This window comes from Sinosporangium album, from assembly GCF_900100605.1.
Lineage (GTDB): Bacteria > Actinomycetota > Actinomycetes > Streptosporangiales > Streptosporangiaceae > Sinosporangium > Sinosporangium album.
This window is the reverse complement of record NZ_FNCN01000012.1, coordinates 154962-212235: the sequence shown is the minus strand read 5'-3', so window position 1 is coordinate 212235 and position 57274 is coordinate 154962. Positions and strand designations below refer to the sequence as shown.

The window sequence follows — 57274 nt, the reverse complement described above, 5'->3', positions numbered from 1 at the left end:
CCAACCCCTCCCAACAGCGCAAACACCCCGCGACTGCCCGCGCCATGCCGTACGGCACAGGCGGGTGCGATCACCCGAAGAAGAGCTTGTATCCGTCTCCCCGGAGGGCGCCGAGCACCTCGTCGCAGTGGGCCGGTCCCTTGGTTTCGAGCTGCAGCAGCACCTCGACCTCGTCCAAATGCAGCCGCGCTCCCACGCGCTCGTGCACGACTTCGAGCACGTTGGCCCCGAGGTCGGCCAGCCTGCCGAGCAGGGTGGCGAGGGCGCCGGGCCGGTCGGACAGCCGGATGCGGAACGCGAGGTAGCGCCCGGCCGCGGCCAGGCCGTGGCGCAGCACCTTGGACAGGAGCAGCGGGTCGATGTTGCCGCCGGACAGCACGGCGACGACGGGCGGGTCGAAGGCGTGGGGGTGGGCGAGGACGGCGGCGACCCCGGCGATACCGGCGGGCTCGACGACCTGCTTGGAACGTTCGAGGCAGAGGACGAGCGCCTTGGAGATCTCCTCTTCCGAGACCGTCACAACGCTGTCGACCAGGTAGTGGATGAGCTCGAACGGCAGGTCGCCCGGCCTGCCGACGGCGATCCCGTCGGCCATGGTCGTCGCTGGTTCGACGAGGACGGGGTGGCCGGCGGCGAGGGAGGCGGGGTAGGCGGCGGCCCGCTCCGCCTGGACGCCGACGACGCGGATGCCGGGCCGCAGGGACTTGGCTGCCAGGGCGAGGCCAGCGGCCAGCCCGCCCCCGCCGATGGAGACGACGATCGTGCCGGTGGCGGGGAGCTGCTCGATGATCTCCAGCCCGATGGTGCCCTGGCCGGCGATGACGTCGGGGTGGTCGAACGGGTGGATGAACACCGCGCCGGTCTGCTCGGCGTGTTCGCGGGCGGCGGCGAGGGCGCTGTCCACGGTGTGCCCGGCGAAGACGACGTCGGCGCCGTAAGAGCGCGTCGCCGCGATCTTGGGCAGTGGCGCCCCTTCGGGCATGTAGACCGTGGCCTTGGCTCCGACGAGCCCCGCGCCGAGCGCGACGCCCTGGGCGTGGTTGCCCGCGCTGGCGGCGACCACGCCGCGCGACCGCTCCTCCTCGGTGAGCCTGGCGATCCTCACGTAAGCCCCGCGGACCTTGAACGAGCCCGCCCGCTGGAGGTTCTCGCACTTGAGGTAGACCGGTCCGCCCACGGTCTCCGAGAGCAGGCGCGAGTGCAGGACGGGCGTGTGCACGATCACGTCGGACAGCAGCTCGCGGGCGGCGACCACATCGTCATAGGTCACCTCGTCATTGGCCATGACAGAAGTCTCCCACCTGCCTGTCCGATAAGCCGACTTGACCATACTTCGCCACACGAAGTATGTTCTCCGCCATGGCTAAAGGACCCACGGTCAGCGAGCCCACGTACTTCATCCTCGCCGCGCTCCTCGATGGCCCGCTCCACGGGCACGGGATCATCAAGCGGACGCTGGCTCTGTCGGACAACCGGGTGAAGCTGCCGGTGGGCACACTCTACGGCGCACTTGACCGACTCGCCGCCGGCGGGTTGATCGCCGTCGATCGCGAGGAGGTCGTAGACGGCCGTCCACGCCGCTATTTCGTGATCACGGACGAGGGCCGTGGAGTCGTCTCCGCCGAGGCCCTGCGCATGGCGCAGGCCGCCACAGTGGTGATCAGCCGGATACCCCGGCCCGGGGCGACCTTCTCATGACCATCGGCACCGAGTCTCGTGCCACGACGGGGACTGGCACGAGATTGAGGGCACAGCGCCCCGAACGGCGTCCAGAGCAGCGCCTGGAACGGCGCTGCCGGTCCCTCCTGCGGGTCTACCCCCGCGGATACCGCGACGGATACGGCGAAGAGCTCATAGGCACCCTGCTGGACACCGCAGAGCCCGGCAGGACCTTCCCTTCGTTCCACGAGTCCCTCGCCCTGGTCCGGGGTGGGCTCCGGGCCAGGGTCGAGTATGCGGCGGTCGGCGCCCCGTGGGTGGACGGTCTGCACCTCGGAACGCTGATCCTGGCAGTGGCGAACCTCGCCTATCTCATGCCCTTCATAGGGACGATCCCCCTCTGGGTGGGCATGTCGGCGTTCCTGGTGCTGGCCGTGATGCGCGGCCGACTGTGGATGGCACTGCCGTTGTCCGCGCTGATCGGCCTCAAGGCCGGCTCAGTCGCGCTCGGAGTGCCTCTGCTGGACCCCACGCTACTGCCGGTCGTGTCAGCCGATCTCTGGAATCGGCCGGCGATGTACGGCGTGGGCGGACCGGTGGCCCCGGTGATCACGCACGGCCTGCTTTTCCTGGGGATCGCGGCGCTCGCCGTACGAAGAGAGCGGGTAAAGGCGCGTTCTTGGTGGTGGTGGGCGGCGGTGCCCGTGTTGACGTTCAGCGACCCGGCGTCGCTGAACGTCGCAGCGCAGGGCGTCGGCACCATGAGCAGGATCGCACTGGAGGCGGCGCTTCTGCTGGCGGCCGTCTTCGCCGGATACACCGCACGGGACTCCCGGTGGGCGATCGCAGCGGCGATCTACCTCGTATCGATGCTCGCCATCCCTGTGGAGAACCTCGCCGGGAACCTCATTCCCTACACCGGGCAGGACGTAGCCCACTGGTTGTCGCTCATCCTCCTGACGGCGGCCGCCTCCGCCATGCCGTACCAAGCCGGGCGGCAGATCCTGCTGTGATCCGGCGGGCCGAACGGCCCGCCCTCGATAACCCTTGACGTCTGAGTGCCACAGCGGCATTGCGCGGCGATGTGCGCTCTCCTCGCCATGCCCTGTTCCCAGAAACTCCCGGGGACGGGGCCGGCACTCCCACCATGAACGGAGTAGCCATCCCATGTCCGCGAAAAGGTATGCCGGAGTTCTCACGCTCGCCGTCGCCCTGCTGGCCGGCTGCGGCGGCTCGCAGGAGCCTCCGAGCAGTGCGGCACCGGCCACGACCTCTCCCGCAAGCGGCCAGGCAAAATTGCTTCAGCTGCAGAACGCCATCTCCGCCTGCATGAAATCCAACGGCTTCAAATACATCGCATACGCTCCTGCCCGAAAAGAGGAGTCGGTGGGCGGCAGCACGAAGTCCGGGGATTACGAGGCCATGCGCAAAATCCGTTCCAAGTACGGATACACCGTCTTTGCCATAAACGTCTACGGACCGTCCCCTGAGTTCGTCAAGCGCCCTGCCGAAAGCGACCCGAACCGCGAGATCCAGATGAAGCTATCCCCTACTCAACGTGACGCATATCGAGGCGCAATCGACTCCTGCACGGCCAAGGCGGCCAAGTCCATCCTCAACCTCGACCTGAAAACCCGATCAGACTTGCTGCTGGCCCAGAAGAAAGCGGCGGACGAGGCCCGTGATCGACACCTCAACGGGGACTCCGTCCTGGTCGGACTAGCCCAGAAGTTCGGCGACTGCATGAAAGTCAAGGGCTATACCATATCATCACTCAAGCCCGTGCAGATCGCCAACCGCGGAGCCACCCACTTTTTGGATCTAAGCACAATTGCGACCGAGAGCTCCCCAGAGCAGTCGCCACAGGAGCAGGAAAAGCGCAAGCAACAGGACAAGGCGCACCTGGACAAAGAGATCAAGGACGCGCTGGACGACCTTGAATGCGGCAAAGAATTCTATGCCGCCTACATGCCCAAAGAGAGCGACGTCACCCAGAAGGTGCAGGACGAGTACGGCGTCGCCTACTGAGAAAAACCCGAAAAGGCGACATCGCTCGGCTCTCTCCCCATGCTCACCATGTCTCACCATGTAAGGAACGGAGCTTTCATGTTAGCGAAGACGTACACCGGAGCCCTCATGCTCTCGGTCGCCCTGCTGGCCGGATGCGGCGGCGGGAGCGACACGGCGGCGGACTCGGCCGCCCCGGCCGCCGACGGCGCCTCGCCGGCCACCGGGAACGACAAGGGGAAACTCGTGCAGGAGAGCATCGGAAAATGTATGAAGGGCAAAGGGTTCAAGTACATCGCCTATTCGCGTCCCCGTGACAGCAGCGAGCAGGGGCGCAAGTATCAGAACGGTGACTATCAGACCCTCAAACAGGAACGGACGAAGCACGGCTACGGTGTCTTCTCCTATGACGTCAACCCCGAGGTCGGCACGTTTCCCGACGCGCCGACGGACCCGAACGGGAAGATCAGAGAACAGCTCTCCTCCAGCCAGCAGGCGTCGTATCAAAATGCTTTGGAGACATGCACGGTGGAGGCCGCAAAATCCGTGCTCGGAATGAAAGTCTCCTCCTTCGATGAGATAACCAAGACCCAGATGGACGCTATCAACAATGGGATGGAACGCGGTCTTAACGGTGACACCGATCTGATCGGCATGGCACAGAAGTTCGGCGACTGCATGAAGTCCAAGGGATACGCGGTCACGTCGCTCAAACCGATGGACGTCGCCAACCGGGGACACAATTTTTTCTCCGGCGAGCGGGGCAAGCTCCTCGGGCAGAATCCCGACCAGGCGAATGCGATAGGCGGGGAAAATAAAGTCCCGCCGGCCCGGGCCCGGCAACACCTCACTCGGGAGATCAAGGACGCGCTCGATGATCTGGAATGCGGCAAGGACTTCTACGCCGCCTACCATCCCAAGGTGGCAGAAGTCATTGCGCAGGTGCGCCGGGAATACGCCGTGACCGCCGGACTCGATTTCTAGGCCACCTCTCCCCAGGTTGAAAACTCAGAGGAGAACCGGTGAAATCCCCCAAGCGGGTCCTGGCGATCATTGTGTGCGGGGTCCTGCTCATCGCAGGGGCGGGCTGGCTGGTCGGTGCCCAACTGCGGTCACCCGCCGATGAGGCCGCCTCCCGCAAGCCGCCGCCCCCCTCGTTCATCACCGTGGCGGTCGAAAAGAAGAAGCTCACCAGCACCGTCACACTGAACGGCACCCTGGCCTACGGCTCGCCGCTGCCCGTCACCCTCGGCGGGATGGTGGGCACCGGCACGGCGGCCGGTACGGCGGAGGCGCAGCGGGTCACACGCCCGCCCCGCGTGGGCCGGGTCCGTGAGGGGTCGGTACTGATGGAGGTCAACGGACGGCCGGTGTTCACCTTGCGGGGCAGGGAGCCGATGCACCGGACGATCGCCCTCGGCACCTCGGGCGCCGATGTGCGGCAGCTCCAGCGAGCGCTGCGCAGGCTCGGGTTCAACAGCCCCACCTCGGGCACGTTCGACCAGGGCACGGCCGCCGCGCTGAAGAACTGGTATGCGAAGAAGGGATACGAGGCTCAGGAGCCCAACCTTGAGGCGCGCCGGGCGATCGACGAGCTGCGACGCGGTGTGCGATCCGCCGAGGAGACGCTGCTCACCGAGAAGAAGGCGCTCGACGAAGACCGCGACGTCTACCACCTGAAGGCCAAGTACGACAACGCACGCCGAGAAGTCGAGCAGGCGCAGAAGGCGCTGCGGCGCACACGGGACACGGAGCTGACGCCTGATGACCGGGACAAGATCGAGACGTTGCAGGCCGCCGTCCGCACCGCCGAGGAGAGCCTGCTCGAAGCCGAGCAGGCTCTGGAAGGGGCCAAACCCGAGGATGACAAGCGGCTGCTCGAACTCAAAGTCGCCAACGCCAGTCAGAATCTGGACGCGGCGAACGCCGCCCTCGCGAACTACGGCGAGCAGCAGACGCTGACGCGGGAGAAGCTGCTGGAGGAGCAGCGCAAGGCGCTGCGCACGGCGGACGAGGCGTTCTTGGCCGCTGAACGCGAGCTGCGCAACGCCCGCAGGCTCTCCCCTCAGCGCTTGAAGGTGACCAATGCCCGGCAGAACCTGGCCGACGCCAAGCGGCTGCTGGCCGAACAGCTCGAGACGTACGGCGTCAGCCTGCCCCCCGGTGAAATCGTCTTCCTCCCCTCCCTGCCGGCGCGGATCGACAAAGTGGAGGTCAAGGCGGGTGCGGTGGTGGAGAACAAGGTGGCCACGGTGACCAGTTCAGCCTTCGCCGTCACCGGATCGGTGGACGTCTCCGAGACGAAACTCCTCAAAGTCGGGCTGTCGGCCACCCTGGAGAGCGGTGACGGACGCACTTTCCCCGCCAAGCTCACGGCCATCGGCGAGAAGGCCAAGGTCGAGACCGAGGACAAGCCCAAGGGGCAGGGAGAGCAGGCCGAGGACCCGTCCGTGGGAGCCGAGCCGGTGCTGCTCACCCCGACGGTGACCAAGGGTTTGCGACCGCTCGTCGGCACCCCGGTCACCGTACGCGTCTCCGTGGGCGAGACCGACGATCCCGTGCTCTCGGTGCCGGTGGCCGCGGTCGTGACGTCGGCCGACGGCAAGCCGCGGGTGCAGGTGGAGACGAGTACGGACAAGACCAAGGACGTCGAGGTCCGCACCGGGCTCACGGCGGACGGGAACGTGGAGGTCACGCCGGTGAACTCCGGGGATCTCAAAGAGGGCGACCGGGTCGTGGTCGGAAATGCGTGACATACGTGACATGCGTGATACGAATGAGGTCATCCGCCTTGAGAACGTCAGCCGGGTCTTCGCCACGGATCCGCCTGTCTACGCGCTGGCGAAGGTATCGCTGGTCATCCGCCACGGTGACTACGTGGCGATCGTCGGCCCCTCGGGCTCCGGGAAGTCGACCCTGCTCAACACCCTCGGCCTGCTCGACCGGCCCACATCCGGCAGCTACCTGCTCGACGGCATCGAGACCACCGCCCTCAAGGACAAGGAACGCACCTGGCTGCGCGGCAGCCGTATCGGCTTCGTCTACCAGTCCTTCCACCTGCTCGCGCAGCGGACCGTGGTCGAGAACGTGATGCTCGCCGAAGTGTACGGCGGGCGGGATCGGCGCCACCGCAGGAACAGAGCGATCGAGGCGCTGGAGCGGGTCGGCATGGGGCATCGGGTGAAGTTCCTCCCCAACCGGCTGTCCGGCGGTGAACGGCAGCGCGTCGCCATCGCCCGCGCGATGATGGGCACGCCGTCGCTGCTGCTCTGCGACGAGCCCACGGGCAACCTCGACACCCGCAACACCGACGCGGTGCTCGATCTGTTCGACACGCTGCGCGATCAGGGCATGACGCTCGTCGTGATCACCCACGAGGACCAGGTGAGCGAGCGAGCGCAGCGCCGGGTCTCGATCAGTGACGGCATCCTCACCGAGGAGCACTGATGCCCCCGCACCGCCGGCTCCTCCACCGCCGCCCCTCACTGCGCCGCCCCTCACTGCGCCGCTCCTCACTGCGCCGGCTCCCACGGGTGTCGGGACGCGGCCGGGCCTCCCGCATGGACATGCGCGATCTGTGGGCGGAGTCGCTGGCCGGAGTGCTGGCCCGCCCGGTGCGTTCGGCGCTGACCACGCTCGGCACGGTCCTCGGCATCACCACGCTCGTCATCACCATGGGCATCGCCGCCACGGCCGGCAACCAGATCGTCGGCCGGTTCGACGAGCTGACCGCCACCACGATCAGCGTCGACGTGCCCGCGAACAGGGATCCCCTGGTGACCTGGGAGGCCGCGGCGGAGCTCACCAGGCTGCGGGGCGTGACCTCGGCCGCGGCCCTCGCTCAGACGGCGAAGAGCGCGGCCCTCACGGTGAGGGCCAACAATCTGGTGGACCCGACAGCGGTGAGCGAGCAGAGCATGAACGTGCTCGCCGCGACGCCCGAGCTGCCGACGGCCGCCAAGGGCCGCATGATCCAGGGGAGGTTCTTCGACGCCGGCCACGACCGGCGCGGCGACCGCGTGGCGGTGCTGGGCGAGCAGGCGGCCAAGCTGCTGAAGATCACCGCGCTGGAGAACGCGCCGGCCGTGTTCATCAAGGGACGCGCCTACACCGTGATCGGCATCCTGGGCGACCTGCGGCGCGAGGAGGTCCTGGGGGCGTCCGTCATCGTGCCGCGGTCGGTCGGCGCCGACTTCGACGTGCACCACGTGTCCCGCGTGCTGATCAACACCACGCTGGGCGCGGCGGACATGATCGCCAAACAGGTGCCGACCGCTCTCAGTCCCAACCGGGCCGCCGAACTCCACATCGCCGCGCCGCCCAGCCCCAAGCGGGCCAGGGAGGGGGTGGAGAGCGACGTCAACGGCCTGTTCTTGATCCTGGGGCTGGTCTCGCTGGTCGTGGGCGCGGTCGGCATCGCGAACGTCACCCTGGTCACGGTGATGGAACGCATCGCCGAGATCGGCCTGCGCCGCTCCCTCGGCGCGGCGCGACGGCACATCGCGGCCCAGTTCCTGCTGGAATCCACGCTGATCGGCCTGACCGGTGGCGTGATCGGCACAAGTGTGGGTGTGGTGGCGGTGGTCGCCGTGTCGGCCGCACGCCAGTGGACGCCGGTCTTGGACGTCCAGCTCGCCCTGGCCGCCCCCGTGGTGGGGGCCGTGGTGGGCCTGCTGGCCGGGCTCTACCCGGCGCTCCGGGCCGCCCGGATGGAGCCGGTCGACGCGCTGCGCTAGCCGTACGGCGTGAGCCGGGGCGCGGACGCGGGCGTCGCGGTCGTCTCCCCCGATGTCACGTGGCTCGCGGGGAGGTGGCCGCGGCCCGGCGCGAGCCGTAACAGCCGGCGCGAGCCGTAAGAGGTCGTGTCAGCCGGCTTCGCCGGGGGACCAGTAGCGGTCGCCCGCCAACACCAGCGCGGCGGCGCCGACCAGGCCGGCGTCCTGGCCGAGGGCCGCGGGGACAACGCGGACGCGGCGGGCGAAGTCCATCCTGGCGTGTTCGCGCAGGGTGACGTCCAGCGGGCCGAACAGCACGTGTCCGGCCTGGGAGACGCCGCCGCCGATCGTGACGACGTCCAGGTCGCACAGGTGGGAGGCGGAGGCGATGGCCAGGCCGAGCGCGTGTCCGGCTCGGGCCATGGCGGACAGGGCGATCTCGTCGCCGGCGATGGCGTCGGCGGCGAGGCGGCGGGCCGTGGCGGATCCGTACTCCCGGTAGGCGTCGTCGGGCATCTCGGGCGCGGTGGGCCGCCATCCCTGGTCGAGGGCCCAGGCGGCGAGCGCCGGGCCGCGGGCGACGGCCTCCAGGCATCCGCGTCCGCCGCAGCCGCAGGCGACGCCTTCGGGTTCGACGATGACGTGACCGATGTGTCCGGCGTTGCCGGTGCCGCCGTCGATCACCTTGCCGCCGAGGATCAGCCCGCCGCCGACGCCGGTGGACACCACCATGCCGAGCATGTTGGCGCTGCCCCGGCCGGCGCCGCGCCAGTGTTCGGCGATGGCCACGCAGATGGCGTCGTTGTGGATGCGTACGGGCGCACCGGGGAACTTCGCGGTGAGTTCGGCGCGGAGCGGGAAGTCCCGCCACCCGGCCAGGTTGAGGGGGGACACCTCCCCGCGTGGCCAGGTCATGGGGCCGCCGCAGCCGATGCCGACTCCGGCGATCCGCTCGCCCTCACGGATGTGGTCGACCAGCTCGGAGAGGGTGCGCCACAGTTCCGCCGACCCCGCGGTCGGCGGGGTCGGGGCGCGGGCGGCCCGGTAGACCTCACCGTCGGCGTCGACCATGCCCACGGCGAACTTGGTGCCTCCCACGTCGACGGCGAGGACCGGTGCGTCGCGGGTCATCTGTACGGTTGTCACACTCTGGGGGAGGAGAAGACGAGGATGGACGCGGTGAAGGCGTGCACGTGGTTGTGTCCTGCGACGGGACCCACTTCACCGGCGGCGAAGAATCCCGCGACGCCGACCGGGCCGAGCGTGTCGCGCAGCGCCATCGCGTCGTGGTCGGAGCTTCCGAACATGGACGACCCTCTGCCGTTGCAGGAGAACAGCAGTGCGCCGTCCACTCCCCCGAATTCCTCCTGGTGTGCTTCGAGCAGTTCGTAGATGTCCTCGTCGGCGGCTGCGGCGTCGCGCACCTGGAAGCGGACGGTCCTGCCCACGTCGACCACGTCGCCGATCGCCACGGCCTCCCGCTCGGGGTCGATGCCGAGTACGCCCCGGATGAGGAAATCACCGCGCTCATGTCGTTCGGCGTATTCGTCCATCGCCAGGCCGATCTGCAGCCCGGAGGCGACCAGTTCGCGATCGTCTTCGTCGAGGGCACTGACGATCTCTTCCAGGCGGGCCAGCGCGGGCTGTCCCGCCAGTTCGAGGAGGAGGTTCTCCTCGGCCCGCGTGACGACCATGGTGGGGCCGATGGGACGGCAGCCCTGGCTGACCACGGTGCTGACGTTCATGGCGCCGCTGAGCATGACGCCGACGGCGCCCTGCTGGTGGACCTCGCCGTCGCGGAACAGCCGTACCGACCCGCGGCCTTGCAGCCCGTTGGCCATCCCACCGATCAGCGGCAGGTCGCCGAGCACCTCGGAGGAGCGCTCGACGAAGGCGTCGGTGGGGAAGCTGTAGGGGTCGGCCAGCAGGACGGCGACCCGGTCGTCGGGTTCGCGGTCGGGCAGCCCGATCACGACGTACCGGTCGTCGGCCCGCAGCGTGTCGAGTGCGAAGGTGGTCACGCGGGCGCCGTCGAGGGTGGCAGCCCAGGCGCTGACCGAGGGTGTCAGCTCGACCCCTTGGCCGTCGCCGATCACACCGGTCGCACTGCATCCGATGATGTTCGCCCCGGGCGCGCAGCGCATGGCCCGAACGCCCGCTCTGACGACCTCATCCGGATCGTCTCCGCAGATGAAGAAGCAGACCAGGTCGGGGGGTCCGCTCAGGCCGGACACGGCCTGCCGTACGGCCGATTCGGCCGCGGCTTCCAGGTCGGGCCCTGTCGCGAGCCCATCGGCGAAGCGGCTTGTCATCAATGCCACATGCACTCGCCTCCTCCGATGTAGGTTGCCCTCTTGGCCCGATTCTCCCCACTTGGGGGACTTGCACGCCCCCTCACGGTCACGCAATGGTCAAGATCCGAAGCCCTGCCCGCAGCGCGGCTTTCCACCGGCCTCCTGCTCACGGGAAGGCATGAAAAGCCTCAATAACAATCAGGCTGCCAGATCCGGCGATAGCCACGTAGTCTCGTTCACGTGCATCAAACGCCCGGAGCCCGCACTCTGCGCGAGTTGCGTGAGAGTGGCCATGTCCACCGCACAGTCAAGGCTGAAATCCGCGAAAACCTCCTGGCCAGGCTGCGTGCCGGGGAAGCGAGGTTTCCAGGGATCGTAGGGTTTGAGGATACTGTCCTTCCCCGCCTGGAGAGAGCCCTCATCGCCGGGCACGACGTGGTCCTGCTCGGAGAGAGAGGGCAGGGAAAGACCCGTCTGATCCGCACCGTGGCCGGGCTGCTCGACGAGTGGAGCCCGGTCATCCGCGGATGCGAGATCAACGACCACCCCTATGCCCCCGCCTGCGTGCGCTGCCTGCGCCTGGCGGAGGAGCACGGCGACGATCTCCCCGTGGCCTGGCGGCACCGAAGCCTGCGCTACGGCGAGAAACTCGCCACTCCCGACACCTCGGTGGGCGACCTCATCGGCGACGTCGACCCGATCAAGATCGCTGAGGGGCGCACCCTCGGCGACCCCGAAACCGTGCACTACGGGCTGATCCCCCGCTGCAACCGGGGCGTCTTCTCCGTCAACGAGCTTCCCGATCTCGCCGAGCGCATCCAGGTCTCCCTGCTCAACGTGCTGGAGGAGCGGGACGTGCAGGTCAGGGGCTACAGCCTGCGCCTGCCCCTGGACATCCTGCTGATCGCCAGCGCCAACCCCGAGGACTACACCAACCGCGGACGGATCATCACGCCGCTGAAAGACCGGTTCGGTGCGGAGATCCGCACCCACTACCCCCTCGATCTCGACGCCGAACTCCGCCTGATCAGGCAGGAGGCGCGGGTCGACTGGGACGGCCTGGGAGCCGACCTGCCCGGTCATCTGGTGGACGTCATCGCGCGGTTCACCCGTCTGGTGCGCGACTCCACCGCCGTGGACGCGCGTTCGGGCGTGTCCGCCAGGTTCGCCGTCGCCGCGGCCGAGACCACGGCGGCCTCCGCCGTACGGCGTGCCGCGCTGGCCGGGGAGGAAAGGGCCGTGGCCCGGATCTGCGACCTGCCCGGCATCGTCCACACGCTGCGGGGCAAGGTCGAATTCGAGGTCAGCGAGGAGGGCCGGGAGACCGAGATCCTGTCCCACCTGCTGCGGCGGGCGACGGCCGAGACCTTCCGCGCCACGCTGGGCGGCATGGAGCTGACGCCGCTGCTCGACAAGTTCAACGACGGGACCCTGGTCGAGTCGGGCGACCTGGTGGCGGCGGGAGAACTGCTCCGGCGCATCGGCGCGGTGGCCGGACTTTCCAAGATCATGCAGGGTGTCGGGATGGGCGATGGTGACGAGTCGCCCGGCCACGCCGCCGCGGCCGTCGAGTTCGCCTTGGAGGGGCTCTACCTGACCCGGAGGATCTCCAAAGACGATGTCGACGGCGTCATGATCTACCGGACGTGATGGCCCATGTCCTATAGGTACGGGCGATACCACGACGGGCCCGATCCGCTGGCTCCGCCGTACGACGTGCGGGCCGCGCTGGACGAGATGGGCGACGCGATCCTGGCCGGGTCCACCCCCGTCCACGCCCTGCGCGACCTGCTCAAACGCGGCCTTCCAGGCGCTCCCGACCGCCGGGGGCTGGCACGGATGCTGGCGGACGTACGGCGCCGCCGCAAAGAGCTCCGGGAGCGCGGACAGCTGTCCGGCGCCCTGGACCAGGCCCGTGAGCTGCTGGACCGGGCGCTCGGGCAGGAGCGCGCCGCGCTCGGCGCGTACGGCGCGGCCGACCCGGCCGACGCGGCCGACGCGGCCGACGCGGAGACGCGGCTGCGCCTGGCCGAGCTCGACGCCCTGCCGGAGGACACGGCGGGCGCGATCCGCGAGCTTGCGACCTACGGGTGGAGGTCCGACGACGCGCGGCGCACCTTCCAGGAGCTGCTCGATCTGCTGCGGGCGGAGGTGCTCGACAGCCGGTTCCGCGGTATACGGGACGCGCTGGCCGACCCGGACCCCGCCGTACTGGACCGCATCCGCGCCATGGCGGCCGAGCTCAACGAGATGCTCGACCGGGACGCCCGCGGGGAGCACACTCAGGAGCACTTCGATGAGTTCATGGGGAAGTACGGTGACCTGTTCGACGGCGACCCCGCCGACCTGGACGAACTCATCGATCTTCTCGCCCGTCGCGCCGCCGCGACCCAGCGCATGCTCGCCTCCCTCACCCCGCGCCAGCGCGCCGAGCTGTCCGGGCTGATCGCCCAGACGCTGGAGCAGGCGGGCCTCGGCGATCAGATGCGCAGGCTCGGCGACGCGCTCATGAGCAGGCGGCCCGACCTCGCCTGGGAGACGCCGGAGAGGCTGTCCGGCGACGACCCGCTCGGCATGTCCGACGCGGTCACCGCCATCGAGGAGCTCGCCGACCTCACCGGCCTGGAGGCGGCGCTCCGGCAGGACTACCCCGGCGCGTCCCTGGCCGACATCGACGAGGAAGCCGTACGGCGTGCGCTCGGCCGGTCGGCCGTCGACGACCTGAACGCGCTCCGCCAGATCGAGAAGGAGCTCGAACGGCAGGGCTATCTGCGCCGGCACCGCGGAAAGCTGGAGCTCACCCCCAAGGCGGTGCGCCGGCTCGGGGAGACGGCGCTGCGGCGGGTCTTCGCCTCGCTGTCCTCCGGTCGCCGCGGCGACCACGATCAACGCGACGCCGGCGCCGCCGGAGAGTTGACGGGGGCGTCCCGCCCGTGGCGCTTCGGCGACGAGCAGCCCCTCGATGTCGTGCGCACGGTCGTCAACGGCGTACGGCGCGGCGCCGCCGGGCCGCGCCCCCCGCGCCCCCCGCGCCCCCCGCGCCCCCCGCGCCCCCCGGGCTCCCCCGGCTTCTCGGGCACCGGGGTGCGGCTCTGCGTGGACGACTTCGAGGTCGCCGAGACCGAGCGGCGTACGGCTGCCGCCGTATGCCTGCTCGTGGACCTGTCGTACTCGATGGCGCTGCGCGGCACCTGGGCGGCGGCCAAGCAGACCGCGCTGGCGCTCCAGGCCCTGGTGGCGAGCAGGTTCCCGCAGGACGCGGTGCAGATCGTCGGCTTCTCGAACTACGCCCGGGTGCTCCGCCCCGACGAGCTCGCCGGCCTCGACTGGGACATGGTGCAGGGCACGAACCTGCACCACGCCCTGCTGATCGCTGGACGCCACCTCGACCGGCACCCCGACTTCGAGCCGGTGGTGCTGGTCGTCACCGACGGGGAGCCGACGGCGCACCTGCTGCGCAACGGGCGCTCGGCCTTCGAGTGGCCGCCGTCGCCGGAGACCCTTCAGCTCACGCTGGCCGAGGTGGACAAGATGACGCGGCGCCGGGCCACGATCAACGTGTTCATGCTCGCCGCGGACCCGCGTCTGCAGGCGTTCGTGGACGATGTCGCGAAGCGGAACGGCGGACGGGTGTTCTCGCCGAGCGCGGAGCGGCTCGGCGAGTACGTCGTCAACGACTTCCTGCGGACGCGCCGGGCGTGCTGAGCCCGCGAGGTGTCACATGCGGACGGGGGCCATGGCCCCCGCGGCGCTGATCACGTATTCGGCGAGGGCCAGGTCGAAGCCGTCGCGGCGGTGGCGGTAGGAGCGGTAGCACGGTCTGAAGGCGGTGCTGCCGCCCACCCCGCGCCGGGCGTCGGCCAGAGCCTCGGGCACCCGCTCGGGGCGTGGAAGCAGGCCGCCGCCCAGGTAGCGGATGTCGGTGAGAATGGCCCGACGGCCCCGCTCGCCTGAGATGAGGCGACCGAGCCGCCAGCCGCTCTCCTCGTCCCACATCAGCGCCGACCCGTCGATCAGGCGGAGCGTCGCTTCGCGCGGGTCGAACGGACCCGCCCACCAGTCGACGACCTCGGCTCCCAGCAGATCGACGACCTGCAGCAGATAGAAAGCCGGCTGGGTCAGCCACTCATCGGTGTATGGCTCCACGTGTTTCACGGCCACCATGGCACCCCTCTGTGCTTTCAAGAGATCAGGATCTGGCTCCGTTGCTCGCATAGTGCACCCCGAGTCAGTAGCACACCGAGTAATGAGCCGACCGCGATACTACCCACGCCTCAGGCGTCCCCGTGATGGATTTCACAATCTTCGTCTCGGATGGGCGATCCCTCCACCGGAGGGCGCCTTGCCCAAAGAAGCCATGATCGTAAAGTTTGTTCCTAGAAATGCTCGGGCATGTGCCAACTTAAAGACTTGCTAGGGCGTCCCAAGAAGAGAAAAATATTTTCACGTGACTATTCGTCGGGGCGGGAAGGGGGTATTCCATGGCCGCGGCGATCTTTATCATGGCAATGCTCGTGTTATCGAGCATCGGTTTCGAGGTGCTGCTGCGCATTCCCTCGTCGACCTCGCACGTGGGCTCCGCCCCCGAGGACGGCGAGTCCCCGCAGGTCACAGAGTCTGTCGCCGTCCGCACGGGGACGGGCGGCATCGATTGAAATAAACGATGAAATCGCCCAAGTTGACCCTGCAGCCTCCCGGTGGTCCCACCGGGAGGCTAATCTCTCGCCATGCCGAAAGTGCTCCTCTGGCTCCACATCGCCTTCGCGATATTCACCATCGGCCCCGTCACGGCCACCACAATGGCCACTCCACGCTACATTCGGGCCAAAGACGCAAATGTGGTGAGATACCTCCACAGGTCCACCCGGATCTTCGCGATCGGGACCCTCGGCGCCTTCCTCTTCGGAGCCCTGCTCGGCGGGTCTGACCTGGCCAGACCCTACCTCTCGGTGTCGATGACGCTGTTCGTCGTGGCCCTCGTGCTCCTTGTGATCATCGACCGCGATCAGCGCACCGCCGTACGGACGCTCTCCGCCAAACCGAAGGAGGGCGAGACCCCGACCGCCGCCGCGGCCCCGGACCACGCCCCGGACCTCGCCTCGGACCTCGCCTCGGACCTCAAGGTGCAGACGGCGCGCATCGCCACCCTCGCCGGGGTGGTCTCACTGATCTGGCTCGTGATCCTGGTGCTCATGATCTGGTTCTGAGCGACCGGCCCGTCAGAAGTCGAGCGCCCGGGTCAGGTCCGCGAGCAGGTCCTCGACCGACTCGATGCCGACCGACAGCCGCACGAGATCGGCGGGCACCTCCAGCGGCGACCCCGCGGCCGAGGCGTGCGTCATGCGCCCCGGGTGCTCGATCAGGGACTCCACCCCGCCGAGCGACTCGCCCAGCGTGAACAGCTCGGCCCGGTCGCACACCGCCACCGCGGCGTCCTCGCCCCCGGCGACGCGGAAGGAGACCATGCCTCCGAACCGCTTCATCTGCTTGGCCGCGACCTCGTGCCCCGGGTGCTCGGAAAGCCCCGGGTAGAGCACCGCCGTGACCTTCGGGTGGGCGGCGAGCAGCTCGACCACCCGCTCGGCGTTGTCGCAGTGGCGGTCCATGCGCACACCGAGCGTCTTGACGCCCCGCAGCGTCAGCCACGCGTCGAACGGCCCCGCCACCGCGCCCATGGCGTTCTGGTGGTAGGCGAGCTCGTCGCCGAGACCCCGCTCGGCCGCGATCAGCGCGCCGCCGACCACGTCGGAGTGCCCACCCATGTACTTCGTCGTCGAGTGGACCACCACGTCGGCCCCGAGGGCCAGCGGCTGCTGGAGGTACGGCGAGGCGAACGTGTTGTCCACCACCAGCCGGGCTCCGCCGTCCCTGGCGACCTGCGCGAGCGCGCTGATGTCGGCGATCCCGAGCAGCGGGTTGGTCGGCGTCTCCACCCACACGACCTTGGTGTTCGGCCGCATGGCCGCCCGCACCGCGTCGACGTCGCCGAGCGGCACCGGGTCGTAGGAGAGCCCCCACTGCTCGAACACCTTGGCGAACAGCCGGTACGTGCCTCCGTAGGCGTCGTCCGGGATCAGCACGTGGTCACCGGGGCGGCACACCGTGCGCAGCAGGGTGTCCTCCGCGGCGAGGCCCGAGGCGAACGCGAGCCCTCGCACGCCGCCCTCCAGCGCGGCCAGGCATTCCTCCAACGCCGTCCGGGTGGGGTTGGCCGAGCGGCTGTACTCGTAGCCGGATCGAAGCCCCCCCACCCCGTCCTGCTTGTAGGTGGACGTGGCGTAAATCGGAGGAACGACCGCGCCGGTCAGCGGGTCGGGTTCCTGACCTGCGTGGATGGCCAGAGTTTCAAAGCCCTTGTTCATGCGCCCACGCTATCCTCCCCGCGGCTACCGCGAGTCACCGTCCCCGAAGATGCGCGTCCCCGCGGCGCGCCCGGCCCGATGAAGGTGAGTAGGCGGTCCGAGCCCGCCCCTGCGGGGCTCGGATCGCCGGCGGCTCAGGCGGCCTGCGGCTCGCAGGAGGTCTCGCCGCACCGGGACATCCTGACGAGGTCGGTGGAGGGACGCGGCACGGAGATGCGGCGGCCGCTCGATCCCTCGGCGTCTTCCCCGTTGATGCGGGACAGCAGCACCGGATCGGCCACCGCACACAGACCGACGATCACAATTCCCAGGGCCAGAGCGACGATTCCGACGACGACCATTTCCTTTCCCCCTTCGACTCCCTTGCCGACTACGTCAAGCATCGGTCAAGGCGGAGTCATCGCACCTCGGCCGAAGGTGGGGATTGGCACGCGGCGAGCCAACCGAAAGGCCGATATGGAGATAGGTCTTAAGACATAAGCTCAATGTCCGTGGGAGACACGCACCGTATCGTCGAAGTGATCAGGAAAATCAGCGAAGTAGCGCTGATCGGCGTGCTTTCCATGCTCTTGCTGCTGGATATCTTCATGGCAAGCGAGCACTATGCCCATTGGCTCTGCGTGCTCAGCGGTCTGATCGCACTCGCGGCCGTCATGCTCCGCCGCAGGTTCCGCACGGCCGGATTCATGATCACCCTTGTCGTCTCCGTCGCCGTCTCCCTTCTCCTCGGCATGACCACCGTGACAGGAGGCCCGGGCTTGGCCGAGACCGGGGCGATCGGCGTGCTGACCATCGGCGTACTGCGCTGGGTGGAACCCATACGCAAAGCCATCATCTACGCCGTCCTGGCGATGATCGTGCTGCAGATCTCGGCGGCGTCCCGTTTGGGCGCCGGCGGACCGGCGATCAGCCTGGCCTTCGGCTTCTTGCTCTTCGTGGGTTGGGCCGCCGCCGCGAGCATTGGCGGCTACCTGCGCTTCCAGCAGGAGCGCCGCCGTGCCGCGGTGAGCTCCGTACGGCGGGCCGAGCGGCTCGAACTCGCCCGCGAACTGCACGACCTGGTCGCCCACCACATCACCGGCATCGTGGTGCAGGCGCAGGCGGCCAAGACCGTGGCCGAGCAGAAGCCGGAGGCCGTCGTGCCCGCCCTGGAGGCCATCGCGAACGCCGGGGCCGACGCGCTCACCTCGATGCGGCGGCTGGTCGGCGTGCTGCGTGCCGACGACGAGGCGGCTCGCACCCCCGGGACGAGCCTGCGGGACCTGCGCCTTCTCGCCGAGCGGTTCTCCGAGAACGGGCCGCGGGTGGCCTTCGACATCGGGATGGGCGTCGACGAGTCACGCATGGCCCCCGAGGTGACGACCACGTTGTACCGCGTGCTCCAGGAGTCGCTGACCAACGTGCGCCGCCATGCCCCCACCGCCGGCTGGGTGGAGGTCGACCTGCACCACGTGGGCCAGTGGCTCCGCCTGCGGGTGCGGAACTACGGCTCGGCGGTCGACACCAAGACCTCGCGCCTGGGTGGGGGGTTCGGCCTGGTGGGCATGGCGGAACGCGTGGAGGCGCTCGGGGGGCGGCTCATCGCGGGCCGCACGCCCGAGGGCGCCTGGCAGGTGCTGGCCGAGATCCCCCTCTGACCTGTCGGCCGGCCCTGCCGCGGCCGGGGATCAGCTCGCGCCGGCGAGGAACCCGAGCAGGTCCTGGCGGGTGAGCATGCCGACGGGCTTGCCGTCGTCGAGCACCACCGTCGCGTCGGCCTTCTCCAGCGCCTCGATGGCGCGCGACACCGGCTCACCCGCGCCGATCATGGGCAGGGGCTGCGACATGTGCTCGGACACGGCGTCGTCGGGCCGCACGCGCCCCCGGTAGAGGCCGTCGAGGAGGTCGCGCTCGACGATCGAGCCGACCACCTCCGCCGCCATGACCGGCGGCTCCTCCTTCATGACGGGGAGCTGCGACACGCTGTACTCGCGCATCAGGGCGATCGCCGTACTCACCGTCTCGTGCGGGTGGGCGTGGACGAACTCGGGCATGCCCGTGCCCTTGCGGCCGAGCACCTCGCGGACCAGGCCCTCCTCGCTCGTCTCGGTGAGGAAGCCGTAGTCGGCCATCCACTCGTCGTTGAAGATCTTCGACAGGTAGCCGCGCCCGCCGTCGGGCAGCAGCACCACGACGAGGGCGTCCGGGCCGGCCTTGGCGGCGACCCGCAGGGCCGCGACGACCGCCATGCCGCACGAGCCGCCGACCAGCAGCGCCTCCTCGCGGGCCAGCCTGCGGGTCATCCCGAAGGAGTCCTTGTCGGCCACGGCGATGATCTCGTCGCAGATCGCGGTGTCGTAGGTCGCGGGCCAGATGTCCTCGCCCACGCCTTCGACGAGGTACGGCCGGCCGGTGCCGCCGGAGTAGACCGACCCCTCGGGGTCGGCGCCGATGATCTTCACTCGGCCGCCGGAGACCTCCTTCAGGTAGCGTCCGGTGCCGCTGATCGTGCCGCCGGTGCCCACTCCCGCGACGAAGTGGGTGATGCGCCCCTCGGTCTGCTCCCAGATCTCCGGGCCCGTCGAGTGGTAGTGGGAGTTCGGGTTCTCCGGGTTGGAGTACTGGTCCGGCTTCCAGGCGTTCGGGATTTCACGGGCGAGCCGGTCGGAGACCGAGTAGTAGGAGTCCGGGTGGTCTGGCGAGACGGCCGTCGGGCACACGACGACTTCGGCGCCATATGCCCTGAGCACCGAGATCTTGTCTTGGGCGACCTTGTCGGGCACCACGAAGAGGCATTTGTAGCCCCGTTCCTGCGCCACTATGGCGAGCCCGATGCCGGTGTTGCCCGACGTGGGTTCGACGATCGTGCCTCCGGGCCGCAGCGCCCCCGACTTCTCCGCCGCGTCGATCATCCGCACCGCGATGCGGTCCTTCACGGACCCACCCGGGTTGAAGTATTCGACCTTGGCGAGTACCTGAGCGGGCAGACCCGCTGTTACCTTGCGCAACCGGACAAGCGGGGTGTTCCCCATCAGCTCAACCAGCGAGTCATAAACGTGCACCGCGTGGACACCTTCTCTGAAACCTTGCCGAAGTTTGTCGGCCACCGTAGGGCCGAGGTCCCGAGGGGGTGGCCGGGCCTCAGCTATTTTTCACATCAAACGCTACCGTCGTGACCTGCTGAGGAGATATACGCCTTGATCTGGACGCCCAGCGTGGCGCGTGCCGCCCGACGCATCGCCACAGCCGCGGCTGTCGGCGGGGGCGGGCTGACGGTACTCGGCGCGACGGTCTACGGCGTTCTGGTCGCGGAGGCGCTCTTGGCCCGCCGCATGATCGGCCGCCCCCACGGGACGAGCGGGCCGAGGGCCGACGGCCTCTACGGCGACCTCCCCGGCGACCCCGTCAAGCTCGTGATGCTGGGCGATTCCACCTCGGTGGGGCTCGGCATGGCCAACCCCGCCGACACCCCGGGTGTGGTGCTGGCCAAGGGGGTGGCGGCGCTGGCGGAGCGGCCGGTGTCGCTGGTGGTGCTCGGCGAGTCGGGGGCCGCCTCCGTCCAGCTCGCCGCCCAGGTGGACAGCGCGCTCCTGGAGGAGCCCGAGATCGCGGTGATCTTCATCGGCGCCAACGACGTGACCTCGCAGAGCATGCCGGCGACAGCCGTACGGCATCTGGCGACGGCGGTCCGGAGGCTGCGCGAGGCGGGGATCGAGGTGGTGGTGGGCACGTGCCCGGACCTCGGCACGGTGCGGCCCATCGCGCAGCCGCTGCGCTGGGTCACCCGCCGGTGGAGCCGGGAGCTGGCCGCCGCGCAGACGGTGGCGGTGGTCGAGGCGGGTGGCCGTACGGTGGCCTTCGCGGACGTGCTGGGGCCGGAGTTCGCGACAAATCCCCATGAAATGTTCGGACCCGACCGTTTCCACCCATCTGTCCGAGGTTACCTACGCGCCGCTTACGCGGTGCTACCTTCTGTATGCGCGGCGTTGGGGTTGTGGCCGGAGGTCCAACCTGTGCGCAGCGAAGGTTCACAACCGATTTACCTTGCGGCGGCCATGGCCGCGGAGGAACCCGGCACGGAGGTCACCGCGACCCGGGTCGCCGGCCGGGCGTTCGGCCCCCACGGACGGTGGGCGAAGAGGCTCCGCCGGAGTCCTGAGTCCGCGCTCGACCACGCCTGAAGCCGATCACCCTCCGCGTCCGAGTCGTCACTTGTCTGACTGTCTTGGAGCTTGGAGTGGAATGCCTGTGATCCGGCCTTACGCGACCTCAGCCCTCTCAATTGCCGGAATCATGTTCCTGGCCGCGTGCTCAGGCAGTGACGCAGCCACCGTTGAACGTCCCACCTGGAAGAACTCCGAGGTCAACGCGGTCAGTCGCACCTCGGCGGCGGCCGGGGTGGTGGCCGTGACCTCCATGAAGCCCGATGGCGCCCTTGCGACGGTCGCCTTTGACCAGACCAGTGGCAAGACCTTGTGGACGCACCCGGCCACCATGGCCGGCCGCCTGCCCGGCATGGGCGTGTCCTCCCCCGCCATCGTGGCCACGGCTGGGAAGCAGGCGGTGGTCGCCGCGATCGACCCCGCCAAACAAGGCAAATGGAACGCTACATTGATCGCCCGTGACGCACGCACCGGGCGTCAGATGTGGACGCGGCCCGTCCACTCGAGCTTCGGCCCCCAGCGCTGCGGGTCCTACCTGTGCCTGTCAGAGCACACCGCGCTGGCCGGCGCTCGCGTGGTCGTGCTCGACCCGGCGACGGGCAAGACGCTGTGGAAGATCCCCGGTGTCGCCGAGGTCGAGTGGTCGAACGCCGAGCGGGTGGTCCTGCTGCGCCTCGCCGCGAGCCCGGTGCTCGCGGCATACGAGCTCAAGAGCGGCAAACTGCTCTGGGAGCAGCCGATCGAGCAGGCACTCGGCGAGGGCATCGACATGTCGGGCGGCTGGGCCTTCGGGGCCACCGGCGAGGACCTCGTCGGCTACCTCGCCCCCTACACCGACCCCCGCACGAGCAAGACCTCCGCCTTCGGCCTCTTCTCCGTCAAGCTCACCGACGGCGCGATCAACTGGATGCGCCCTTCCGTCGTGCGGGTCTACCCGAGCGGCAGCCCGGGGTTCGCCCCGGTCGTGCGCCCGGTGGACCAGTCCGGGGCCTATGGCGGCTTCGCCCGCCTCGACGCCGACTCGGGCCGGGTCCTCGGCCAGATCTCGGCCGCACAGGTACCGGGTTCGGGCTGGTGGCTGGCCTTCCCCTCCGGCATGGAGAAGATGGGCTTCCTCAAGCACGGCAGCCCCGGCACGGTCTTCGACATGGCCTCGGGCAAGGCTCTCCCGACGGAAGAGCAGCGCGGCTGGTCCTTCTGCGCCACCGACCCCAAGCCGCTCCCCCTCCAGAAGCAGCCTCCCGGGTTCTACTCGGTGGCCTCGCTCTGCGAGTTCGACCTCTCCACGGGCAAGCGGGTGACCGAGCCCCAGGCTCCGCCGGCGTGGTTCACCGGAAGCCAGGACGGCTGGCGCATCTGGCGCGACGAGAAGGGCGCGCTACACGGGATCAAGGACGACACCGCCCCGACACCGGGGATGTACGGAGTCTCCTAGCCGGGCCTCCCCGCCGCTCCCACACAACCGTACAAAGTTCTGTTTTTCCGCCCCCTCCCGATGAATGTCGGCCTACCAACCGGTAGCCTCACGCTGAGGAGAGAGCACCCCTCGCCCGTACGGCTCACGCCCCGCGGGCGAGGGGTGCTCCGCGCCACATCCGTCAGGAGAGCCACATGCCCGAGGCAGTCATCGTCGCAGCGGCGCGTTCGCCCATCGGCCGCGCCTTCAAAGGATCGCTGAAGGACATCAGGCCCGACGACCTCACCGCCCAGATGGTCAGGGCCGCGCTCGACCGAGTGCCGCAGCTCGACCCCGCACAGATCGACGACCTCCTGCTCGGGTGCGGCATGCCCGGCGGTGAGCAGGGGTTCAACATGGCGCGGGTCGTCTCGGTCATGCTCGGCCTCGACAGCGTGCCCGGCGCCACGATCACCCGCTACTGCGCGTCCTCCCTGCAGACCACGCGCATGGCCTACCACGCCATCAGGGCCGGCGAAGGCGACGTCTTCATCTCCGCCGGGGTCGAGTCGGTCTCCCGGGCCGCCGCCGCGAGCTCCGACTCCTGGCCCGGCACGGAGAACCCGCTCTTCGCCGACGCCGCGGCCCGCACCGCCGCCACCGCGGGCGGCGGCACAGGCCCCTGGCGCGACCCGCGGGAAGACGGCCTGGTGCCCGACGTCTACATCGCCATGGGACAGACCGCGGAGAACGTGGCCTCGCTCAAGAACGTATCCCGCCGGGAACAGGACGAGTTCGGGGTGCGCTCCCAGAATCTCGCCGAAAAGGCGCTGGCCAACGGCTTCTGGGAGACCGACATCACCCCGGTGACGCTCCCCGACGGCACGGTGGTGAGCAAGGACGACGGCCCGCGCGCCGGCACGACCTACGAGGCCGTGGCCCAGCTCAAGCCGGTGTTCCGTCCGGACGGCACCGTGACCGCGGGCAACTGCTGCCCGCTCAACGACGGCGCGGCGGCGCTCATCGTCATGAGCGACACCAAGGCCGCGGAACTGGGCATCACCCCGCTGGCCCGCATCGTCGCCACCGGGGTCACCGGCCTGTCCTCCGAGATCATGGGCCTCGGCCCCGTCGAGGCGTCCCGGCAGGCCCTGGCCCGTGCCGGCATGTCGGTCGGCGACGTCGACCTCGTAGAGATCAACGAGGCGTTCGCTGCGCAGGTCATCCCGTCCTACCAGGACCTCGGCATCGACCTCGACCGGCTCAACGTGAACGGCGGCGCCATCTCGGTCGGCCACCCGTTCGGCATGACGGGGGCGCGGATCACCTCGACCCTGATCAATAGCCTGCGCTTCCACGACAAGACCATCGGGCTGGAGACCATGTGCGTCGGTGGCGGGCAGGGCATGGCGCTCGTGTTGGAGCGGTTGAGCTGACCTTTCCTTCCGGGGTGTACGGCCTCGGCGGGCCGTGGCCGTACACCCCGGAAAGCGGGGGTCAGCCGTGCAGGTCCGGCCCTGCGCGGTCCAGGGCGACCCGGACGATCACCCGCTGCTCGCGTTCCATCGCCGACCGGTAGTCATCCCAGTCGGGATGTTCGCCGGAGATGCCGCGGTAATACGCGATGAGGTGGTCCATCGCATCCGGTAGCGACACGATCTCCGCCCTTCCCTCCAGCTGCACCCATGGGCCGAAGAACCCCTCGGTGAACACGCAGAACCCCACCTGCGGGTTTTGCCGGATATTGCGGGTTTTGATCGCGGTCTCCCGGGTGCTGACCACCACATATCCCTCAGAATCCACCCCAACGATCACCGGCGACATCTGCGGACCTCCGTCGGGACGGTAGGTCAGCAGCACCGCTCGGGGATTGGCGCGGACGAACTCCAGGGCCTTGTCCAGTTCCATAGAGCAATGATGCGCCCACACCGGCCATGCGGTGTGGGCGCTCTCGTTGATACGGGTATTGGTGCGGCTGTGTGTGCGGACCGGCTTATGAGGGTTGCGCGAAGCCCATACGGTTACGGCGACGCCGCTCGTGCTCATGCACGATGGCGGCGGCGTAACCGTGAGGCAGCCCGTGCTCGTCGGCGAGCCACTTGGCTCGCTCTCCACATCGCAGGAAGGACGGGCCGTTGTCCAGGGCTCGGAACCACTCGGGGAGTTCGCGTCCCGTGACGACCGGGACTCTGGCGATCAGTTTGCTTTGCGTCTCCGATGAGTGGTTCAACGACATGGGCACCTCCACGGACGAAGCTCCTTGGCTCGACACTGCCTTACCACATCAGGAAAGACAAGACCTCTTGGGGCAGCCTTTTACTCGTCACATGTAGATCATCCATCGCCTGGGCGGCCCCGATCCTCTCCGTGGCGGCCTCAAGCGACACCCTTTGAGGTCCCCCACATGCCCGCGCCACACGGCCATTCACCTGCCCTACAGGCCCCCGAGACAGAGGAAGGCCCCGCCGCGAACGGCGGGGCCTTCACCAGGTCTGCACTGTCAGATCACAGCTTGTCAAATCCTGGGTCAGTCACTACCGGAGAAGTAGCTGATCAGGCGCAGCACCTCAAGGTAGATCCAGACCAGGGTGAGCGTGAGTCCGAAGGCGCACATCCACGAGTATTTCGCGGGGGCGCCGCTCTTCACGGCCTCCTCCGCCTGGGCGAAGTCGAGGAGCAGGAAGAAGCAGCCGAGCAGGATCATCGCGGCGCTGAAGATCCAGCCGAGCGGGCTGTCGGTGCGGATGCCGATGCCGCCGGACACGAAGAACCCGACGATCCAGTTGACCAGGACGAGGCTCATCGCGCCGATCGCGGCGGCGAGCACGAACCTGACCAGCTTCGGCGTGACGCGCACGATGCGCAGCGCGTAGACCGCGAGAACACCGGCGAACGCCAGGGCGGTGCCGATCACGGCCTGCAGGACGATGCCGTTGTAGAAGTTCTCGAAGTGGTGGCTGATGACGCCGACGAACACTCCGTAGAAGGCGGCGTAGCCCAGGATGAGCGGCGGGCTCACCTTCTCCTTGAAGATGACGATCATGCTGAGCACGATGCCGATGATCGCCGAGACCACGCCCGCCCAGAGCGGGACGTCGAGCACCCATGCCGCCGCACCGGTGACCACAAGGGTGCCGAGCGTCATGAACGAACGGACCACGACGTCGTCGATGGTCATCGTGCGGTAGGCGGGCGGCGCCGGGACATAGGACGGGGAGTTGTACATGTCCTGGAGCTGCTCGGGACTGGGCACGGGCACCGCTCCGGCATGACCGTAGGGTTGCCGCCTGAAAACGGGGTTCTTACTCTCCATCGCTGCCTCCACGCTGCGACCTAAACGTGATCAGGTTAATCGATCGGCGTCACGCGGCCGTCTCACGCTGATATCTATCTTCACTTTGGACGAGCGAAAGCTTCCCGCGCTTGACTTGACTGGTGCAAGTGGTTAGGCACAGCGCCCGCCGACATGGCCAACGCACGACATCGCCTCACAGTTCCCAGGGGTGACGCCGACTTCGCGCAGGTGTGTACGGCAGGAGAGCCCCGCGGCGGACGTCTCTCCCGGAGGTGCACAAAGGTAAAGAAATACGCAAGAACGGCGCCACCCAGACACCCCTTGCCAGGGCTCGCTGATCAACCGCCCGGAAAGGCGCGTGCGACCTCCCCGGCAGCGGATCTCCGCGAAATGCGATCAGGTCCCGGCCGAAAGCCCTGCGGGCGGCCCCCGCCGACAAGCATCACAATTCAATGAAGGCCAGATCTCGTGGTCCGTTATTTACCTGAGGTGCCCGCCGTGCTTCCGCGCCGACTCGACGGCCCCGTCCGCGTGCCACTGCGCCCGTGATTGCGTTTCCGCAGGTCACGGGCGCTTCGCCTGACAACTTGGACGGTGCCCCCGGTGGGACTCGAACCCACACGTCAACCCTTTTAAGGGGTTTGCCTCTGCCATTGGGCTACGGGGGCGCCGCAATCATACGTAACTGACCACTCTTACGAGGAGCACAACTTCGCATCATGCGTCACAAATGATCACGAGCCGCGGATCGGGGCGGGTTGTGATGGTCTAGGGCGAGTCAGGGCAGGGGCGGCAAGGCCCTGCCAGACGGGATGGAGTGCACTGGCTTCGACGATTCGGTCAAGAAAAAGTAAGCCATCGAGGTGATCGAGTTGATGCTGAAGACACAGTGCCTCGACGGCGTCGGCACGCAGGGTGACGGCGTCACCGGACCCCGGCAGCTCGCCCCTCACGGTGATCTCCGAAGCGCGGACCGTCTCCCCCGTCAGACCGGGGACCGACAGGCAGCCCTCCCGGACCGCCCGCCACCCCGAGGCGGCGACCAGCCTCGGATTCACGAGCACCACCTCGCCCGCGCACGAGCGGGCATGGGGGTGCAGGGAGACATCGGCCGCGATGAGGCGCACCGCCGTACCGATCTGGGGAGCGGCGAGCCCGGTGGACGGCCGGGTGGTGCGGAGGGCGGCGAGAAGTTCGGCTGCGAGGGCCACCACGCGGGGATCGGTGGCATCGACCGGCTCCGCCGGGGTGGTGAGCAGCGGATGCGGGGCGGTGAGGACCGCCCGGGGCGCGTCACCGGTCATACGATCTCCTCCCGCGCCGGGCGGAAGGAGATCTCGGAGCCGAGGTCGGCGCAGGTCGCGGTGAGCGTGCGCATGAGGTGCGCCACATCCACATAACCGGGTATCCGCAGGTCGGCGACCATGGCGTGGAGTCTGCCCCCGCGCCGCACACTGAGGGCCGTGATGTGGCCGCCCACCTCGGCGATCACCTCGCCGACGGCGGCGAGCACACCGGACCGCGCGGGACCGTGGGCGGTGAGCACGTACGGCAGGCCCCGGGGATCACCGGAAAGTTCGAATTCCTCCTGCGACGCCGCAGGAAGCACCGAGTCCGAACCGTGCTCCGGCAGGCCCACCACCGCGCTGAGGACCCCGGGCACCAGGGCGACCCGGCCGCGCAGCTCCTCCGCGGACGGGCCGCCGGACACGAGCAGCATCATCACCGCGTATCCCCCGAGCAGCGTCATCGACGCCTCGCAGATCTCCGTGCCCGCACGCGCGAGCACGCCGCTCACCTCGGGGATCAGCGCCGACCGGTCGGTTCCCACCACTGCGACAGCGAGCAGTCCCACTCCCGGCACCTCTCACCCGCGCCCGAAGGCGCACGCACAACCCTGTGGAATCCCTCCCACAGACGACGACAGCCACGGGTGGTACGGCTCGCGCCCAGGCGCGTGGATGCGAGCCGTACTCGGGCGGGGTCAGCGGTTGTTGCCGGCGACCGCATCCCTGAAGGACTCACGCGGCCGGTGGATCTCACCGAGCGAGATGGTCTCCCGCCGGAAGAACAACGCGAGGGTCCAGTCCACGACCACGCGGACCTTGCGGTTCAGCGTGGGCACCCGCGACAGATGGTAGGTCCGGTGCATGAACCACGCAGGGAATCCGCGAAGCTTCACCCCATACACATTGGCCACACCTTGGTACAGGCCGAGCCCGGCGACCGAACCGACGTATTTGTGGTGGTATTCCACAAGGTCCTGTCCTCGCAGCTCACGCACGATGTTGTCGGCGAGGACCTTGGCCTGGCGCACGGCGTGCTGGGCGTTCGGGGCGCAGTATTGGCCGGGGTGGGTCACGTCGGGCACGCCGGCGGCGTCGCCCGCGGCGTAGGCGCCGGTGGTGCCCGCCACGGTGAGGCGGGTGGTCGTCTTGATCCGGCCGCGCTCGTCCAGCGGGAGGCCGCCGTCGCCCACGATCGTGCTGGGCTTGACGCCCGCCGTCCACACGAGCGTGTCGGCGTCGAAGGAGTCACCGTCCGACAGCATGACCCGGCCGTTCACGCAGGATTCGAGGCGCGTGTCCAGCCGTACGTCGATGCCGCGCTCGCGGAGCTGGTCGAGCGTCCACTTGCCCATCTCGGGGCCGACCTCGGGCAGGACCCGGTTCGTGGCCTCGACGAGGACCCAGCGGATGTCCTCGGGCTTGATCTTGGTGTAGTAGCGGGTGGAGTCCTTGGCCATGTCTTCGAGCTCGGCCAGTGCCTCCACGCCTGCGAAGCCCGCGCCGACCACGACGAAGGTGAGCGCTCGGCGGCGCAGCTCGGGGTCCTCGGTGGATTCGGCGAGGTCCATCTGGTGCAGCACGCGGTTGCGCAGGCCGATCGCCTCGCCGATGCTCTTGAAACCGATGCCGATGTCGGTGAGGCCGGGGATGGGGAGGGTTCGCGAGACCGATCCGGCGGCCATCACGATCAGGTCGTAGGAGAGGTCGCGCGGCTCGCCCTCGACGGGTTCGAAGGTGGCCTTCCGGGCGTCGTGGTCGATCTTAATGATCTTGCCGTTCAGAATCCGCGCCTTGGGCAACACGCGCCGCAGCGGGGCGACGACGTGCCGGGGGGAGAGGTTGCCCGCGGCGGCCTCGGGCAGGAAGGGCTGATACGTCATATAGGACTGCGGGTCAACGATCGTGATCCGCACGCTTCCCTCCTGGAGCTCCCTGCGAAGCCGCCGCTGGAGTCTCAGTGCTGTGTAGAGGCCGACGTATCCGCCGCCGACGATGAGGATGTGGTTCCCTGTCGCGTTCACTGCCATGCCCATCCGTAGATCGCTTGTGAAAGCATTCACAAGCGTACGCCACCAGGATTCTTAGACGCCACCCACCCCCCTCGCAAAGCTCTGCGGTATTTGCCCAGATCAGCAGGGAGATCGGATGTTCTCTACAGAAATATGGGAGAACTTTCCTCTATATGATTCTCTTCACACCGCCGACTCGGCCAGCTCAGCGGCACGGCTGAACACCACGTCCAGCATGGGAGCGGTCACCCTGCCGGTGAAAGTGTTCTGCTGGCTGGGGTGATAGCACCCGATCAGCGTTAACCCGTCCGCTGCGACCTCGACGCCGTGCCCGAAGGGCACACGGCGGGGCGGCAGCCGTACGCCGACCTCGCGCAGCGTGGTCCAGGCCGACTGCCAGGCGAAGGAGCCCAGCGCGACGACGACCCGCAGATCGGGCACGACCAAGGAGACCTCGCGCACCAGCCAGGGGGCGCATGCCGCCCGCTCCTGCGGCAGCGGCTTGTTCCCCGGCGGCGCGCACCGCACCGCGGCGGCCACCCTCGCCCCGATCAGCCGCTGGCCGTCGTCCGCGCGGACACTGGTCTCCTGCGCTGCCAGCCCCACCCGGTGCAGCGAGGCGAACAGCCAGTCGCCACTGCGGTCACCTGTGAAAATACGTCCCGTGCGGTTGCCTCCGTGCGCGGCGGGAGCCAGCCCCATCAGAAGAATGCGCGGCTTTTCCGCCCCCCACCCCGGAACGGGCCTCCCCCAGTATTCCTCGTCCGCGAACGCCCTCCGCTTGACGTCCGCGACCTGCTCACGCCACTCCACCAGCCGGGGGCAGGCCCGGCACACCGACTGCCGCGCCGTCAACTCCGCGAGCGTACGGCTGCCGCCGGCCAACTCGGCCACCTGAGCCGCGTCGTGGGCGACGGGGGTGTCGGGGGAGGCCGGGTCGCCGGGCCACCCGCTGCCCGGGGATACATAGCTCATAACCCCGATCCTGCCAGGGGCCGGGCCAGGGCCCGCATGGGAAAACGGGCGGCACCCGAAGGCACCGCCCGTTCCCGTCATCTATGGCGTGGAACTCCCAAGAGGGAGTCCTGCCTCTCCTCGACTCTTACGCTCGACTGTTACGCGGGCGAGGAGGTGGTGGAGGGGGAGGGCGAAGGCGAAGGCGTGGTGCAGTTCACCTTGGCGGTCGCGGCGTTGGACTCGGTGTACTTCGGCGAGTGGATGCGCAGCTTGCGCCACACGTCACCGCTCGTGCTCACCGACTCGTCGGCCACAGCCTTGGTCTCGCTGCCCCATCCGGAGAAGTGCAGTTCACGCACCGGGCCCGCGTAGTTGTCGCCGACCCACTGGTACCTCACGGTGCCCGAACCGCGGTGGGTGATGCTGCCGGTGAAGGTGCGGGTCGCCGGGCAGGCACCCGTGTGAGCGGCGGGCGCGTTCACGCTGGCCGACACGTCGCCCGTGGAACCCTCACACTTGACCGAGTAGTAGGCACGGCCGGAGGCGACCCGCCTGTAGTCCGGGTGGTCGACCTGGAGGGCCACCCAGCCCTTCTCGGTGCGGTCAGGCTTGTACGCGTACTTCACGGTCGTCCAGTCGTCGGCCCGCACCGAGCCGGTGTCCACCACGTCGCCGTTGCGGATCCAGCGGTAGTGCACCCACTCGGGGTCACCGTGCACACGGATGCGGCCGGTGAAGCCGAGGTTGGGCTGGCTCGACGTGCACGGGCCCGACCAGGAGCCCTGGTCGGCCGTCACGCGCGCGTCGACGCGGTCCGGACCGACGTCCGGGTCGCCCGGCGCGTCACAGGTCACGCTGTAGTAGCCCCGCTTGGAGGTGATCTTGCGGGGGGAGACGACCTGGAGGGCGTACCAACCCTCGGTGTCCTGGCTGAACTTCGCCGACGTGCGCAGCGTGTAGCTCTTGGTGCCCTTGCCCTTGGCGGTGAAGGACCTCACCTTGCTCTTCGAGCCGTTGCTGTAGACCCAGCGGTACTTGACCTTGGTCTTGCCCTTCAGCTTGAGCTTGACCTTGGAGGAGAAGGAGACCCGAGTGGGGCAGTCCCCCTCGAAGTTCCTGGGAGATGCCTTGGGAGTGGTCACATTAACGGCGGGCTTGCTCTTGGCGGAGGTGGTGGTCGCCGCTGCTGCGGGCGCGACGAGCACTCCGGAGACCATGCCTGCGGCCATGGTCACTCCGGCGCCAAGTGCGACTACACGCCGCACCAATGCTGAAGACCTCATGTAAACCCCGTTCCGTGAGAGGAATGCTGCTTTGAGACGGTTGCCGCCCCAGCACTCGCTGTGCCGGGCCCCACGGCAAAGCCTCGTTAAAGCGCCATTACCTAACCACGAAAGAGGTTTACCCATCAATAGCTAGAGAATTGGGCAATCGAACCCAAATCGTGACATTTCACGAAATGGACCAGGCGATGCCATCGAGAATGTCGTGCTCACTCACGATCACTTCACCAAACTCGAAGCGTGTAACGATTCGGTCAAGAATCAGTGCCCCAGCCCCGATCACGTCGACACGCCCGGGATGCATCACCGGGATCGCGGCCCGCTCGGCATGGGTCATCGCGAGCAGCCGCCGCGACACCTCATGCGAGGTCTCGGCGGAGATGACCGAGTGGTGCAACCGCTCGGAGTCGTACTCGGGGAGGTCGAGGGCGATACCCGACACCGTGGTCACCGAACCGGCCAACCCCACCAGCGTGCGCGCCTCCCCCACCGGCACACGCGCGGCGACCAGGTCGAGCGCGGCGTCGATATCGGCGGTCACCGCCGCCACCGCCACCGCCGACGGCGGGTCGCCCGCCGACTTCAGATGCCGCTCGGCGAGCCGGACGCACCCGATGTCCACCGACAGCGCCCCGTCGACCTCGCCCTCGCCCTCGCCCACCACGAACTCCGTGGAGCCGCCGCCGATGTCGACCACGAGGTACGGCGGGCGCGCACTGAGCCCGGCCCGGGCCAGCTCTCTGGTGGCCCCGACGAACGACAGCCGCGCCTCCTCCGCCCCCGGGACCACCTCGGGCTCCACCCCGAAGATCTCCCGCACGCCGTCGACGAACTCGTGCCGGTTGGCGGCGTCGCGGGTGGCGCTGGTGGCGACCACGCGTACGGCCTGCGCCTCGTGCTGAGCGATCACCTTGGCGTAGTCGCGCATCGCGGTGAAGGTGCGGTCGAGCGCCTCGGCGGCCAGGCGGCCGGTGCGGTCGACGCCTTGGCCGAGCCGTACGATCTCCATCCGGCGCGTCAGGTCGACAAGCTCGTCCCCGTCGATGTCGGCCACCAGCAACCTGACCGAGTTCGTGCCGCAGTCGATCGCCGCCACACGCTTCACGTGACGCCTCCAGGCTCTGTTGAAGTCATCGGATCGAAATCATCGGATGGAAGTCATCGGGGGACGTCACCGGGGCGGCGTCACCGGGGGCTGTGTCATCAGGGCTGTGTCATCAGGGCTGTGTCATCAGGGCTGCGTCATCGGGCGGAGTGCGTCGAACGGGTCAGCCCGATGGGTCGGTCGGACGGGTCAGTCGGAGGGCGGGGCGGCCACACACGGCCCGTCGGCCCACCACTCCGGGAGCCTGTCGAGGGCCTCCCGCCCGAACGGGTTGACGCCGGGTGTCGCGAGCTCGTGGCCGACCAGGGCGTGCAGGCACTTCACCCGGGTCGGCATGCCGCCCGTGCTCTGCATGTCGCGGGGAAGCGGCTCGACGCCCTCCTGCTCGGCGGCCTTGTCCCTGCGGGCGATGTAGTCCTCGTGGGCGGACTGGTAGGCGGCGGCGAGCTCCGGGTCCTCGGCGAGCCTGGCCTGCATCTCGCGCATCAGCCCCGAGCCTTCGAGGGTGCCGATGGCGGAGGCGGCCCTCGGGCATGTGAGGTAGTAGAGGGTGGGGAACGGCGAGCCGTCGGGAAGGCGGGGCGCGGTCTCCACCACGTCGGGCAGGCCGCAGGGGCAGCGGTGCGCGACCCCCCGGAGCCCGCGCGGCGGACGGCCGAGCTGGAGCTCGACCGCCTTCACGTCCTTGCTGTCCACGTCCACCTTTCTACTTCTTCTGCTCTTCTGCTTCTTTTACTTCTCTACCTGGTCGGTCTGAGCCGGGCCGGTCTGCACCTTGCGGCCCGTGCCCTTGTCGGCCGCCTCGATCGACTCCCAGAGCGTCTGATACCAGGGGGCCTTCTCCACCTCGCGCGCCTGGCCGCCGACCGGGCCCGACGGCTCGCCGTTGTCCATGACGACGTAGCACGTCTCCGGGGCCGGCCCGCAGTAGTGGAGCCTGCGCCGGGTCTCGCGCTTGATGTAGTTCGGGTCCTGGAGCTGGCGGCTGCGCTGCTCGTGGGTGCTGAGCTCGCTCAACGCGTTGGCCTTCTGCTCCTGGAGCTCAGCGATCTGCCGCCGTTGAGCGATGTATTCGCGCACAGGATAGGCCAGACTCATCGCGATGGCGCAGACCACGATCGCGAGGACCGCGGCCCTGCCGGTCAACTGCGGTCGCCTGCTCATGCCTATCCCACCCCTCCTGGCAGCCACTGCCCGCTCGGAGGAGCATCACCCCCGAGGTTCCCTATGAGCATTTTTCATGGGATCGGAGGAGTCTGCTGGGCTCGACGGCCTTGGATGCAGAAAAAACGCTTGATGTCGATGGGGAAGAAGCGCTCGATCCACGCCGCGGCCAGACAAGCCGAGCCCAGATTTCACACTTCTTCCCCATATAAGACACCTTTTAGCGCTGGAATCGTGGGAACGCCGCGCGGCCCGCGTAGCGAGCGGCGTCGTCCAGGAGTTCCTCGATGCGCAGAAGCTGGTTGTACTTCGCCACACGGTCGGAGCGCGCCGGAGCACCGGTCTTGATCTGACCGCAGTTCACGGCCACCGCGAGGTCGGCGATCGTCGTGTCCTCGGTCTCGCCGGAGCGGTGGCTCATCATGCAGCGGTAACCCGACCGGTGGGCCAGCTCGACGGCGTCCAGGGTCTCCGTGAGCGTGCCGATCTGGTTGACCTTGACCAGCAGCGCGTTGGCGCAGCCCTCGGCGATGCCGCGGGCCAGCCGCTCGGGGTTGGTGACGAACAGGTCGTCGCCCACGAGCTGCACCTTGCCGCCGAGCCTCACGGTGATGTCGTGCCAGCCGGCCCAGTCGTCCTCGTCCAGCGGGTCCTCGATCGACACGAGCGGGTAGGAGTCGACCAGGTCGGCGTAGAAGTCGATCAGCGCGGCGGCGTCGAGCCCCTTGCCGTCGATCGTGTAGACGCCGTCCTTGTGGAACTCGGTGGCCGCCACGTCGAGGGCGAGCGCGATGTCCTCGCCCGGCACGTAGCCCGCCTTCTCGATCGCGACGAGGATCAGGTCGAGCGCGTCGCGGTTGCTCGGCAGGCTGGGCGCGAACCCGCCCTCGTCACCGAGCCCCGTGGCGTAGCCCTTGCCCTTCAGCACGCCCTTCAGGGCGTGGTAGGTCTCGGTGCCCATGCGGACGGCCTCGGAGAACGTCGCCGCCCCGATGGGGGCGATCATGAACTCCTGGATGTCGACGTTGCTGTCCGCGTGGGCCCCGCCGTTGAGGATGTTCATCATCGGCACGGGGAGCACGTGGGCGTTGGGGCCGCCGAGATAGCGGAAGAGCGGCAGGTCGGCGCTGTCGGCGGCGGCCTTGGCGACCGCCAGCGAGACGCCGAGGATGGCGTTGGCGCCGAGGCGGGCCTTGTTGGGGGTGCCGTCCAGGTCGATCATCACCTGGTCGAGGATGCGCTGCTCCTCGGCGTCCAGGCCGACGATCTCGTCGGCGATCTCGTCGGTGACGCCGAGCACGGCCTTCTCGACGCCCTTCCCGCCGTAGCGCCCGTCCCCGTCGCGAAGCTCCACGGCCTCGAACTGGCCGGTGGACGCCCCGCTCGGGACCGCGGCGCGGCCGGTGCTGTGGTCGTCGAGCAGAACCTCGACCTCGACCGTCGGGTTGCCCCGGGAGTCGAGGATCTCACGGGCGGTAACGGCCTCGATGGAAGCCACGAGTGCTCCTCTGTCGCAGTCTCAACCTGGGAAACCCAGGCCCCTGGCGGGCGGTTTGCCACCGAAGCTTATCGGCCCCCATGGGCGCGCCGTCCGGCGGACCGCGGCGCGTCCCGGCGGCGGACGCCGGGACCCTTCAGTGCCCCTCCGACTCCCACTCGCGCACCCGCTCGCGGTAGGCGTGGGCGGCGGCGCGCAGCTCGGCCTCAGGGTCGAGGCCGGACGCGTGCGCACGCCGTACGAGCTCGAACAGCTCGTGGCCGAGCCCCTGGCCGACGTCGCCCGCGAGCGGGGCCGGCGCCCCGGCCCGCTCGGCGCGGCGCAGCAGCTGGCCCGCCAGGGACAGGGCCGGCTGGCCCATCGGCACACCGTCGAGCACCGAGTCGCGGCCCTTGGCCGCGCGCTCGGCCGCCTTGATGGCGTCCCAGTTCTCGCTGACCTCCTCGGCGCCCGACACGGTCACCGAACCGAAGACGTGCGGATGGCGGCGTCTCAACTTGGCCACGATCACGTCGACCACGTCGTCGATGTCGAAGCCGTCGTCCCGCTCCTGGGCGACCCTGGAGTGGAACACCACCTGGAACAGCAGGTCGCCGAGCTCCTCGCGGAGCTCGGCCTCCTCGCCGCGCTCGATGGTCTCCAGCACCTCGTAGGCCTCCTCCAGGAGGTACGGCACAAGCGAGGCGTGCGTCTGCTTCGCATCCCACGGGCACTCGCGCCGCAGCCGGTCCATGACCGCGACCAGGTCGAGCATCCGGGCCCCCGGCAGGTCGTAGGAGCCGGGCAGCACCTCGATCGCCGGCGGGTCGTCCATGGCGAGGGCCCGGTGGGCGACGGCCCGCATGAGCTCTTCCTCGCCCTCGGGCGAGGCGAGCCAGACGACGTCGCCCTCCCCCGCCCCGTCGAGCAGCCCGGCCGGCTCCGGGGCGACGACCTCCACCGCGATCCCCGCCTCGGAGAGGTAGGGCAGCAGGGGGTGGTCGGCCGAGCCGGTCAGCACCGGGCCGGAGCGCAGCGCGGTCCACGCCGCGTGGCTCAGCAGCCCTGGCGCCACCCGGGGCGAGGTCGTGACGACGACGAGGGACATGGGAGCTCAGACCTCAGGATTTCGTCTGGGGCACGGCGCCGAAGCGGGCGCTGTCCACGAAGCCCTTTTCGGCGTCGAACGCGCCGAAGCGGGGGTTGAAGCTGATCGCGACCTTCTCGATATCGGTGGCGAGCCGCTGCTGCCCTCGGTTGAGGGCCGCCTCGTCGGTGCCGCCGCCGTACTTCGCGAGCAGCTTGTTGACGCCGATGGAGACCTCGACCCAGTTCCTCACCTTGGACGGTGGCACCCCTCGGGTGAGCAGTGCCTGCTCGACCTGCTGGGGCCCGCCCTGCCCGCCGATGAACGCGTCCACCTCTCCAGGCGACACCGACGTGCCGGTGTTGCGGATGATCTGCGAGAACTGCTTCATGGAGGCGAGCTGGAACAGCACGGACTGGGTCGGCGAGGTGATCTGGATCTGCTCCGGCTGGATCTTCGCCTTGGCCAGAGCCGTCTCGAACTCGGCGACGCCGTTCGACAGGTCGCTCGCTGAGACGCGCTGGTCACCGACAACCGCCGCGGCCCCGGCCTGCACCGGGGCGCATGCCGTCAGCGCCACTCCGGCCAGTGTGGCGCCCAGGGCGATTCGAATCGACTTCACTAGCGCTCCCTTCCGACAAACGCCGCTTACTTTACAACTGGTTCGAGAAACATCGTCTCGACCAGGTCACTGCACCATTTGAGCAGGTCAAGATCGCGGAGCGGCTGGCCGCCCAGCGGTTTCGTCTTCGGTACGGGGACCAGCAGGGTGTCGAGCGCGCTCTTGTAAAGGGCGGTCTTGTAGAGCCGCTCAAGGCGCACCTGCTGCGACTCGCGCAGGCGTACCGGGGCGAACTTGATCTGCTGGCCCTGCAGCGTGACGTCGGTGAGCCCGGCCTTGCGGGCCCTGACGCGGAACCTCGCCACCTCAAGGAGGTTGTCGACCTGCGCGGGCGGCCTGCCGTAGCGGTCGGTCAGCTCCTCCCGGACGGCCGCGAGGTCGTCGTCGGAGGCGATCAGCGCGATCCGGCGGTAGGCCTCCAGGCGGAGCCGTTCGGAGGTCACGTAGTCGTGCGGGATGTGGGCGTTGACCGGCAGCTCCACCTTGGCGTCCGGCCGTTCCTCGACGACCTCCTCGCCCGCCAGCTTGGCCTTCTGCTCCTGGACCGCCTCCGACATCATGCGGACGTAGAGGTCGAACCCCACCCCGGCGATGTGCCCGGACTGCTCCGCGCCGAGGATGTTGCCCGCGCCGCGGATCTCCAGGTCCTTCATCGCGACATACATGCCCGCGCCCATCTCGGTGTGCTGGGCGATCGTGGCGAGGCGCTCATGGGCGGTCTCGGTGAGGGGCTTCTCCGGGGGGTACAGGAAGTAGGCGTAGCCGCGCTCGCGCCCCCGGCCCACCCGGCCCCGGAGCTGGTGGAGCTGGGAGAGCCCGTAGTTGTCGGCCCGGTCCACAATCAGGGTGTTGGCGTTGGGCACGTCGAGGCCGGACTCGACGATCGTGGTCGATACGAGCACGTCGAACTCGCGCTCCCAGAAGTCGACCATGATCTTCTCAAGCTGGTTCTCGTTCATGCGGCCGTGCGCCACCGCGATCTTGGCCTCCGGCACCAGCTCGGCCAGCCTGGCCGCCACCTTGTTGATCGACGACACCCTGTTGTGGACGAAGAAGACCTGCCCGTCGCGCATGAGCTCCCGGCGGACGGCGGCGGCGATCTGCTTCTCGTCGTAAGGCCCGACGAAGGTGAGGATCGGGTGCCGCTCCTCCGGCGGCGTGAGGATCGTCGACATCTCCCGGATGCCGGTGAGGCCCATCTCCAGGGTGCGGGGGATCGGTGTCGCCGACATGGCCAGCACGTCCACCTGCGTGCGCAGGTGCTTCATGGCCTCCTTGTGCTCGACGCCGAACCGCTGCTCCTCGTCGACGATGATCAGGCCGAGGTCGCGGAAGCGGACCTCCGGCGACAGCAGCCGGTGCGTGCCGATGACCGCGTCGACCGCGCCGGTGCGCAGACCGTCGAGGGTCTCCTTCACCTCGGAGTCGGTCTGGAAGCGCGAGACGGCTTTGACGACGACAGGGAAGCCCGCGAACCGCTCCCCGAAGGTGGACATGTGCTGCTGCACAAGCAGCGTGGTCGGCACCAGCAGGGCCACCTGCTTGCCGTCCTGCACCGCCTTGAACGCCGCACGCACCGCGATCTCGGTCTTGCCGTAGCCCACGTCGCCGCAGACCAGGCGGTCCATTGGCACGGCGCGCTCCATGTCGCGCTTGACCTCGTCGATGGCGGCGAGCTGGTCGCCGGTCTCGGCGTAGGGGAAGGCGTCCTCCATCTCGCGCTGCCACGGCGTGTCCACCCCGAAGGGGTGACCGGGCGAGGCCATCCGGGCGCTGTAGAGCCGGATCAGCTCCCCGGCGATCTCCTTGACCGCCTTCTTGGCCCGCGACTTGGCCTTCGCCCAGTCGGCCCCTCCCATGCGGTTGAGGGTCGGGGCCTCGCCGCCGACATAGCGCGTGACCTCGTCGAGAGTGTCGGTCGGCACGTAGAGCCGGTCGCCCTTGGCGTATTCGATGACGAGGTATTCGCGGGTCGCGCCCTGGATCGTGCGCTGGGCCATCTCGACGTAGCGGCCCACGCCGTGCTGCTCGTGCACCACGTGGTCGCCGACCTTGAGTTGCAGCGGGTCGACCACGTTGCGGCGGCGGGCGGGCAGGCGGCGCATGTCCTTGGTCGACGCCTTCTGGCCGACGAGGTCCAGGTGCGTCAGCACCGCGAGGCCGTCGCTCACGAAGCCGTGCTCGATGCGGCCCGTCGTGACGTGCACGATGCGCCGGTCCGGCGGGGTGTCGACCGCGGGCACCAGCCTCGCGGGGACGTCGACGCCCTTGAGCAGCTCGACCATGCGCTCGGCGGGGCCGTGGCCCTCGCTCAGCAGCACGACCGCCTTGCCGTCTCCGAGCCAGCCCTTGATGTCGCTGAGGGCGCGCTGGGTGTCACCGCGGTAGGACTCGGCCTCCTTCGCCTGCATGCGCAGCCCCTCGGCGAGGTCCGCGAACGGCGCGATCGACCACCATGGCTGACCGAGGACGCCCGCGTGCTCGCGGACCTCCTCCAGCGTGCGGAACGCCGCCGCGCCGAGGTCGATCGGAGCCTCGCCGCCGGCCGCCGCGTTGATCCACGACGCCTCCAGGAATTCCTGGCTCGTGCGCACCAGCTCGTCGGCGCGGCTCCTGATGCGCTCCGGGTCGCAGAGGAACACCGCGGCGCGCGCGGGCAGGTGCTCGACGAGGAGGTCCATCTCGCCCGCCAGGACCGGCGCGAACGCCTCCATGCCCTCCATCGGCACGCCGTCGGCGAGCTGGTCGAGGATCTCCGACAGCGCCGGGTGCGTCTTCGCCAGGTCCCCGGCGCGGCGCCGGACGTCCTCGGTGAGCAGCAGCTCCCGGCAGGGCGCGGCGAACAGGCCGTCCTCGGCGACCTCCAGCGAGCGCTGGTCGGCCACCTTGAACCAGCGGATCTCCTCGATCGAGTCGCCCCAGAACTCCAGCCGCAGCGGGTGCTCCTCGGTCGGCGGGAACACGTCGAGCAGGCCGCCGCGCACGGCGACCTCGCCCCGCTTCTCCACCATGTCCACGCGGTGGTAGCCGTTCTCCACCAGAGCCGCCACGATCTGGTCGAGGTCGGCCTCGTCGCCGGCGCGCAGCCGGACGGGACTGAGGTCGCCGAGGCCGCTCACGATGGGCTGGAGCAGCGCGCGCACGGGCGCCACCACCACGTGCAGCGGCCCGGCCGCCGCGTCGCCCGCGACGGGGTGGGCGAGCCTGCGCAGCACCGCGAGACGCTGCCCGACGGTGTCGCTGCGCGGCGACAGCCGCTCATGCGGAAGCGTCTCCCAGGCGGGGAACACCGCGACCGTCGCCGGGTCGAGCAGATCGGTGAGCGCCGCGGCGAGGTCTTCGGCCTCACGCCCGGTCGCGGTCACGGCGAGTACGGCACGAGCCCCGTCCCGCGCCCCGTCCCTCGACAGGGCGGCCACGGCGAAGGGGCGCAGCGCGGCGGGCGCGACAAGCGCCACGGCCGAATCGTCGCCGGAGCGGACCGCCTCAAGCACGGAGGTCAGGCTCGGATCGGCGACGACAGGATCAAGCAGTCCGGAAAGGCTCATCAGTAACGCCCACAGCCCCACGACGGCGACAACGAAGACCCCGGAACGAAGCCTTCGCCGGGGTACACCCCCAAGGCTACTTGCACCGCGCCCCTCCCCCGCCTCGACCCATGCGCGATATGCACTACGGAACAGAGGCTTCTGGCTACGCTGAGTCACATGTCTGAGGTTTGGTCGATCGCCGCCAAAGGCGATCTTTTCCGCCGGCGGATCCGCGAGCACCGCACCGAGCAGCTCGGCAGGCGGCTGGACATCCTGTCCGCGGGGTCCGGTGGGGACGCGCGGCTCGATCTCGAAAGGATGGAGAGCAGGGTCACCGGCATCGACGAGGACCACCCCGCGCTACGCGTGCGGGTCGAGGGCGACGAGAGCCTGTTCGCCTGCGCTCTCGGCGACCTGCGCTCGGTCCCCGTACCGCCCCGCTCCTTCGACGTGGTGCACGCCGCCTTCCTGTTCGAGCGCATCCGCCACACCGAGCTGGTGCTCGACCGCCTGCTCAACGGCCTGCGCCCGGGCGGGCTGATGCTGGTGCGCATGCGCGACCGCGATTCCGCGTACGGCTTCTGCGCCCGGGTCATGCCGTGGTGGCTTCGGCGGCTGCTGTGGCCGCGCTTCGCCCCCGCGGGGGCGGTGGGGCCGCTGCCGGCCGTCTACGAGCCGATCACCACGCGGGAGGGCATGCGGTCGTTCTGCCTGGTGCGCGGGCTCATGATCACCGATGAGGTCGTCGGCACCGGTGGCCCCGCCCTGCGGGGGCCGCTGTCGCGCACCGCGCGCGTCGTATGCTCTCTGGTCCACAGGCTGTCGCGGGGACGGCTCGCCCTGGACCACGATGAGATCGTCATGGTGATCCGCAAACCGCAGAACCACTTCGCACGTCTCATCTGAGGTGCTCTTCTGAGGTGCTCTGGGGGCTTGCGAGCGGCGCTGAGGCTCCAGGTAAGGTGGATATCCGACTATGTCGATCGGGATTGTGGAGCAGATGACGGCGAACTACGAGTGGACCCCCGACACCCGCGAACTCGCCGACCTTGAGCTACTGCTCTCCGGCGCGTTCCACCCCCTGACCGGATTCCTCGGCGCCGACGACGTGGACGCGGTGGCGCGCCAAGGGCGCCTGGCGGACGGCACGCCCTGGCCCGCGCCGGTCACCCTGACGCTTCCCGACGACCACCCCGCCCGCCCTGGAGACCGCGTCACGCTGCGCGACCCCGAGGGGGCGGCCCTCGCCGTACTCACCATCGAGGAGCGCGCGGGGCACGGCCGGGTCGCCGGGCCCGTCGAGGCCGCCGGCGCCGCCGAGCACGGGCCGTTCGCCCGGCTGCGCGCGAGCACCGCCGCGGTCCGCGAGGAACTCGCGGGACGTGACGTCCTCGCGGTGACCATGCGCGGGCCGCTCGACGACCTCTCCGAGATCAGCGCGACCGCCGAGGAGATGGGCGCGGCGATCCTGCTGCTCCCCCTGGCCTTCGGCGAGGGCGGCCCCGCCGTCATCCGGGCGGCGCTGACCGCCGCGGAGAAGCTCCCCGACGACACGCGGGTCGTCGTCGTTCCGCTCGCCCCGAGGGAGAACGCGGTCGACCTCGAACTGCGCGAGCACATCGCCGAGGCGTACGGCGCCGCCGAACACTTCGCCGGCCCCGACCCCGTCAGCCTCCCCGGTCCGCCCCACCGGCGGGGGCTCGTGGTCTTCTTCACCGGACTGTCCGGGTCGGGCAAGTCGACCATCGCCCGCGGACTGCGCGACGCGCTCCTTGAACGCGGCGACCGCCGCGTGACCTACCTCGACGGCGACGTCGTACGCCACCTGCTCTCGGCGGGCCTGACCTTCTCCAAGGCCGACCGCGACCTCAACATCCGGCGCATCGGATTCGTCGCCGCCGAGGTCGCCCGGCACGGCGGCCTCGCCGTCTGCGCCCCCATCGCCCCCTACGCCGCCACCCGCGACGAGGTGCGGGACATGGTGGAGTCCGTGGGGGCCGACTTCCTCCTGATCCACGTCGCCACGCCGCTGGCCGAATGCGAGCGGCGCGACCGCAAGGGCCTCTACGCCAAGGCCCGAGCGGGCCTGATACCCGAGTTCACCGGCATCTCCGATCCGTATGAAGAGCCCGACGACGCCGACCTCACCCTCGACACGACCGACATGTCGGTCGAGGCCGCGGTCGCGCGGGTGCTCGACCTGCTGATCGGGGGACGGTGGCTCCGTTGATCGACATCCCACTGATCATCGGGTCGTTCTTCGTCGCCGTGATCGTCGGACTCACCGGCATGGGCGGCGGCGCGCTGATGACGCCCATGATGATGCTGTTCTTCAACGTGCCGCCGCTGGCCGCCGTCTCCAGCGACCTCGTGGCGTCGGCGGTCATGAAACCCGTCGGCGGCGCCGTGCACATGCGGCGTGGCACGGTCAACATGAGACTTGTCGGCTGGCTGTGCGCCGGGTCGGTGCCGACCGCCTTCTGCGGCGTGTTCGTCGCCCGCGCCTTCGGCGACGGGGCGCGCGTGCAGGAGGTCGTCAAGTTCGCCCTCGGCATCGCGCTGCTCCTCGCCGTCGCGGGCCTCGTCGCCAAGGCGTGGCTCACGCTGCGCGACGCGAACCGTACGGTCGGAGCCGAAGTGACCGGCATCACCGTGCGCCCAATCCCGACCTTACTGGTCGGTATGGTCGGCGGGCTCGTCGTCGGCATCTCCTCCGTCGGATCCGGCTCGCTGATCATCGTCGCCCTGCTCGCGCTCTATCCGATGCTCAAAGCCAACCAACTCGTCGGCACCGACCTCGTCCAGGCGGTGCCGCTCGTCGCCTCCGCCGCCCTCGGCCACCTGCTGTTCGGCGACTTCCAGCTCGACATCACCGCTTCGCTCCTCATCGGCTCCATCCCCGGCGTCTACCTCGGCGCCCGGATCTCCGCGTGGGCGCCCGCCGGCGCCATCCGCGCCATGCTCGCCGTCGTGCTCCTCGCCTCCGCGCTCAAACTGCTCGGCGTCGGCAACGCCGCGACCCTGTGGATCCTCGGCCTCAGTGTCGCCGCCGCCGCCGTCGTCTGGCCGCTCGCCCGCAAGCGGGCCGCCCAGCGGGCCGCCCAGCGCCCCGCCGCCGCCCCGACCCCCAGCCTCACCCCGATCGACCCGGCCGGCTGAGGCCGGAGCGCGCGCCTTGAGAGGCGCGCCTTGAGAGACGCGCCCTTACGGGGTGGACGTCGGGGTCGGGGTCGACGTCGGAGGGGGCACCGGGGTCCGGTCGAAGTACGGATCGCGGGCCAGCTCGGTGAAGGCGCGGCTTCCTCCCGGCGTGGTGTCGAACCGCGTGTCGCCGCGCGGCGCGCGCGGGGAGTCGAAGTAGACCAGCGCCTTCAACTGCGGATAGTGCTGTACCTGGGCGCGCACCGAGGCGAAGAACCGCTCTTTGAAGCCGGGCTGGTCGGGGCGCTCGAACACCCCCCACTCGGCCATCATGATCGGCTTACCGGGGAAGCGCCACTGCATCCAGCGGTAGAAGCCCGGCCAGTTCGGAAACTCTTGCCGCTTCTTGTTGATCAGCCCTTCGAAGTCCCGGACCTTGTGGTCCACGTAGGGGTCGAGGGCCACCCAGTCGACCACGTCGTCACCCGGGTAGAGCCGTTCGAACCAGGGCTGCGCCGCCCAGTTCGGAGCCCCCATGTAGGTCATCACGGTGACCGCGTTCTTCACGCCCGCGCCGCGCAGCCGCAGCACGATGTGCCGGAACATCGCCGCGTAGTCGTCGGCGGTGTAGCCCGAGCCGGGCTGCGGATCGACGTCGTTCTCCGGCTCGTGGTGGACCGTCAGGAAGAACTTCTCGGGGAATGTGCGCCGCAGGTGGTCGGCCAGCCGGTCGATCCGCTGGTCCAGCGCCCCGCGTGCGATCTCCGCCCAGGTGTGGCGGAACGAGGGCTTCCAGTTGATCAGCAGCATGCGGGGGTGGGCCGGATCGCGGGCCAGCGCGACCTCCTCCGCGGTCGGGAACAGCTCCTTGCCCCGGTGGTAGACGTGGACGATGTCGGCCTGGCGCCCCATGCGCCGCTCGGCCCGCGCGAGCGCCCGGCTCGGGCTGCGCCCCGTGAAGACCTCCGGGGCGATCCCCCACCAGGCCCCGCACGAGGGGATCAGCTTGGCCGTCACCTCGCAGCCCGACGTCGCCTCCGGGGTGGACGCGCCCGTCACCGGCGCCCCGGACGGCGTGGGCCGCCCCTCAACGGCCGACGGAGTGCCCCGCGGCGCGTCACCCGCCCCCCTCACGGCCTTCTCGCCACCGCCGCACCCGGCGACCAGCAGCGCTCCGGCCACGCCCAACGCCGCCGCACGCCCCCACCCCGTACGGCGTGAGCCCCCCGATTCCCCGCCTCGCGCCCCGACCACACGGACCGGGCCGGACACCGAGCCGGAGACCGGGCCGCGGGCCGAGCCGGAGACCGAGCCGGGGGCCGGGCCGGGCGCGGGGCCGGGCGCGGAGGGGCCGAGAAGCGGGGCAGAAGGGGAGGTATTTGGCGATATTTCGTGAAGTCGGCCGCGCGCGATTGATCTAGCGGACCACGAATGGATCACTTCGGATATGACATGGGATATGGCGTGAGACATGGCACGCTTCCGCCCCGGCTGACACATCGCGGCCCAGCTCCCCTCGGCTCCGGCTACGGATTCCCCGTTTTTCTCGACGCCTACCTTCCCATCAGCAAGCGGTGCCGCGTGACCGACTTCGCCGCGCGAGCAGCTCGCGAATCGTCAAAGCCGACCCCCGGCCCCACCGCCCTACGGGCCCACAGCCGGGCATTCATCCTGAGCTCCGGCACACCCCTGCACATCCCATGAACAGCTGCAACACCGACAAGGTAGGCCCTCTCCGCGAGGAGCCCGAACCCACAAAGCCCACTCCCAGGCGCACATATACGGACATATGGCTATAACCACTGGCGGAAATTTCCGGACTAATAACGACCATCCCACCCGTTATGCGTCCGTGATTGGCCTATCGAGGGGCATGAGAATTTCGGTTATCCCCTGATGAGAATCGGGGAGGGCTCTATAGTTGGGGAACCCCGCAACGTAAAGCGTCGCCTTGGAGAGGTCCAGCGTTCGCCCGGCCGAGAGGGATTCCGCCTTCATGAGCCTGCCGCAGGACACCCCCGCCCGTCGCTCCAGTGACGGCTTCGCCGACCTCTTCGGCCCGCTCCGCCGACAGTGGGCCATCGCGCTGCTCTGCCTGACGGCCGGCTTCGCCGGCGGGCTCGGGGTGATGCGGCTCGCCCCGCAGACGTTCACGGCCACGGCCCACGTCCTCGTCAGCCCGACGGGCGCGCAGGAGCAGGTCAACCAGGTCACCAACCGCCAGCGCGAGCAGCTCAACCTCGACACCGAGGCCCAGGTCGCGGTGTCGGCGGTGGTGGCGAAGCGGGCCGAGCAGACGCTCCGGGCCGCCGGGCAGGCCGGGGAGCCTCCCGCCATCGACGTGAGCGTGCCGCCGAACTCCGCGGTGCTGGCCATCTCGGCCGACGCCGTGAGCCCCGAGACCGCGGCGGCCCACGCCAACGCCTACGCCAAGGCATACCTCGCCCATCGCGCCACCTCCGCCAAGGAGACACTGTCCGCGCAGCTCAAGGCCCTGGCCGACAAGCGCAGGCAGATCTCCGCGAGCCTTGCCAAGGGCGCGGCGGACCTGCAGACCCTCCCGCGCGGCACCGCCCAGCACACCCTGACCGCGGCCCGGCAGACCATGCTGAACAGGCAGCTCGCCACGCTCGCCCTGCGCTACGACGCGCTCAACACCGTCGCCGTCACCCCGGGGTCGGTCATCGGCGAGGCCGAACCCCCGTCGGCCCCGAGCTCCCCGAACCTCCCCGTCAGCCTCGGCAGCGGCCTGATGATCGGCCTGCTCGTCGGCGCCGGCGCGGCGCTCGTTCGCGACCGCACCGACACCCGGCTGCGCACGGCGGCCGACGTCGAACGGCTCACGTCGGTGCCGGTGCTGGCCGTGCTCCCCGAGCGGGGCGCCTGGTCGGACGCGGTCCTGCGGGAGCTGGCGGCCTCGATGATCGCGATGTGCCCGAGCGGGCAGGTGCTGCTCCAGCCGGTTCCCGCAGGCGGATCCACCGGTCCCGGCCGCGCCAATCCGCACGCGGCCGTGCTGGCGGAGTCGCTGTCGCTTCTGGCTCCGGTCAGCGTGCTCGGAGGCGGCGTGGGCGACCTGGCCCGCGCCGACGCGGCGCTTCTGGTGGTGACGGCCGGGGCCCGCGCGGGAGACGTGGCGGTGGCGACCGGCAGGCTCGCACGCCACGGGGTGACCACGGTCGGCGCGGTGCTGATCCCGGGCGGCCGAGGCGGCCAGGGTGGACGGGGCGGACGGAAGCCGCGCGGGGCGTCCGAGGGGGCGGTCAAGGCGGCTCATGCCGTACACGGCCGTGCGGGTGAGGGCGGACGGGCGGGCGACGCGCCCGGGGTGCGCGTCACGTGAGCCTGGCCGAGCCCGCCGCGCCGCCTTCGGTCCGGGCCGAGCCCGACGTGCGGCCACTGATCCGGGCACACCCCGTCGCGTGGCCGATCGGCGCGCTGCTCGTCGGCTATCCCCTGTGGTGGGCGCTGGGGTTCGGCGGCCTGTCGGTGATCGTGGTGGCCGTGCCGATGGCGGTGGTGCTGTGGCGGCGGCGGCCCCTGCGGGTGCCACCCGGGTTCGGCTGGTGGATGCTCTTCCTGGCCGTCTACCTGCTCTCGGCCCTGATGCTGGCCGAGTCGCCGCCGGGCTACGCCGTGGAGATCGGCCCCGGCCGGATGCTCGGCTACACGATGCGGCTGATGCTCTACGTGTCGGTCCTGATCGTGGTGCTGTACCTCGGCAACCTCACCGAGAAGGAGCTTCCCCAGCTCACGCTCGTGCGGTGGATGGGGGCGCTGTTCCTCACCACGGTGGCCGGCGGGGTGCTGGGGGTGATCGCGCCGCGTTTCGAGTTCACCTCCCCGGTGGAGCTCCTGCTGCCCGAGTGGATCGGCGGCAACTCGTTCGTGCGCAACCTGATCCACCCCACGGCCGCGCAGACCCAGTGGGTGCTGGGCTACGCCTCGCCCAGGCCCGAGGCGCCGTTCGAGTGGGCCAACGCCTGGGGCGGCAATCTGTCGGTGCTGCTCGTCTGGTTCGTGGTGGGCTGGTGGGTGTACGGCGGAGCCCGGCGCAAGCTGTTCGCCGCGGCCGTCCTCGCGATCGCCGCCGTGCCGGTGGTCTACTCGCTCAACCGGGGCCTCTGGGTCGGCATCGGCGTGAGCGTCGTCTACCTGCTGGTCCGGCTCGGCGGGAAGGCGAGGATGGCGCTGTGCGCCGTCGCCGCCGGCGCGGCCCTGCTGTTCGTCACCACTCCCCTGCACGCCATGGTGACCGAGCGGCTGGACAGCCCGCACAGCAACGACATCCGCGCGTTCACGGTGTCGTCCACGCTCGCCGCCGCCCTGCACTCGCCGGTCGTGGGATACGGCAACACGCGCAACGCCCAGGGCAACCACCGGTCCATCACCACGGGCAAGAGCGACTGGTGCCCGACCTGCGGGCATCCGCCACTCGGCAGCGACGGGCAGTTGTGGCATCTGCTGATCGCGCAGGGTTTCACGGGCGCCGCGCTGTACGTCCTGTTCTTCGTCGGCGCGGTCCGGCGCCACTGGCGTGACCGCAGCCCGATCGGGCTGGCCGGGGTGCTCGTGATGATCCTTGTCCTGCTCTACATGTTCGTGTACGACGGCCTGGTCACGCCTCTCAGCCTCTACTTGATCTCGTTCGCCCTCCTGTGGCGCAACTCGCAGACGCCGGAGTCCGCATGAACGACGCCTCTCTCCGCCTTCACTACCTGGGCCGTACGATCGGCCGACTGTTCCCCGACCCCGGCCCCGCGAGGCCGTACACGGTCCTGCCCCATACGGCGGTGCCGCGGCGGCTCGTCCCGCGCCGATGGTGGCACCGGGCGATCGGCCCGCCGGTCCCGGTGCCGGTCGGCGGCGACAGCGTCGAGGCGCACCTGAGTGAGGTGTTCGGCGGCCCGGTGCGGGTCTCGTTCCATGTACGGCCGGCCCGCAGGGCCAACCGGAAACCCATCCTGGAGGTGCACGACGGCCGGGGCGTCCTGGTGGCCTACGTCAAGGTGGGCGACACGGCCATGACGCGTGAGCTGGTCAGGTCCGAGGCGTCCGCGCTGCACGCGCTCGCCGACATGCCGCTGAAGACCGTGGCGGTGCCGGCGGTCCTCCACCACGGCACGTGGCGCGATGTCGAGGTTCTGGCCCTGTCCCCGCTGCCGGAGGGTCGTCCCGTCCGCGACGGCGACCTGATCGTCTCCGCCGTGCGGGAGATCGCGGAGACCGGACGCCGCTCGGGCCGGGACTGGGCCTGGCACGGCGACTTCTCGCCGTGGAACATCGCAGCCGGGCCCGACGGGCGGCTGCTGGTGTGGGACTGGGAGCGTTTCGAGACGGACGTCCCCCTCGGCTTCGACGCGGTCCACCACTTCTTCCAGCGGGCCCTGCGCCGGATGCCCCCGGCGGTCGCGGCGCAGGCCACGCTGGCCCAGGCCGTACGCGTGCTGGAGCCGTACGGCACGGCGGCCGACGAGGCCCGGCGCACGGTCGTCCACTATCTGATCACCTTGGCGCGGCGGCACGCCGACGACGGACACGAACCGCTCGGCCCGCCGCAAACCTGGCTCAACCCTCTCATTGATCACCAAGAGGTGCTGTTGTGAATCCCACCGTGAAACGCTCCGTCCACGCCGTCTCACGCACCACCGGACGAATCACCTCTGCCGCACGGATACTGCCCTCATTCATGATCACCGGCGCGCAGCGGTGCGGCACGACATCGCTCTACCGCGCGCTTTCGCAGCATCCGCTGATGCTCAAACCGGTGCTGCACAAGGGGGTCCACTACTTCGACGTCAACTACGCCAAGGGCCTGTCCTGGTATCGCGCCCACTTCCCCCTTGAGGCGACGGTGTCCCGCCTGCAGCGGAGATACGGGATACGGCCTCAGGCGTTCGAGTCGTCGCCGTACTACCTGTTCCACCCGCTCGCCACCGCCCGCATCGGGTGGGATCTGCCGGGCGTCAAGCTCATCGTCTTAGTGCGCGACCCCGTCGAACGCGCCCGGTCGGCGCACGCGCACGAACTCGCGCGCGGCTTCGAACACGAAGCGTCCTTCGAACGTGCGGTGGCCCTGGAGGAGGAGCGCCTCCAGGGTGAGGAGGAACGCGTCTGCGCCTCCCCGAACTCCGTCAGCCTGTCGCACCGCCACCACGCCTACCTCGGCCGGGGACGCTATGCGCACCAGCTCGCGCGGCTCGACCCCCTGATCGGGCCCGACCGCGTGCTCGTGCTCGACAGCCACCGTTTCTTCGCCGACCCGGCCGAGTCCTACGACCGCGTCCTGCACTTCCTCGGGCTCCCCCACATGGGCGACCCCGTGTTCGAGCGGCACAACGCGAGGTCACGGCCGTCGGAGATGCCCGAGTCGCTGCGCACCCGGCTCTACGACCACTTCGAGCCGTGGGATTCGATGCTGACGACGTGGCTCGGCACGACCCCGTCGTGGCGCATGTGAGACCGGAGTGACCCGCGCCAGACTCGCCGGGCTCGCCGGCGCCGCGACGTCGGGGCTCGCGCAGTTCGCCCTCGTCGCCGTGGTCACCCGGGCGTTCAGCACCGCCGAGGCGGGCAAGTTCTTCACCGCCATGGCCGTCACGCTCATGGTGGCCGGTGTGCTCAAGCTGGACGCCGGCAACGGGTTGGTCTACTTCCTCAGTCGGCCGCACTCCGGGGACGAGCGGGCGGACGCGTCGGGCTACATTCGGGCGGCCCTGGTGCCGCCCGTTCTGGTGTCGGCGGCCGTCGCCGTACCCGCCGCCTTCGTGCCCGGGATGCAGGTGTTCGCACTGGCGGTCCCGATGGTGGTCGCGGCGGACATCCTGGTGTCGGCGACCAGGGGATACGGCTCGATGCGGGCGACGCTGCTGCTGGAGGGGCTGGCGCTACCGCTCGGCCAGGTGGGGCTGGTGGCCGTGGCGGCGGCGGCCGGCGAGGTGGCGTGGCTCCCGGTCGCGTGGGCCGTGCCGTACGCCGTAGTGGTCGTGGGCGCGGCGCTTCTGGTCGCGCGGCGGGCAAGGGGGCTCGGCGCGTGCGACGCGCGCGGGGCTGCGGGCGAGCTGTGGCGGCACACCGCGCCGCGGTCGGTGGCGGGGGCGGTGCAGGCGGTGTTCCAGCGCATGGACGTCGTGATCGTGGCCATGCTGGCGGGCCCGGTGGAGGCCGCGGTCTATACGGCCGCCACGCGTTTCAAGGTCGTCGGGCAGCTCGCGGGCCGCGGCCTCGCCCAGGCGGCGCAACCCCGGCTGGTGCGCACGCTGGCCGGCGGCGATCTGGACGGCACGCGAGAGATCTACCAGGCGTCCACGCGGTGGCTGGTGCTGCTGACCTGGCCGATCTGGCTGGGCTACGCGGCGTTCGCCCCGGTGATCCTGCGGGTGTTCGGCATGACGTATACGGCGGGCGCGCCCGTGGCGCTGGTGCTGTCGGGGACCATGATGCTGGCCACCGCGTGCGGCATGGCCGACGTCGTGCTCACCGCCGCAGGACACACCACCTCAAGCATGGTGAATCTCCTGCTCGCCATCGCCGTCACCGTGGCCCTGGACGTCCTCCTCGTCCCCGCCTACGGCGCCCTCGGGGCCGCCCTGGGCTGGTCGGGCGGCATGCTGGTCAAAAACCTCCTCCCCCTCGTGCGCATCCACCGCCTGTACGGCTTGCGCCCCTTTCCGCTCCCCCTCTCCCAGGGGGCCCGATGAACGCGCCGATCCTCGTCACCGGCCTGCCGCGCAGCGGCACAAGCTGGACCGGCAAGATGCTCGCCGCCGGCGGCGAGGTCGTCTACGTCAACGAGCCGCTCAACCCCCAGCACCCGCCCGGCCTCTGCCCGGGCGTGCTCAAGGCCGAGGTCACCCACCGCTTCCAATACATCAGCCCGGACCAGGACGAGACCTGGCTTCCCGCCTTCCAGGACACCGTCGCCCTCAAATACCACCTTCTTCCCGAACTCCGCCGCAACCACTCGCTCTACGACCTGGCCCGCACGGCGCGGTACGGCACCGCCTTCACCCTCGGCCGCCTCGCCGGGCGACGCGCGCTGCTCGACGACCCCTTCGCGGTGCTGTCGGCCGGCTGGTTCGCCGAGCGGCTGGGATGCCGGGTGATCCTGCTCACCCGCGACCCGGTCTCGCTCGTGGGGAGCTGGTGGCGGCTCGGGTGGACGGTGCACTTCCGCGAGCTCCTCGAACAGCCGCTGCTTCTGCGGGATCACCCCGAGGTCCACGGGGTGTGGTCGTTGATCGACGAGCAGGACCGCCTCGTGAAGATCGCCGCGCTCTGGCGGCTGGCCGACACCCTCGCCGCGCGCCTCGCGGCCCGGCATCCTGGCATCCTGCGCGTCCGCTACGAAGACCTGGCGGCCGACCCGGTGAACGCCTTCCGGCGCCTCTACGACTGGTGCGGGCTGACCTGGTCGCCCGCGGCGGAGCGGCGCGTCAGACGCGCCTGCACGGGCTCCGCCTCGCACCGGGAACGACGGGGTTTCGCCTGGTCGGGCCTGTCCCGCACGGCCTATCGGCCCATGGACTCCCGCCAGGCCCTCACGACCTACGCCGACAGGCTCACGCCGGAGGAGATCGCCAGGGTCCGGGCCCTCACCGGCGCCGAACCCCGCGTCTGACCTTGCGGGGGCGTGAGCGCGGCGGCCGTTACCCCCGGCCTCGCGCGAGCTCTCCGCGCCGCCCCCGCACCACCCGGCGGCGCACCCGGCTGAGCAGGCACATCGCCAGCAGGCGGAGCGCGAACGGCAGATCGTCCACCAGGTAGCGCCGCGCCAGCCGCCCCGGCTCACTGATCAGCCGGAACAGCCACTCCAGCCCGGCGTCGCGCATCCACTCGGGCGCCCGCCGTACGGCTCCCGCCGTGAACGCGATCGCCGCCCCGCACCCGACGAACCAGACGCCCGGCATGCACTCCCGCAGCTCGGCGATCAGCCGGTCCTGCTTGGGGAACCCGAGCCCCACGAACACAAGCCGGGGAGCCGCCGCCACCAGCGCCTCCCGCACCTCCGCGACGCCCTCCGCGCTGCTCTCGAACCCGTACGGCGGAGCCGACACCCCGGCCACCACCAGCCCCGGGCTCCGCGCGCTCAGCACCTCGGCCGCGTGCTCCACCACTCCCGGGGGGCCGCCCAGCAGGTATACCGGTAGGGCTTCGGCCGCGGCCATCGCCGACAGCGACCAGATCAGGTCGGCCCCCGTCACCCGCTCGGGAAGCGCGCTGCCGAGCAGCCTGCTCGCCCACACGAGCGGCATGCCGTCCGCCACCGCGATGTCGGCCCTCGCCACCAGCGCGCGGACCGCCGCGTCACGGGCGGCGGCCCGGCAGATGTCGACGTTCGGCGTCACGATGTGCCCGCCGCGCCCCGCCCGCGCGGCGGCGGCCACCCGCTCCACCACCTCGCCCTCCGTCAGGGCGTCGACCCATACCCCCGCGACCTCGACCCTTCCCGGCCCGGGACGCGGCGGCACGGCCGCCGGGGGGACGTCGGCGGCGGGGGCTGCCCCGGAGGCGGACGGGCTCATCAGATGCCGTGCCCGCGGGTGTGGAGGAGGCTGACGACGGTGCGCGCCGGGACCAGCCGCGCCGCCACGGCGAGCGCTATGGGCGCCCTCGGTTCGGCGCGCCGCGCGGCGAACGCCCGCCAGGCCCACCTGCCGGCTTCGCGGCGATGGCCGAGCGCGGCGTGGTGGAAGGCGAGCTGACCGTAGATCCGCGCCGCGCCGCGCGGATCCACGGTCAGTTCCGGATGCCGGGCGAGCATCCACTCGAGCCCGGCGATGCGATCGGCCCAGCGGGCCACATAGTGCGAAGCCCCCCAGTGGACGCGCACGAGCGGCGAGTCCACGTTGACGATGGGCCGCAGGCCCGCGGCGCGCAGCGCGAGGTCCCAGTCCTCGTTCTGGCCCGCGGGAGCGCTCTCATCCACCCGCAGGGAGCCCCGGCGGAACAGGAACGTCGACGAGTGCACCATCACCATGCGGGAGCGGACGAGGTGCGCGCGGGTGACCCTCGCGGTGCCGGCGTGCCTCGGGACCCGGCGCGAGCCGTAGGCCACCTCGATGGCGCAGCTGGCGAACACGGCCCCCGGTTCGGCCGCGAGGGCGGACACCTGGGCGTCCAGTTTGCCGGGCAGCCATTCGTCGTCGTCGTCGCAGAACGCCACCAGGTCGGTGGAGAGCGCCTCGATGCCGGTGTTGCGTGCCCCGGGGAGGCCGGGGCGCCGCCGGTTCGGCAGGACCCGCACGAGCGGCGCGTCCGGCGTGCCCTCAGCGGTGGGACGCGGGGTGAGGGGCCGCGCCGGGGCGATCACGTCGGCCACCTGTTCGGCGACGTCGGCCACCGGTCCGCCGTCGACGACCACGATCACTTCGACGCTGCCGGGGTAGTCCTGGGCGGACACGGCGCGCAGGGCCCGGGCGAGCGCCTCGGGGCGTCCGCCGTCGGTGGGGATCACGACGCCGACGGAGGGGCTCGCGATATCGGCGGAGGGGCTCACGCGGCGCCCTCCCCGTAGCCGTAGCGGGCCATCAGCGGCCACGTGAGCGCCGTCACGGTGCGGCGGTGGCGTCGGACGAGCGAGGTGCGCCAGCGATCGTCCGGGGTGAGCGGGAGGGGCCCGACGGCGAAGCGCATCGGGTTGCCGGAAGCGGTGTGCGCGACGGACAGGCGGGCCCTGCCGTCGCCGATGAAGTCCAGGGAGCCGGGTCCGGTCGGCAGGCCGAGGGTCGCGGCGAGGCCGCCGACGGCCTCGCGGGGCGCTTCGACGAGGTCTTCGTAACGCACCCGCGTGACGGGCACGCCGCACCGGGCGAGGAGTTCGAGGGAGAGGTTCTGGGCGGCCCAGTGGAGCGAGGTGCGTGCGGGGGCCCAGCGCATCATCGGCGTGCCGTCCTCGGGCCTGGCCACGCGGCGGTGCCAGGAGTGGGCGACGGCGCGCGGGTCGCGCACGACCTGGACCACGTGGACGTCGAGCCCTCCGGCGGCCAGGCAGTAGGCGAGGGAGGCGTGCTTGCTCGAATCGATCACCACCGAACCCCCCGAGGCCGCGCTCGCCGCGTCGTAGAGGCGGCGGTAGACCCAGGTGTAATCGGCCAGGCCGCCCGCAGGGGGCCGGGTGCGGACCGCGCGGGCGAGAGCGGGAATGCGGCGGGTGCGGTCGACGCGGTCGCGCAGGGCGGCGACATGCGCGGCCAGCTCGGGGGGCCATCCACCGAAGGCGCGGTCTCCGACGTCCTTCCAGAACGGGCACCGGCTGAACGGCTCGCCGCAGCCGCAGCTCTCGTCGGCCACGACGCCTCGGGCCCACAGGTGGACCACCTCGCCGAGCGCGGTGACGCCGGGCACCTCGCCGAGCAGGCGCTCAAGGAGCGTGGTGCCGCTGCGCCCCAAGCCGCCAAGGAAGATCACCCGAGCAGACGACGACACGCTGGTCACGAGCACGGCCCCCCACCTCGTGGACACGGAACGTGCCGACGCTAGCGCGGAGCGTTACATCGCCGCCAAAGAACGGTCAAATGATCTACCTAATATCTAGCCACGCGTCTGACGGCACAAGTCCGGCACCCCACGGTCGGAGGTGCCGGACTTGTGACGAGAAAGCGGCGAGGAGCGCGATAAATGCCGAAAAGCGGCCCCTACCGGGCTTCGACGATCATGCCCGCACCCACCGTGCTGTGGGTGGCCTCATCGATGAGGATGAAGCCCCCCGTCATCCGGTTGCGCGCGTAGTCGTCCACGAACAGCGGCTGGGTGACGCGCAGCGACACCCGCCCGATCTCGTTGAGCCCGAGAGCCGTGACCGACTCGTCCCGGTGCAGGGTGTTCACGTCGAGCCGGTAGTGCAGGTCGCGGACGAGCGCGCGAGCCGTACGCGTCGTGTGCTTGATGGTCAGCTTGGACCGGGGGGCGAGCTTCGCCCCGTCGGCCATCCAGCAGATCATGGCCTCAAGCTCCTGGGCGGCCTGCGGCTGGTTGTTGGGGCGGCAGATCATGTCGCCCCGCGAGATGTCGATGTCGTCCTCGAGGCGCAGCGTCACCGACATGGGCGGGAACGCCTCGGTGATCGGGCCGTTGTAGGTGTCGATCGCGGAGATGCGCGTGGCGAGGCCGGACGGCAGGTGCAGCACCTCGTCACCCGGCTTGAGCACGCCCCCGTAGACCTGTCCCGCGTAACCGCGGTAGTCGTGCAGCGCGGGATCGGTGGCGTTGTGGGGGCGGATCACGTATTGCACGGGGAACCGTACGTCGACCAGGTTGCGGTCGGACGCGATGTGCACGTTCTCCAGGTGGTGCAGGAGCGAGGTGCCCTGATACCACGGCATGTTCTCCGACCTCGACACGACGTTGTCGCCGTGCAGCGCCGAGATCGGGATGAAGGTGAGGTCGGTGACGTTGAGCTTCGCGGCGAACGCCGTGAACTCCTCGCGGATCTCCTCGAACCTCTCCTGGGAGTAGTCGACGAGGTCCATCTTGTTGACCGCGAGCACCAGGTGCGGCACGCGCAGCAGCGAGGTGAGGAAGGCGTGGCGGCGCGACTGCTCAAGCACGCCCTTGCGGGCGTCGATCAGCACGATCGCCAGGTCCGCGGTGGAGGCTCCGGTGACCATGTTGCGGGTGTACTGAATGTGCCCGGGGGTGTCGGCGATGATGAACTTGCGCTTGGGCGTCGCGAAGTAGCGGTAGGCCACGTCGATCGTGATGCCCTGCTCGCGCTCGGCCCGCAGGCCGTCGGTGAGCAGCGACAGATCGGTGTACTCGGTGCCGCGGTCGCGGCTGGTGCGCTCGACCGCCTCAAGCTGGTCCTCGAAGATCGCCTTGGAGTCGAAGAGCAGCCGTCCGATCAGCGTCGACTTGCCGTCGTCGACCGAGCCGGCGGTCGCGAATCGCAGGATGTCCATCAGAACTGCTCTCCAGGGTCGGTACGGCGCGCAGGGGATGCCGGGAAGGCCATGTCGGATCGCCGGGAGCCGGCCGTATCGGATCGCCGGGAGCCGGCCATATCGGATCGCCGGGAGCCGGCCGTATCGGATCGCCGGGAGCCGGCCATATCGGATCGCCGGGAGCCGGCCATATCGGATCGCCGGGAGCCGGCCATGTCAGAGTGAACGGCCACGTCAGAAGTACCCTTCACGCTTGCGGTCCTCCATGGCCGCCTCCGAGGCGCGGTCGTCGGCCCGGGTGGCCCCGCGCTCGGTGATGCGGGTGGCGGCGATCTCGGCGATGATCTCCTCGACGGTGGCGGCCCCCGACTGGACCGCGCCCGTGCAGGTCATGTCACCAACGGTGCGGTAGCGCACGACGGTCTCGAAGAGCGGCTCGTCCTCGCCCCGGTTGGTCACGGGGTTGTCGGCGAGCAGCATGCCGTCGCGCTCGAAGACCTTGCGGGTGTGCGCGTAGTAGATCGACGGGATCTCGATGCCCTCGCGCCGGATGTAGTCCCACACGTCCAACTCGGTCCAGTTGGACAGGGGGAACACCCGGATGTGCTCACCCTTGCGGATCTTGGCGTTGTAGAGGTTCCACAGCTCGGGGCGCTGGTTCTTCGGATCCCACTGCCCGAACTCATCGCGGAAGGAGAACACGCGCTCCTTGGCCCTGGCCTTCTCCTCGTCGCGCCGCGCCCCGCCGAACACGGCGTCGAACTCGTGGTCCTCGATCGCGTCGAGCAGCGTCGTGGTCTGGAGGCGGTTGCGGCTCGCGCGGCGGCCGGTCTCCTCGACGACACGCCCGGCGTCGATC

The 57274-nt window shown here is 69.9% G+C and carries 52 protein-coding genes and 1 tRNA gene (1 of these 53 running past the window's edge); 24 read left to right on the top strand and 29 right to left on the bottom strand.

Annotation, left to right across the window (positions count from 1 at the left end):
• Positions 1 to 70 precede the first annotated feature (70 nt).
• Positions 71 to 1285, bottom strand: coding sequence for a threonine ammonia-lyase (gene ilvA, locus BLQ73_RS15355; protein ID WP_093171114.1), 1215 nt, complete (start codon positions 1283 to 1285; stop codon positions 71 to 73).
• 74 nt (positions 1286 to 1359) lie between these two features.
• Between ilvA and BLQ73_RS15350 the strand changes: the two genes are divergently transcribed.
• The 7 genes from BLQ73_RS15350 (at position 1360) to BLQ73_RS15320 (ending at position 8402) form a co-directional block, all read left to right on the top strand.
• The gene (locus BLQ73_RS15350) at positions 1360 to 1698 is read left to right on the top strand and encodes a PadR family transcriptional regulator (RefSeq protein WP_245691098.1); all 339 of its coding nucleotides are present in this window, start codon (positions 1360 to 1362) and stop codon (positions 1696 to 1698) included.
• Between the two features lie 44 nt (positions 1699 to 1742).
• Positions 1743 to 2672 carry a hypothetical protein gene (locus BLQ73_RS15345; protein ID WP_093171112.1) on the top strand — a complete coding sequence of 310 codons (930 nt, stop codon included), beginning with the start codon at positions 1743 to 1745 and terminating at the stop codon, positions 2670 to 2672.
• A 154-nt stretch (positions 2673 to 2826) separates the two neighbouring features.
• The gene (locus BLQ73_RS15340) at positions 2827 to 3687 is read left to right on the top strand and encodes a hypothetical protein (protein ID WP_093171111.1); all 861 of its coding nucleotides are present in this window, start codon (positions 2827 to 2829) and stop codon (positions 3685 to 3687) included.
• Between the two features lie 78 nt (positions 3688 to 3765).
• Positions 3766 to 4650, top strand: a complete 885-nt coding sequence (locus tag BLQ73_RS15335) for a hypothetical protein (RefSeq protein WP_093171110.1) — start codon at positions 3766 to 3768, stop codon at positions 4648 to 4650.
• A 38-nt stretch (positions 4651 to 4688) separates the two neighbouring features.
• Positions 4689 to 6419, top strand: coding sequence for a peptidoglycan-binding protein (locus BLQ73_RS15330; protein ID WP_093171109.1), 1731 nt, complete (start codon positions 4689 to 4691; stop codon positions 6417 to 6419).
• 10 nt (positions 6420 to 6429) lie between these two features.
• Positions 6430 to 7113, top strand: coding sequence for an ABC transporter ATP-binding protein (locus tag BLQ73_RS15325; RefSeq protein WP_093171147.1), 684 nt, complete (start codon positions 6430 to 6432; stop codon positions 7111 to 7113).
• Positions 7113 to 8402 (top strand): ABC transporter permease, encoded by a 1290-nt coding sequence (locus tag BLQ73_RS15320; protein ID WP_245691097.1) that lies wholly within the window; start codon positions 7113 to 7115, stop codon positions 8400 to 8402. Before BLQ73_RS15325 ends, BLQ73_RS15320 begins: the two co-directional genes overlap by 1 nt.
• A gap of 129 nt (positions 8403 to 8531) precedes the next feature.
• Here BLQ73_RS15320 and BLQ73_RS15315 read toward each other — a convergent pair whose 3' ends face one another.
• Positions 8532 to 9512: an ROK family protein gene (locus BLQ73_RS15315; RefSeq protein WP_093171108.1), complete on the bottom strand. Its 981-nt coding sequence runs from the start codon at positions 9510 to 9512 to the stop codon at positions 8532 to 8534.
• An 11-nt stretch (positions 9513 to 9523) separates the two neighbouring features.
• A complete protein-coding gene (locus BLQ73_RS15310; RefSeq protein ID WP_093171107.1) occupies positions 9524 to 10693 on the bottom strand; it encodes an FIST signal transduction protein in 1170 nt (389 codons plus the stop codon).
• Between the two features lie 222 nt (positions 10694 to 10915).
• Between BLQ73_RS15310 and BLQ73_RS15305 the strand changes: the two genes are divergently transcribed.
• Together BLQ73_RS15305 and BLQ73_RS15300 are read left to right on the top strand one after the other, a co-directional pair.
• On the top strand, positions 10916 to 12325 hold the full coding sequence (locus BLQ73_RS15305; RefSeq protein ID WP_093171106.1) for a sigma 54-interacting transcriptional regulator: 1410 nt from the start codon (positions 10916 to 10918) through the stop codon (positions 12323 to 12325).
• A 6-nt stretch (positions 12326 to 12331) separates the two neighbouring features.
• Entirely contained in the window at positions 12332 to 14380 is a 2049-nt protein-coding gene (locus tag BLQ73_RS15300) for a vWA domain-containing protein (protein WP_093171105.1), read from the top strand.
• 12 nt (positions 14381 to 14392) lie between these two features.
• Here the strand turns inward: BLQ73_RS15300 and BLQ73_RS15295 are convergent, their stop codons facing one another.
• Positions 14393 to 14860, bottom strand: a complete 468-nt coding sequence (locus BLQ73_RS15295) for a DUF6292 family protein (RefSeq protein ID WP_245691096.1) — start codon at positions 14858 to 14860, stop codon at positions 14393 to 14395.
• Between the two features lie 296 nt (positions 14861 to 15156).
• On the opposite strand from BLQ73_RS15295, the gene BLQ73_RS32435 reads away from it, so the two are divergent.
• The gene (locus BLQ73_RS32435) at positions 15157 to 15330 is read left to right on the top strand and encodes a hypothetical protein (protein ID WP_176955465.1); all 174 of its coding nucleotides are present in this window, start codon (positions 15157 to 15159) and stop codon (positions 15328 to 15330) included.
• Between the two features lie 72 nt (positions 15331 to 15402).
• The gene (locus BLQ73_RS15290; RefSeq protein ID WP_093171103.1) at positions 15403 to 15882 is read left to right on the top strand and encodes a hypothetical protein; all 480 of its coding nucleotides are present in this window, start codon (positions 15403 to 15405) and stop codon (positions 15880 to 15882) included.
• Between the two features lie 12 nt (positions 15883 to 15894).
• On the opposite strand, the gene BLQ73_RS15285 is transcribed toward BLQ73_RS15290, so the two are convergent.
• Together BLQ73_RS15285 and BLQ73_RS15280 are read right to left on the bottom strand one after the other, a co-directional pair.
• Positions 15895 to 17037 (bottom strand): cystathionine gamma-synthase, encoded by a 1143-nt coding sequence (locus BLQ73_RS15285; protein WP_093171102.1) that lies wholly within the window; start codon positions 17035 to 17037, stop codon positions 15895 to 15897.
• Between the two features lie 134 nt (positions 17038 to 17171).
• The gene (locus BLQ73_RS15280; protein WP_218125866.1) at positions 17172 to 17420 is read right to left on the bottom strand and encodes a hypothetical protein; all 249 of its coding nucleotides are present in this window, start codon (positions 17418 to 17420) and stop codon (positions 17172 to 17174) included.
• A 102-nt stretch (positions 17421 to 17522) separates the two neighbouring features.
• On the opposite strand from BLQ73_RS15280, the gene BLQ73_RS15275 reads away from it, so the two are divergent.
• Entirely contained in the window at positions 17523 to 18674 is a 1152-nt protein-coding gene (locus BLQ73_RS15275) for a sensor histidine kinase (RefSeq protein WP_245691095.1), read from the top strand.
• A gap of 30 nt (positions 18675 to 18704) precedes the next feature.
• Here BLQ73_RS15275 and BLQ73_RS15270 read toward each other — a convergent pair whose 3' ends face one another.
• Positions 18705 to 20078 carry a cystathionine beta-synthase gene (locus BLQ73_RS15270; RefSeq protein ID WP_093171144.1) on the bottom strand — a complete coding sequence of 458 codons (1374 nt, stop codon included), beginning with the start codon at positions 20076 to 20078 and terminating at the stop codon, positions 18705 to 18707.
• 135 nt (positions 20079 to 20213) lie between these two features.
• On the opposite strand from BLQ73_RS15270, the gene BLQ73_RS15265 reads away from it, so the two are divergent.
• From BLQ73_RS15265 to BLQ73_RS15255, 3 genes are all read left to right on the top strand, one after another.
• On the top strand, positions 20214 to 21197 hold the full coding sequence (locus BLQ73_RS15265) for an SGNH/GDSL hydrolase family protein (RefSeq protein WP_245691094.1): 984 nt from the start codon (positions 20214 to 20216) through the stop codon (positions 21195 to 21197).
• Positions 21198 to 21309: 112 nt separating this feature from the next.
• Positions 21310 to 22614 (top strand): outer membrane protein assembly factor BamB family protein, encoded by a 1305-nt coding sequence (locus BLQ73_RS15260; RefSeq protein ID WP_245691093.1) that lies wholly within the window; start codon positions 21310 to 21312, stop codon positions 22612 to 22614.
• 176 nt (positions 22615 to 22790) lie between these two features.
• Positions 22791 to 24011 carry an acetyl-CoA C-acetyltransferase gene (locus BLQ73_RS15255; RefSeq protein ID WP_093171099.1) on the top strand — a complete coding sequence of 407 codons (1221 nt, stop codon included), beginning with the start codon at positions 22791 to 22793 and terminating at the stop codon, positions 24009 to 24011.
• A gap of 61 nt (positions 24012 to 24072) precedes the next feature.
• Here BLQ73_RS15255 and BLQ73_RS15250 read toward each other — a convergent pair whose 3' ends face one another.
• The 16 genes from BLQ73_RS15250 to mfd form a co-directional block, all read right to left on the bottom strand.
• Positions 24073 to 24483 (bottom strand): PPOX class F420-dependent oxidoreductase, encoded by a 411-nt coding sequence (locus BLQ73_RS15250; protein WP_093171098.1) that lies wholly within the window; start codon positions 24481 to 24483, stop codon positions 24073 to 24075.
• Between the two features lie 85 nt (positions 24484 to 24568).
• Positions 24569 to 24811: a DUF4287 domain-containing protein gene (locus BLQ73_RS15245; protein WP_093171142.1), complete on the bottom strand. Its 243-nt coding sequence runs from the start codon at positions 24809 to 24811 to the stop codon at positions 24569 to 24571.
• A 291-nt stretch (positions 24812 to 25102) separates the two neighbouring features.
• A complete protein-coding gene (locus tag BLQ73_RS15240) occupies positions 25103 to 25834 on the bottom strand; it encodes a Bax inhibitor-1/YccA family protein (protein ID WP_245691092.1) in 732 nt (243 codons plus the stop codon).
• A gap of 631 nt (positions 25835 to 26465) precedes the next feature.
• Positions 26466 to 26538 (bottom strand) — tRNA-Leu (locus BLQ73_RS15235).
• Between the two features lie 66 nt (positions 26539 to 26604).
• Positions 26605 to 27174, bottom strand: coding sequence for a peptide deformylase (locus tag BLQ73_RS15230; protein ID WP_093171096.1), 570 nt, complete (start codon positions 27172 to 27174; stop codon positions 26605 to 26607).
• Entirely contained in the window at positions 27171 to 27725 is a 555-nt protein-coding gene (locus tag BLQ73_RS15225) for an ACT domain-containing protein (protein WP_093171095.1), read from the bottom strand. The genes BLQ73_RS15230 and BLQ73_RS15225 overlap by 4 nt, the downstream gene beginning before the upstream one ends.
• A gap of 129 nt (positions 27726 to 27854) precedes the next feature.
• Complete coding sequence (locus tag BLQ73_RS15220; RefSeq protein ID WP_093171094.1) at positions 27855 to 29186, bottom strand: NAD(P)/FAD-dependent oxidoreductase; 1332 nt, start codon at positions 29184 to 29186, stop codon at positions 27855 to 27857.
• Positions 29187 to 29351: 165 nt separating this feature from the next.
• Positions 29352 to 30143 carry a uracil-DNA glycosylase gene (locus BLQ73_RS15215; RefSeq protein ID WP_093171093.1) on the bottom strand — a complete coding sequence of 264 codons (792 nt, stop codon included), beginning with the start codon at positions 30141 to 30143 and terminating at the stop codon, positions 29352 to 29354.
• Positions 30144 to 30283: 140 nt separating this feature from the next.
• Entirely contained in the window at positions 30284 to 31354 is a 1071-nt protein-coding gene (locus BLQ73_RS15210) for a hypothetical protein (RefSeq protein ID WP_093171092.1), read from the bottom strand.
• Between the two features lie 223 nt (positions 31355 to 31577).
• Complete coding sequence (locus BLQ73_RS15205; protein WP_093171091.1) at positions 31578 to 32513, bottom strand: Ppx/GppA phosphatase family protein; 936 nt, start codon at positions 32511 to 32513, stop codon at positions 31578 to 31580.
• Between the two features lie 189 nt (positions 32514 to 32702).
• A complete protein-coding gene (locus tag BLQ73_RS15200) occupies positions 32703 to 33209 on the bottom strand; it encodes a DUF501 domain-containing protein (RefSeq protein WP_093171090.1) in 507 nt (168 codons plus the stop codon).
• Between the two features lie 36 nt (positions 33210 to 33245).
• Positions 33246 to 33677: an FtsB family cell division protein gene (locus tag BLQ73_RS15195; RefSeq protein ID WP_093171089.1), complete on the bottom strand. Its 432-nt coding sequence runs from the start codon at positions 33675 to 33677 to the stop codon at positions 33246 to 33248.
• A gap of 220 nt (positions 33678 to 33897) precedes the next feature.
• Positions 33898 to 35175, bottom strand: coding sequence for a phosphopyruvate hydratase (gene eno, locus BLQ73_RS15190; protein ID WP_093171088.1), 1278 nt, complete (start codon positions 35173 to 35175; stop codon positions 33898 to 33900).
• Between the two features lie 136 nt (positions 35176 to 35311).
• Entirely contained in the window at positions 35312 to 36262 is a 951-nt protein-coding gene (locus BLQ73_RS15185) for a nucleoside triphosphate pyrophosphohydrolase (protein WP_093171087.1), read from the bottom strand.
• Between the two features lie 13 nt (positions 36263 to 36275).
• Positions 36276 to 36863 (bottom strand): hypothetical protein, encoded by a 588-nt coding sequence (locus tag BLQ73_RS15180; protein WP_093171086.1) that lies wholly within the window; start codon positions 36861 to 36863, stop codon positions 36276 to 36278.
• 26 nt (positions 36864 to 36889) lie between these two features.
• Positions 36890 to 40411, bottom strand: a complete 3522-nt coding sequence (mfd, locus tag BLQ73_RS15175) for a transcription-repair coupling factor (RefSeq protein ID WP_093171085.1) — start codon at positions 40409 to 40411, stop codon at positions 36890 to 36892.
• A gap of 159 nt (positions 40412 to 40570) precedes the next feature.
• On the opposite strand from mfd, the gene BLQ73_RS15170 reads away from it, so the two are divergent.
• The 3 genes from BLQ73_RS15170 (at position 40571) to BLQ73_RS15160 (ending at position 43552) form a co-directional block, all read left to right on the top strand.
• Complete coding sequence (locus BLQ73_RS15170) at positions 40571 to 41299, top strand: class I SAM-dependent methyltransferase (RefSeq protein ID WP_093171084.1); 729 nt, start codon at positions 40571 to 40573, stop codon at positions 41297 to 41299.
• A gap of 70 nt (positions 41300 to 41369) precedes the next feature.
• Positions 41370 to 42623 carry an adenylyl-sulfate kinase gene (gene cysC, locus BLQ73_RS15165; protein WP_245691090.1) on the top strand — a complete coding sequence of 418 codons (1254 nt, stop codon included), beginning with the start codon at positions 41370 to 41372 and terminating at the stop codon, positions 42621 to 42623.
• On the top strand, positions 42620 to 43552 hold the full coding sequence (locus tag BLQ73_RS15160) for a sulfite exporter TauE/SafE family protein (RefSeq protein ID WP_245691089.1): 933 nt from the start codon (positions 42620 to 42622) through the stop codon (positions 43550 to 43552). The genes cysC and BLQ73_RS15160 overlap by 4 nt, the downstream gene beginning before the upstream one ends.
• A 45-nt stretch (positions 43553 to 43597) precedes the next feature.
• On the opposite strand, the gene BLQ73_RS15155 is transcribed toward BLQ73_RS15160, so the two are convergent.
• Entirely contained in the window at positions 43598 to 44716 is a 1119-nt protein-coding gene (locus tag BLQ73_RS15155; protein WP_245691088.1) for a glycoside hydrolase family 26 protein, read from the bottom strand.
• Between the two features lie 814 nt (positions 44717 to 45530).
• Between BLQ73_RS15155 and BLQ73_RS15150 the strand changes: the two genes are divergently transcribed.
• From BLQ73_RS15150 to BLQ73_RS15125, 6 genes are read left to right on the top strand one after another with little or no spacing between them, the layout of a single operon-like run.
• Complete coding sequence (locus tag BLQ73_RS15150) at positions 45531 to 46877, top strand: Wzz/FepE/Etk N-terminal domain-containing protein (protein WP_093171083.1); 1347 nt, start codon at positions 45531 to 45533, stop codon at positions 46875 to 46877.
• On the top strand, positions 46874 to 48226 hold the full coding sequence (locus tag BLQ73_RS15145; protein WP_245691087.1) for an O-antigen ligase family protein: 1353 nt from the start codon (positions 46874 to 46876) through the stop codon (positions 48224 to 48226). Before BLQ73_RS15150 ends, BLQ73_RS15145 begins: the two co-directional genes overlap by 4 nt.
• Positions 48223 to 49140, top strand: a complete 918-nt coding sequence (locus BLQ73_RS15140; RefSeq protein ID WP_093171082.1) for a hypothetical protein — start codon at positions 48223 to 48225, stop codon at positions 49138 to 49140. The genes BLQ73_RS15145 and BLQ73_RS15140 overlap by 4 nt, the downstream gene beginning before the upstream one ends.
• The gene (locus BLQ73_RS15135) at positions 49137 to 49994 is read left to right on the top strand and encodes a sulfotransferase domain-containing protein (protein WP_245691086.1); all 858 of its coding nucleotides are present in this window, start codon (positions 49137 to 49139) and stop codon (positions 49992 to 49994) included. The genes BLQ73_RS15140 and BLQ73_RS15135 overlap by 4 nt, the downstream gene beginning before the upstream one ends.
• A 7-nt stretch (positions 49995 to 50001) precedes the next feature.
• Entirely contained in the window at positions 50002 to 51234 is a 1233-nt protein-coding gene (locus BLQ73_RS15130) for a lipopolysaccharide biosynthesis protein (RefSeq protein WP_093171081.1), read from the top strand.
• Complete coding sequence (locus tag BLQ73_RS15125) at positions 51231 to 52154, top strand: sulfotransferase (protein WP_093171080.1); 924 nt, start codon at positions 51231 to 51233, stop codon at positions 52152 to 52154. The genes BLQ73_RS15130 and BLQ73_RS15125 overlap by 4 nt, the downstream gene beginning before the upstream one ends.
• A gap of 28 nt (positions 52155 to 52182) precedes the next feature.
• Here BLQ73_RS15125 and BLQ73_RS15120 read toward each other — a convergent pair whose 3' ends face one another.
• The 5 genes from BLQ73_RS15120 to cysD all read right to left on the bottom strand — a co-directional run.
• A complete protein-coding gene (locus BLQ73_RS15120; protein WP_093171079.1) occupies positions 52183 to 53058 on the bottom strand; it encodes a WecB/TagA/CpsF family glycosyltransferase in 876 nt (291 codons plus the stop codon).
• Positions 53058 to 54032 (bottom strand): glycosyltransferase family 2 protein, encoded by a 975-nt coding sequence (locus BLQ73_RS15115; RefSeq protein WP_245691085.1) that lies wholly within the window; start codon positions 54030 to 54032, stop codon positions 53058 to 53060. Before BLQ73_RS15115 ends, BLQ73_RS15120 begins: the two co-directional genes overlap by 1 nt.
• The gene (locus BLQ73_RS15110) at positions 54029 to 54976 is read right to left on the bottom strand and encodes a sulfotransferase (protein WP_245691084.1); all 948 of its coding nucleotides are present in this window, start codon (positions 54974 to 54976) and stop codon (positions 54029 to 54031) included. The genes BLQ73_RS15115 and BLQ73_RS15110 overlap by 4 nt, the downstream gene beginning before the upstream one ends.
• A gap of 194 nt (positions 54977 to 55170) precedes the next feature.
• Positions 55171 to 56433 carry a sulfate adenylyltransferase subunit CysN gene (gene cysN, locus BLQ73_RS15105; protein ID WP_093171078.1) on the bottom strand — a complete coding sequence of 421 codons (1263 nt, stop codon included), beginning with the start codon at positions 56431 to 56433 and terminating at the stop codon, positions 55171 to 55173.
• 216 nt (positions 56434 to 56649) lie between these two features.
• Positions 56650 to 57274, bottom strand: the 3' portion of a protein-coding gene (gene cysD, locus BLQ73_RS15100) for a sulfate adenylyltransferase subunit CysD (protein WP_093171077.1). 290 nt of this gene lie beyond the right edge of the window; the window shows 625 of its 915 coding nt (coding positions 291-915); the start codon falls outside the window, past its right edge; its stop codon occupies positions 56650 to 56652.

Coding starts and splice junctions, on each gene's coding strand:
- ilvA (WP_093171114.1), bottom strand. CDS start 1,285: ATGGCCAATGACGAGGTGACCTATGACGATGTGGTCGCCGCCCGCGAG.
- BLQ73_RS15350 (WP_245691098.1), top strand. CDS start 1,360: ATGGCTAAAGGACCCACGGTCAGCGAGCCCACGTACTTCATCCTCGCC.
- BLQ73_RS15340 (WP_093171111.1), top strand. CDS start 2,827: ATGTCCGCGAAAAGGTATGCCGGAGTTCTCACGCTCGCCGTCGCCCTG.
- BLQ73_RS15335 (WP_093171110.1), top strand. CDS start 3,766: ATGTTAGCGAAGACGTACACCGGAGCCCTCATGCTCTCGGTCGCCCTG.
- BLQ73_RS15325 (WP_093171147.1), top strand. CDS start 6,430: ATGCGTGATACGAATGAGGTCATCCGCCTTGAGAACGTCAGCCGGGTC.
- BLQ73_RS15320 (WP_245691097.1), top strand. CDS start 7,113: ATGCCCCCGCACCGCCGGCTCCTCCACCGCCGCCCCTCACTGCGCCGC.
- BLQ73_RS15315 (WP_093171108.1), bottom strand. CDS start 9,512: ATGACCCGCGACGCACCGGTCCTCGCCGTCGACGTGGGAGGCACCAAG.
- BLQ73_RS15310 (WP_093171107.1), bottom strand. CDS start 10,693: ATGACAAGCCGCTTCGCCGATGGGCTCGCGACAGGGCCCGACCTGGAA.
- BLQ73_RS15300 (WP_093171105.1), top strand. CDS start 12,332: ATGTCCTATAGGTACGGGCGATACCACGACGGGCCCGATCCGCTGGCT.
- BLQ73_RS32435 (WP_176955465.1), top strand. CDS start 15,157: ATGGCCGCGGCGATCTTTATCATGGCAATGCTCGTGTTATCGAGCATC.
- BLQ73_RS15290 (WP_093171103.1), top strand. CDS start 15,403: ATGCCGAAAGTGCTCCTCTGGCTCCACATCGCCTTCGCGATATTCACC.
- BLQ73_RS15285 (WP_093171102.1), bottom strand. CDS start 17,037: ATGAACAAGGGCTTTGAAACTCTGGCCATCCACGCAGGTCAGGAACCC.
- BLQ73_RS15280 (WP_218125866.1), bottom strand. CDS start 17,420: ATGCTTGACGTAGTCGGCAAGGGAGTCGAAGGGGGAAAGGAAATGGTC.
- BLQ73_RS15275 (WP_245691095.1), top strand. CDS start 17,523: ATGTCCGTGGGAGACACGCACCGTATCGTCGAAGTGATCAGGAAAATC.
- BLQ73_RS15260 (WP_245691093.1), top strand. CDS start 21,310: ATGTTCCTGGCCGCGTGCTCAGGCAGTGACGCAGCCACCGTTGAACGT.
- BLQ73_RS15255 (WP_093171099.1), top strand. CDS start 22,791: ATGCCCGAGGCAGTCATCGTCGCAGCGGCGCGTTCGCCCATCGGCCGC.
- BLQ73_RS15250 (WP_093171098.1), bottom strand. CDS start 24,483: ATGGAACTGGACAAGGCCCTGGAGTTCGTCCGCGCCAATCCCCGAGCG.
- BLQ73_RS15245 (WP_093171142.1), bottom strand. CDS start 24,811: ATGTCGTTGAACCACTCATCGGAGACGCAAAGCAAACTGATCGCCAGA.
- BLQ73_RS15230 (WP_093171096.1), bottom strand. CDS start 27,174: ATGACCGGTGACGCGCCCCGGGCGGTCCTCACCGCCCCGCATCCGCTG.
- BLQ73_RS15220 (WP_093171094.1), bottom strand. CDS start 29,186: ATGGCAGTGAACGCGACAGGGAACCACATCCTCATCGTCGGCGGCGGA.
- BLQ73_RS15215 (WP_093171093.1), bottom strand. CDS start 30,143: ATGAGCTATGTATCCCCGGGCAGCGGGTGGCCCGGCGACCCGGCCTCC.
- BLQ73_RS15210 (WP_093171092.1), bottom strand. CDS start 31,354: ATGGCCGCAGGCATGGTCTCCGGAGTGCTCGTCGCGCCCGCAGCAGCG.
- BLQ73_RS15195 (WP_093171089.1), bottom strand. CDS start 33,677: ATGAGCAGGCGACCGCAGTTGACCGGCAGGGCCGCGGTCCTCGCGATC.
- BLQ73_RS15185 (WP_093171087.1), bottom strand. CDS start 36,262: ATGTCCCTCGTCGTCGTCACGACCTCGCCCCGGGTGGCGCCAGGGCTG.
- mfd (WP_093171085.1), bottom strand. CDS start 40,411: ATGAGCCTTTCCGGACTGCTTGATCCTGTCGTCGCCGATCCGAGCCTG.
- BLQ73_RS15170 (WP_093171084.1), top strand. CDS start 40,571: ATGTCTGAGGTTTGGTCGATCGCCGCCAAAGGCGATCTTTTCCGCCGG.
- cysC (WP_245691090.1), top strand. CDS start 41,370: ATGTCGATCGGGATTGTGGAGCAGATGACGGCGAACTACGAGTGGACC.
- BLQ73_RS15150 (WP_093171083.1), top strand. CDS start 45,531: ATGAGCCTGCCGCAGGACACCCCCGCCCGTCGCTCCAGTGACGGCTTC.
- BLQ73_RS15140 (WP_093171082.1), top strand. CDS start 48,223: ATGAACGACGCCTCTCTCCGCCTTCACTACCTGGGCCGTACGATCGGC.
- BLQ73_RS15125 (WP_093171080.1), top strand. CDS start 51,231: ATGAACGCGCCGATCCTCGTCACCGGCCTGCCGCGCAGCGGCACAAGC.
- BLQ73_RS15120 (WP_093171079.1), bottom strand. CDS start 53,058: ATGAGCCCGTCCGCCTCCGGGGCAGCCCCCGCCGCCGACGTCCCCCCG.
- cysN (WP_093171078.1), bottom strand. CDS start 56,433: ATGGACATCCTGCGATTCGCGACCGCCGGCTCGGTCGACGACGGCAAG.